General features: G+C 37.2%; 44 protein-coding genes (1 of these 44 cut by a window edge). 40 read left to right on the forward strand and 4 right to left on the reverse strand.

Features of this window, described 5'->3' with window-relative positions:
• Nucleotides 1-494: 494 nt before the first annotated feature.
• The 3 genes from psrA to AC27G3_RS10835 all read left to right on the forward strand — a co-directional run bounded on the left by psrA (nt 495) and on the right by AC27G3_RS10835 (nt 3638).
• On the forward strand, nt 495-1124 hold the full coding sequence (gene psrA, locus AC27G3_RS10825) for a TetR family transcriptional repressor PsrA (RefSeq protein ID WP_487121450.1): 630 nt from the start codon (nt 495-497) through the stop codon (nt 1122-1124).
• Nucleotides 1125-1215: 91 nt separating this feature from the next.
• Complete coding sequence (nagZ, locus tag AC27G3_RS10830; protein ID WP_487121452.1) at nt 1216-2241, forward strand: beta-N-acetylhexosaminidase; 1026 nt, start codon at nt 1216-1218, stop codon at nt 2239-2241.
• A gap of 20 nt (nt 2242-2261) precedes the next feature.
• Nucleotides 2262-3638: an SLC13 family permease gene (locus AC27G3_RS10835; RefSeq protein ID WP_487121454.1), complete on the forward strand. Its 1377-nt coding sequence runs from the start codon at nt 2262-2264 to the stop codon at nt 3636-3638.
• 292 nt (nt 3639-3930) lie between these two features.
• Here AC27G3_RS10835 and rne read toward each other — a convergent pair whose 3' ends face one another.
• Nucleotides 3931-7041: a ribonuclease E gene (gene rne / locus AC27G3_RS10840; protein WP_487121456.1), complete on the reverse strand. Its 3111-nt coding sequence runs from the start codon at nt 7039-7041 to the stop codon at nt 3931-3933.
• A 925-nt stretch (nt 7042-7966) separates the two neighbouring features.
• Here rne and rluC point away from each other — a divergent pair.
• Entirely contained in the window at nt 7967-8968 is a 1002-nt protein-coding gene (gene rluC / locus AC27G3_RS10845) for a 23S rRNA pseudouridine(955/2504/2580) synthase RluC (protein WP_487121546.1), read from the forward strand.
• Nucleotides 8961-9611 carry an HAD family hydrolase gene (locus tag AC27G3_RS10850; RefSeq protein WP_487121458.1) on the forward strand — a complete coding sequence of 217 codons (651 nt, stop codon included), beginning with the start codon at nt 8961-8963 and terminating at the stop codon, nt 9609-9611. Before rluC ends, AC27G3_RS10850 begins: the two co-directional genes overlap by 8 nt.
• A 75-nt stretch (nt 9612-9686) precedes the next feature.
• Here the strand turns inward: AC27G3_RS10850 and AC27G3_RS10855 are convergent, their stop codons facing one another.
• A complete protein-coding gene (locus AC27G3_RS10855; protein ID WP_487121460.1) occupies nt 9687-10283 on the reverse strand; it encodes a Maf family protein in 597 nt (198 codons plus the stop codon).
• Nucleotides 10284-10432: 149 nt separating this feature from the next.
• On the opposite strand from AC27G3_RS10855, the gene yceD reads away from it, so the two are divergent.
• The 32 genes from yceD to pyrD all read left to right on the forward strand — a co-directional run bounded on the left by yceD (nt 10433) and on the right by pyrD (nt 51873).
• Nucleotides 10433-10945: a 23S rRNA accumulation protein YceD gene (yceD, locus tag AC27G3_RS10860; RefSeq protein WP_487121462.1), complete on the forward strand. Its 513-nt coding sequence runs from the start codon at nt 10433-10435 to the stop codon at nt 10943-10945.
• A 47-nt stretch (nt 10946-10992) separates the two neighbouring features.
• The gene (gene rpmF, locus AC27G3_RS10865) at nt 10993-11163 is read left to right on the forward strand and encodes a 50S ribosomal protein L32 (protein ID WP_487121464.1); all 171 of its coding nucleotides are present in this window, start codon (nt 10993-10995) and stop codon (nt 11161-11163) included.
• Between the two features lie 24 nt (nt 11164-11187).
• Complete coding sequence (plsX, locus tag AC27G3_RS10870) at nt 11188-12207, forward strand: phosphate acyltransferase PlsX (protein ID WP_487121466.1); 1020 nt, start codon at nt 11188-11190, stop codon at nt 12205-12207.
• 106 nt (nt 12208-12313) lie between these two features.
• Nucleotides 12314-13249 carry an ACP S-malonyltransferase gene (fabD, locus tag AC27G3_RS10875; RefSeq protein WP_487121468.1) on the forward strand — a complete coding sequence of 312 codons (936 nt, stop codon included), beginning with the start codon at nt 12314-12316 and terminating at the stop codon, nt 13247-13249.
• 8 nt (nt 13250-13257) lie between these two features.
• Nucleotides 13258-13992, forward strand: coding sequence for a 3-oxoacyl-ACP reductase FabG (gene fabG, locus AC27G3_RS10880; RefSeq protein WP_487121470.1), 735 nt, complete (start codon nt 13258-13260; stop codon nt 13990-13992).
• Nucleotides 13993-14153: 161 nt separating this feature from the next.
• Nucleotides 14154-14387, forward strand: coding sequence for an acyl carrier protein (gene acpP, locus AC27G3_RS10885; RefSeq protein ID WP_487121472.1), 234 nt, complete (start codon nt 14154-14156; stop codon nt 14385-14387).
• A 127-nt stretch (nt 14388-14514) separates the two neighbouring features.
• Complete coding sequence (fabF, locus tag AC27G3_RS10890; protein WP_487121474.1) at nt 14515-15747, forward strand: beta-ketoacyl-ACP synthase II; 1233 nt, start codon at nt 14515-14517, stop codon at nt 15745-15747.
• A 386-nt stretch (nt 15748-16133) separates the two neighbouring features.
• A complete protein-coding gene (gene pabC, locus AC27G3_RS10895) occupies nt 16134-16937 on the forward strand; it encodes an aminodeoxychorismate lyase (protein ID WP_487121476.1) in 804 nt (267 codons plus the stop codon).
• A 27-nt stretch (nt 16938-16964) separates the two neighbouring features.
• On the forward strand, nt 16965-17960 hold the full coding sequence (gene mltG, locus AC27G3_RS10900; RefSeq protein WP_487121478.1) for an endolytic transglycosylase MltG: 996 nt from the start codon (nt 16965-16967) through the stop codon (nt 17958-17960).
• 30 nt (nt 17961-17990) lie between these two features.
• Complete coding sequence (gene tmk / locus AC27G3_RS10905; RefSeq protein WP_487121480.1) at nt 17991-18626, forward strand: dTMP kinase; 636 nt, start codon at nt 17991-17993, stop codon at nt 18624-18626.
• Between the two features lie 53 nt (nt 18627-18679).
• Nucleotides 18680-19666: a DNA polymerase III subunit delta' gene (locus AC27G3_RS10910; RefSeq protein ID WP_487121482.1), complete on the forward strand. Its 987-nt coding sequence runs from the start codon at nt 18680-18682 to the stop codon at nt 19664-19666.
• Between the two features lie 34 nt (nt 19667-19700).
• Nucleotides 19701-20027 carry a PilZ domain-containing protein gene (locus tag AC27G3_RS10915; protein WP_487121484.1) on the forward strand — a complete coding sequence of 109 codons (327 nt, stop codon included), beginning with the start codon at nt 19701-19703 and terminating at the stop codon, nt 20025-20027.
• A gap of 45 nt (nt 20028-20072) precedes the next feature.
• Nucleotides 20073-20840: a TatD family hydrolase gene (locus AC27G3_RS10920; protein ID WP_487121486.1), complete on the forward strand. Its 768-nt coding sequence runs from the start codon at nt 20073-20075 to the stop codon at nt 20838-20840.
• A gap of 390 nt (nt 20841-21230) precedes the next feature.
• A complete protein-coding gene (locus AC27G3_RS10925) occupies nt 21231-22460 on the forward strand; it encodes a nucleoside recognition domain-containing protein (protein ID WP_487121487.1) in 1230 nt (409 codons plus the stop codon).
• Nucleotides 22461-22664: 204 nt separating this feature from the next.
• Complete coding sequence (locus AC27G3_RS10930) at nt 22665-23357, forward strand: GntR family transcriptional regulator (RefSeq protein WP_487121489.1); 693 nt, start codon at nt 22665-22667, stop codon at nt 23355-23357.
• Between the two features lie 63 nt (nt 23358-23420).
• Nucleotides 23421-24311 (forward strand): methylisocitrate lyase, encoded by an 891-nt coding sequence (gene prpB, locus AC27G3_RS10935; protein ID WP_487121491.1) that lies wholly within the window; start codon nt 23421-23423, stop codon nt 24309-24311.
• Between the two features lie 96 nt (nt 24312-24407).
• Nucleotides 24408-25532, forward strand: a complete 1125-nt coding sequence (gene prpC / locus AC27G3_RS10940) for a bifunctional 2-methylcitrate synthase/citrate synthase (RefSeq protein WP_487121493.1) — start codon at nt 24408-24410, stop codon at nt 25530-25532.
• An 89-nt stretch (nt 25533-25621) separates the two neighbouring features.
• The gene (acnD, locus tag AC27G3_RS10945) at nt 25622-28219 is read left to right on the forward strand and encodes a Fe/S-dependent 2-methylisocitrate dehydratase AcnD (RefSeq protein ID WP_487121495.1); all 2598 of its coding nucleotides are present in this window, start codon (nt 25622-25624) and stop codon (nt 28217-28219) included.
• 73 nt (nt 28220-28292) lie between these two features.
• On the forward strand, nt 28293-29495 hold the full coding sequence (gene prpF / locus AC27G3_RS10950) for a 2-methylaconitate cis-trans isomerase PrpF (protein WP_487121497.1): 1203 nt from the start codon (nt 28293-28295) through the stop codon (nt 29493-29495).
• A gap of 166 nt (nt 29496-29661) precedes the next feature.
• On the forward strand, nt 29662-30120 hold the full coding sequence (locus tag AC27G3_RS10955) for a GAF domain-containing protein (protein WP_487121499.1): 459 nt from the start codon (nt 29662-29664) through the stop codon (nt 30118-30120).
• On the forward strand, nt 30120-30407 hold the full coding sequence (locus AC27G3_RS10960; RefSeq protein WP_487121501.1) for a hypothetical protein: 288 nt from the start codon (nt 30120-30122) through the stop codon (nt 30405-30407). Before AC27G3_RS10955 ends, AC27G3_RS10960 begins: the two co-directional genes overlap by 1 nt.
• Before the next feature lie 23 nt (nt 30408-30430).
• Nucleotides 30431-31093 (forward strand): RNA chaperone ProQ, encoded by a 663-nt coding sequence (gene proQ / locus AC27G3_RS10965; RefSeq protein ID WP_487121503.1) that lies wholly within the window; start codon nt 30431-30433, stop codon nt 31091-31093.
• A 14-nt stretch (nt 31094-31107) separates the two neighbouring features.
• A complete protein-coding gene (gene prc / locus AC27G3_RS10970) occupies nt 31108-33186 on the forward strand; it encodes a carboxy terminal-processing peptidase (protein WP_487121505.1) in 2079 nt (692 codons plus the stop codon).
• 240 nt (nt 33187-33426) lie between these two features.
• Nucleotides 33427-34971: a Na+/H+ antiporter NhaC family protein gene (locus AC27G3_RS10975; protein ID WP_487121507.1), complete on the forward strand. Its 1545-nt coding sequence runs from the start codon at nt 33427-33429 to the stop codon at nt 34969-34971.
• Nucleotides 34972-35099: 128 nt separating this feature from the next.
• On the forward strand, nt 35100-37688 hold the full coding sequence (gene pepN / locus AC27G3_RS10980; protein ID WP_487121509.1) for an aminopeptidase N: 2589 nt from the start codon (nt 35100-35102) through the stop codon (nt 37686-37688).
• 71 nt (nt 37689-37759) lie between these two features.
• Entirely contained in the window at nt 37760-37978 is a 219-nt protein-coding gene (locus AC27G3_RS10985) for a DUF2835 family protein (RefSeq protein WP_487121511.1), read from the forward strand.
• A gap of 309 nt (nt 37979-38287) precedes the next feature.
• Complete coding sequence (locus tag AC27G3_RS10990) at nt 38288-40348, forward strand: DUF1302 domain-containing protein (protein ID WP_487121513.1); 2061 nt, start codon at nt 38288-38290, stop codon at nt 40346-40348.
• A gap of 10 nt (nt 40349-40358) precedes the next feature.
• The gene (locus AC27G3_RS10995; RefSeq protein ID WP_487121515.1) at nt 40359-41726 is read left to right on the forward strand and encodes a DUF1329 domain-containing protein; all 1368 of its coding nucleotides are present in this window, start codon (nt 40359-40361) and stop codon (nt 41724-41726) included.
• Between the two features lie 151 nt (nt 41727-41877).
• Nucleotides 41878-42915 carry a WD40/YVTN/BNR-like repeat-containing protein gene (locus AC27G3_RS11000; protein WP_487121517.1) on the forward strand — a complete coding sequence of 346 codons (1038 nt, stop codon included), beginning with the start codon at nt 41878-41880 and terminating at the stop codon, nt 42913-42915.
• A 1-nt stretch (nt 42916) separates the two neighbouring features.
• The gene (locus AC27G3_RS11005; RefSeq protein ID WP_487121519.1) at nt 42917-45250 is read left to right on the forward strand and encodes an efflux RND transporter permease subunit; all 2334 of its coding nucleotides are present in this window, start codon (nt 42917-42919) and stop codon (nt 45248-45250) included.
• 608 nt (nt 45251-45858) lie between these two features.
• The gene (locus tag AC27G3_RS11010) at nt 45859-50718 is read left to right on the forward strand and encodes an NAD-glutamate dehydrogenase (RefSeq protein ID WP_487121521.1); all 4860 of its coding nucleotides are present in this window, start codon (nt 45859-45861) and stop codon (nt 50716-50718) included.
• A 144-nt stretch (nt 50719-50862) separates the two neighbouring features.
• Nucleotides 50863-51873: a quinone-dependent dihydroorotate dehydrogenase gene (pyrD, locus tag AC27G3_RS11015; RefSeq protein ID WP_487121522.1), complete on the forward strand. Its 1011-nt coding sequence runs from the start codon at nt 50863-50865 to the stop codon at nt 51871-51873.
• 71 nt (nt 51874-51944) lie between these two features.
• Here pyrD and asnB read toward each other — a convergent pair whose 3' ends face one another.
• The gene (gene asnB / locus AC27G3_RS11020) at nt 51945-53618 is read right to left on the reverse strand and encodes an asparagine synthase B (protein ID WP_487121524.1); all 1674 of its coding nucleotides are present in this window, start codon (nt 53616-53618) and stop codon (nt 51945-51947) included.
• A gap of 307 nt (nt 53619-53925) precedes the next feature.
• Here asnB and AC27G3_RS11025 point away from each other — a divergent pair, with 307 nt between their 5' ends.
• Nucleotides 53926-54405 carry a TlpA disulfide reductase family protein gene (locus tag AC27G3_RS11025; RefSeq protein WP_487121526.1) on the forward strand — a complete coding sequence of 160 codons (480 nt, stop codon included), beginning with the start codon at nt 53926-53928 and terminating at the stop codon, nt 54403-54405.
• A 61-nt stretch (nt 54406-54466) separates the two neighbouring features.
• Entirely contained in the window at nt 54467-54718 is a 252-nt protein-coding gene (locus AC27G3_RS11030; RefSeq protein WP_487121528.1) for a hypothetical protein, read from the forward strand.
• Nucleotides 54719-54940: 222 nt separating this feature from the next.
• Here AC27G3_RS11030 and AC27G3_RS11035 read toward each other — a convergent pair whose 3' ends face one another.
• On the reverse strand, nt 54941-56056 hold the full coding sequence (locus AC27G3_RS11035) for a DUF3083 family protein (protein ID WP_487121529.1): 1116 nt from the start codon (nt 56054-56056) through the stop codon (nt 54941-54943).
• A gap of 308 nt (nt 56057-56364) precedes the next feature.
• Here AC27G3_RS11035 and AC27G3_RS11040 point away from each other — a divergent pair, with 308 nt between their 5' ends.
• Nucleotides 56365-57671, forward strand: partial view of a protein adenylyltransferase SelO gene (locus tag AC27G3_RS11040; protein WP_487121531.1) — the 5' portion only. Its footprint extends 310 nt past the window's final position; only the first 1307 of its 1617 coding nucleotides appear in the window; the start codon lies at nt 56365-56367; its stop codon lies off the right edge, out of view.

The following is a 57671-nucleotide window of genomic DNA, read 5'->3' on the forward strand; positions in this document are numbered from 1 at the left end:
AAAAAAAGCTCAACCAAAAGGAGTTGAGCTAAAACATGAAGGGAAAAATGAATATTACTAACAAATAATCGCTTTGAAAGTGATATTATCGTATCGAATAAAACAATAATTTACTGTAGTTAATTAGTTGTTAAATAGTAATTATTTGTAATTAATGTGACTGTATTTAATAAATTTCTTCCAAAAAAAAACTCTGGATTGATTGACAGATCAGATCTCAGAGCAGGGAGCATAAAAGCTTCATAATACTAATAAGACGTAATCGCTTAAAAAAAGTTCAAATTAATTTAATTTTTTTACCACCTTTACTGATTTTTAATTTTTCAAAATAAATTTTCGAATTTTAAATTACTATTTATTACTAATTACTCTACCTACACGCCTTTTATTTGTTGACCTTGTTCGATAAAATGCGCTATTTTAAAACGCACGTTTAAACTGTGTGTTCGTTTATCCATTAAATTAAGTATTTTAGTGAAGGCAGTCTGGCAATTATGAGTACAAAAGATAAAATTTTAGATGCGGCAGAGTTGTTCTTTGCTGATAAAGGCTTTAATGGTACATCTTTAAGAGAAATAACCAGCCAAGCTGAAGTTAACTTAGCTGCTGTTAATTATCATTTTGGCTCAAAAAAAGAACTGATAAAAGCGGTAATGTCACGTTATATGAATGAGTTATCGCCAAAGCTAGAATTGTCGCTTATCAATTTGTGCTCACAAGATTCTGATATTAGTCTTGAAGACGTGTTTTTTGCTTTTGTAGATCCTTTACTTTCGTTAAATGAATTTAAAGAAAATGGCACTAGCACATTTTTGCAGTTATTAGGTCGTGGTTATACTGATAGTCAAGGGTTTTTACGTTGGTTTTTAACAACACAATACCCAAATGTTTTTGATAATTTTACTAATGCGGTAAAGAAAGCTTATCCCGAGTTGAGTGCTGAAGAAATGTTTTGGCGTTTGCACTTTACCATGGGAACCATCGTTTTTACCATGTCTTCAAGCGATGCGTTAATTGATATTGCAGCGAGTGATTTTAACCGAGATATTGATATTTCAGGCGTTATTAAACAAGTTATCCCATATGTTGCTGCTGGTGTTGGTGCTCCAATTATTAAAAGTTAGTTACCTGCCACACATAAAGCCATAAATACTCCTTTGTAAATAAGGGGGAATTGGTTACAGTAGCAGCCTTGTTTTCTAAATTTGTGTTGCTATGGGTCCTATAATGCTTGATGTGCAAGGCACATCACTTACTGAAGAAGATAAAGATCTTCTTGAACATCCTCTTGTTGGCGGGTTAATTTTATTTACCCGCAATTATGAATCTCCTGATCAAATCTCCTCGTTAACTCAGTCAATTAAAAAATGCGCTGGCAATGATATTTTAATTGCTGTTGATCACGAAGGTGGTCGTGTACAACGTTTTAGAGAAGGTTTTAGTAAAATCCCTGCAATGGGAAGCCTTCTCGATTTAACTCATCAAAATATTGAAAAGGCTAAAGTTTTATCATATCACTGTGGTGCGTTAATGGCGCTTGAAGTTCAAGCCGTTGGTATTGATATAAGTTTTGCACCTGTGCTTGATATTAATGGTATTAGTGATGTTATCGGTGATCGCGCGTTTCATGCAGAGCCAGAACAAGTCGCACTACTGGCCGCTGCTTTTATCCAAGGAATGAACGCTGCAGGTATGCTAGCAACAGGTAAACATTTTCCAGGTCATGGCAGCGTAAAAGAAGATTCTCATCTTGCTTTACCTTTTGATGGGCGTAGTCAGTCAACCATTTTTGATCATGATTTAGTTCCCTTTAAAAAGTTGATTACTCAGAACGCGTTAGCCGCATTAATGCCTGCTCATGTGATTTTTACTGAAGTGGACGAGCAAGCCGTTGGTTTTTCTTCTTTGTGGTTACAACAAATTCTAAGAAAGGATTTAGGTTTTGAAGGTGTGATTTTCAGCGATGATCTGTCAATGGAAGGAGCAGCTTGTGTTGGCGGTTATATTGAGCGAGCAGAAGCGGCTTTTCAAGCAGGTTGTGACATGTTACTTACTTGTAATAATCGTGCTGGTGCAATCGATGTTATTGATAATGCTAATATTAAAGTAGTACAACAAAGCAGTGAACGTTTGAAGAGGTTATTAAAAACCTCGGATCTAACGTTGAAAAATTTATCTGAACATTCGTTATGGAACACCTCGCGAGATTATATTGAACAAGTTACGAGAGCAAAAGAATAAAAAAATAAAAGGTCTTACTTATGTCACTCACTAGACAACATTTTATTGGCATTGGGCCTTTAATCGCGATGTTGTGTTATTTTTTGCTTACTTATTTGGGCTTAGATATCAAAGCTGCAATTGCTGCAAGTATTACAATATTAACGGTTATTTGGTGGGTCACTGAAGCTATTCCTATCCCTGCTACCTCATTAGTTCCATTCGCTTTATTGCCTTTATTTGGCATTGTTGATCATAAAACTGTCGCTTCTTCTTTAGGTAGTCATGTTATTTTACTATTGATGGGGGCTTTTATGTTGTCAAAAGCATTGGAAAAAAGTGGTGCACACGAACGACTTGCCGTTTATATGGTAAGGATGGTTGGCGTCTCTAGTGGTAGCCGGTTAGTGTTTGGCTTTATGTTAGCAGCTGGGTTTTTAAGTATGTGGATCTCCAACACAGCGACCACCTTAATTATGCTACCTATGGCTTTGGCTATTTTAAGCCATGTTGATAACCCTAAATTAAAAGTTGCTCTTATATTAGGTATTGCTTATGCCTCGAGTGTTGGCGGTATAGGTACACTAATAGGTACGCCACCGAATGTTATTTTTATGGCTATTTATGAAGAACAAACAGGGCGAGAGTTTGGCTTTTTAGCTTGGATGAAAATTGGTGTACCAGCTGTCTTAATTTCGTTGCCTATCATGGCATTATGGTTAACAAGACACGTAAAACTTGAACATGATATTGAAATACCTAAGTTAGGTAACTGGCGAATTGAAGAAAAACGAACATTAATTGTGTTTGGTTTAACGGCACTTGCTTGGATTTTTCGTAACGAACCCTTTGGTGGATGGAGTGGTTTTTTTGATGTATCTATTGCTGGCGACAGTACGGTCGCTTTGTTTGCTGTCGTGGTTATGTTTATTGTTTCAAATGGTAAAGGAGGTAGATTACTTGATTGGTCAACAGCAAAATCAATCCCGTGGGATATGCTACTGTTGTTTGCTGGAGGGATTGCTATCGCCAAAGGGTTTGTTGCTTCAGGTTTAAGTGTTTTATTAGGTGACTGGTTAACTTCTTTAGCTAATTTACCTGTTATTTTAATGATTCTAACTATTTGTTTAGTTGTTACTTATTTAACAGAAATAACCAGTAATACGGCGACAGCGACTCTGCTGATGCCTATTCTAGCCGTTGCCGCAACAGCATCTGGTTACGATCCTATGATATTTATGATTCCTGCTGCTATGTGCGCTAGTTGTGCATTTATGCTACCAGTTGCTACTGCGCCTAATGCAATTGCTTATGGTACAGGTGAAGTAGAAATACAGGAAATGGTAAAAGAGGGGGCTGTATTAAGTTTTCTTATCTCGTGTGTGGTTGGTGTCGTTTGTTTTGCGTTACTCATATAAGATCAGGAAAAAATAAAGTTAACTTGCTAAAGAACCTGAGCTCGGCTTAACAAATATTTCTCTAGCAGTTATTGTTCCTTACTTCTTCGTTAAATTTCTTGCAATAGGCCAGCTATTGACGCGAAATTTGCCTTGAATTAAGAAAAACTATCAAGCTAGAGTGGAGTAAAATAATTATTTACCTATTTTTCAAACTGTTAACTATCTATTAAACCGAGTTCAGGTTAAATAGTAAACAAAAAAAAACCTGCAATTGCAGGTTTTTTGTTTTGTATAACGAGTTTAAAACAATTTACAGCGTCGGCTTAGTAGGACCTGCTGAGCTTCTACTGACTGCATCTGCAGTGATTGCAGCTTTACCCGATACTGCATGTGCTGGTCTGTTTTCAGTCGCGATAAAAGCCGTTGGAATATCATTAATTGTTGATATCGTTTCCGGTTTAGTCATTGCTGCTGAAGCTCTACCCATTTGGCTTGCTTGAGTTGATTTCTTAACTTTTACTTTGCCATTAACTACTTTAGGTTTTGCAACTCTTTTTGCCTTTTTAGGAGCTTCTTCTGTTTTAGTTTCAGCTTCAGTTTCAGCTGGTACTTCTGCTTCAACAGGAGCAGTAGGCGCTTGCTCTACTTTTGTTTCAGCTTTAGGCTCAGCGTTCACTTCTGCATTATTTTCAACAGGAGCGATAGTCGCTTCTTCAGCAGGAACAGCAGGTATTTCTTCTGTGTTAATTTCTGCTTTAGGCTTAACTTCTGCTTTCGCTTGAGTTTCAAGTTCAACAGGAGCTACTGGTGCTTCTTTACCTTCTGTTTTAACTTCAGCTTTAACAGGAGCAGCAGGAACTTCTTCTGCTTTTACTTCAACTTCAACAGGCGCAGTAGGCACTTCTTCTGATTTTGTTTCAGTTTTAGGTTCAGATTTAATTTCAGCAGGCACTTCTGCTTTAGTTTCAACTTCTACTTCAGGCTTAACTGGAGCAGCAGGTGTTTCAGCCACTTCATCAAAAGGTAAGTCTTGCTGAATTTCTTGTTTGGCCGTTTCTTTTACTTGCGCAACTTTTTGTGTATTTTCTTGCTGTACATTCTCTTGTTCTGGGTAACGAGACTCTATAGGATCACTCGTTATCTCAGAAGAAACATTCGCTGAATTATTTTTATCTCCATCGTTGTTGTTGCGACGACGAGATCTTAAATGACGAGGAGAACGGCGATTTCTCGGACGCTCTTCACGTTTCTCTTGCTCAGGTTTATGTGTATTAGCTTCAACCGTATTGCTTGTCTCAGTTACCTTCACTTCTTTGTTTACAGCTTGTTCAGTAACAGGTGCTTGAGTTGAAGACTTAACTGTTTCAACTTTTGCAGCAGGCTTATTGTCATCGTTTAAGCGAACATTTTTTCTGTTATTTCGACGTTGTCGACGAACCGCCACTTTTTCTTCTTTAGGCTGTTGCGCTTTGTTTTCATTCTTATGAACAGGCTTTTTAGGCTTATCGTTACGGTTATTATTCCGGTTATTATTACGAGAATCGTTTTTTGAGTTTGTCTGTGCGTTATTATCTTCTGATTTTTGGCCTTGACCTTGACCAGAACGATTATTACGCTGTGATTGACGTGGTTTACGGTTACGATTACGGTTATCTTGTTGACGTCTTGGGCGTGGTTTATGCTCTTTCTTAACCTCTTCCTTAACTTCTTCTGTTATAAATAATCCTTTCAACCATTGACCAATTGAAGCAATTAACCCTTTTGATTCTGCTTTTTTGGTGACAGGTGCTGCTTTGTCATTTGTGGCTGCTGGTGCTTGTTTGGGCGCACTCATTCCTTGAATGATAGGTTCAACACGTTTAGCTGCTTGAGGGTCAAACTTCGGCATTACCGCTTCTTCAAGCTGTGCTTCTTTAATTGGTACGCTATAACTAGCTTCTACCATAGATTCATCAGCTCTCATACGTACTACTTCATATTGTGGAGTAGACATATGCGGATTAGGTATAATCAATACTTTAACGCTGTGATGTTTTTCTATATGAAATACTGAGCGACGTTTTTCATTTAATAAATAAGTGGCAACAGGTACTGGAACTTGTGCTTGTACTTGTTGAGTATTTTCTTTTATTGCTTCTTCTTCCATTAAACGAAGAATAGATAACGCTAAAGATTCAACACCACGCACTTGGCCTGTACCACTACATCGAGGACAAACACCTTGACTAGTTTCGCCAATAGAAGGGCGAAGACGTTGACGAGACATTTCAAGTAAACCAAAGCGAGAAATACGCCCTAATTGAATACGAGCTCTATCTTGATGTACAGAGTCGCGCATACGGTTTTCAACTTCACGTTGATGGCGCACAGGTGTCATATCGATAAAATCGATCACCACCAAACCACCTAAATCTCGTAAACGTAATTGGCGAGCAATTTCTTCAGCTGCTTCTAGGTTAGTGTTGAAGGCCGTTTCTTCGATATCACTGCCTTTAGTTGCACGAGCAGAGTTAATATCGATTGATGTCATTGCCTCTGTTGGGTCAATAACGATTGAACCACCAGAAGGAAGACGAACTTCACGTTGAAAAGCTGACTCTATTTGGCTTTCAATTTGATAATGGGTAAACATAGGTACGTCATTATCATACAGCTTAATTTTGCTGATAAAGTCGGGGCGTACAATTTCAATATGTTTTTTAACGCTTTCAAATGTTTTAGGGCGATCAATTAGTACTTCACCGATATCGCGACGTAAGTAATCTCGAATGGCACGTAAAATTAAATTGGTTTCTTGGTGAATTAATACAGGAGCATCAGTACTTGCAGCAGCATCAGAAATAGCTTGCCAGTGATGAAGTAAAACACTTAAATCCCACTCTAATTCTTCATAATCTTTACCAACACCAGCAGTTCGAACAATTAACCCCATGCCTTTTGGTAGTGCTAGTTTGCTTAGTGAGGCTTTAAGATCTGAACGCTCATCGCCTTCGATGCGGCGTGAGATACCACCTGCGCGAGGGTTATTTGGCATTAATACTAAATAACTACCGGCTAAACTGATAAAAGTTGTTAAAGCAGCGCCTTTTTGGCCACGTTCTTCTTTATCAATTTGTACAATAACTTCTTGGCCTTCCTTTAACACTTCTTTAATGTTTGGACGACCTTGGAATGTATAACCTTTAGGAAAGTATTCGCGAGCGATTTCTTTCATTGGTAAGAAACCGTGACGCTCAGCACCGTAATCAACAAAAGCGGCTTCTAAAGACGGCTCTATACGGGTGATTTTAGCTTTATAGATATTCGATTTTTTTTGTTCGTGACCTGGACTTTCGATATCTAAATCATAAAGTTTTTGACCATCAACAAGTGCTACACGCAATTCTTCTGATTGGGTAGCGTTTATTAACATACGTTTCATAGTTTGTGCGACTCATATTTTAGTCACAACACACTTTGCTTAGTACACAAAGCAATCTCTAGCTATGGTAACAGCAATTTGTCAGCCTCACGGATGTCAATCTTAACGTACCAGTAATGCACGATAAGCTGTTATAAATTTTGATTGTTTTTCTTAACTATAATGCGTTTTATTAGTGCGTTATAGTGAATTTGTTTCTTTATGTGCTCAGCTGTTGTGCTGTGCAATACTTATTAAATAAACACATGAATTGAAAATAGGTGACACGTTTTTATGTCTACTTTTTACTAAATTCAACAGTTATTTGTTAGTTAATATTTATTTAATAAGTGTAATTACAAAATTGCTTTATGGTGCTGGGCAAACTGTTTATGCGTTATTATTGACAAGTTACATACATCAATTATTGCAATAGGCCGTACCAAAAATATGTCACGAAGGTTTTAACTAGCTATTTTGTATAGCGTAAAACTAGATTTGTGCATATTAAGTGGCCGCAGTTCGTCTCTTACGTCTCTCTTTAAAGCTTCCTCTTTTTTCTTTTACTATTGCAAATGCATAAAGCAATAGCCGCAACATTATCCCACTAAATCAGGAGATAAGCTAATGAAAATATAGTTTTCTTTACTTAAAAAGGTAAATAAAAGGTAATTAAAGTCAAATTAAAGTGTGGTAAACTGTTTTATCGATAAAAAAGTCATAAAAAGCCCCAACTAGGCCCAATATAATGTCGCAAAACAAGCCTCAAAAAAAATCCCATGCTAAATCTACTGTTAAGTTTAAAAAAAATAAAACAGGAAATACTAGCAGTAGCGTTAAATCTAATGCGCAAGGTCGTTCGAATTCAAAACCAAGAACGGGAATTCAAGATAAGCGCAGTCAGTTTAAAAACGCTAAGGCAGATGACGTTGCAAGTAATGCTAAAGTGAACAAATCAAAGGAGAAACAAGCTCCCGAAGACAAGTCCACAGGTAAGGTTGAAGAGAAGCCTCAAGTAAAATATTTCACTATTGATAGTGAAGATGCAGGCCAGAGAATTGATAATTTTTTATTGAGAACATTAAAAGGTGTACCTAAAAGTCATTTATATCGTTTAATGAGAAAAGGTGAAATTCGCGTTAATAAAAAAAGAATAAAACCTATTTATAAGCTACTTAATGAAGATGTTGTTCGTGTAGCACCCATTCGTATTTCTGAAAAAACTGATGAAGTTTCAACAGGGTTAAATATAGTCGCTAATTTAGAAAAACAAATTTTGTTTGAAGATGAGCGTTTAATTGTCATTAGTAAACCTTCAGGTATGGCTGTTCATGGTGGCAGTGGTTTGAGCTTTGGTTTAATTGAAGCATTAAGAGCCTTAAGGCCTGATGCACGAATGTTAGAGTTAGTTCACCGGTTAGACAGGGATACTTCGGGCTGTTTAGTGGTCGCTAAAAAGCGCTCAGCATTGCGTCACCTTCACGAGCAGTTACGTAGTAAAAACGTACAAAAATATTACCATGCTCTTGTCAAAGGTCGTTGGCCGGCAAAGTTAACGAAAGTGACGGAAGGGTTAAGGAAGAATGATTTAAAATCAGGTGAGCGTGTTGTTGTCGCAGATAATATAAACGGTAAAGAGTCTGAGACTCGCTTTAAAATTATTCAAAACTATGAGAATGCAACGTTAGTCAGAGCATTTCCTGTAACCGGACGTACACATCAAATTAGGGTTCACTGCCAAGTCAAGGGGCATGCCATTGCTTGCGATCCTAAGTATGGCTTTGAAGAATTTGATAGCGAAATGAAAGAAAAAGGCTTAAAGCGTTTGTTTTTACATGCTGCGAGTATTGAATTTACTCATCCGTTATCTGAAGAGCGAATAAAAATTGAAGCTCCACTAGAGCCATCGTTAGAGAAACTATTAAAAAGGTTAACCAAAAGTGCATAATTATAAGCTCGTGATTTTTGATTGGGACGGTACTTTAATGGACTCTGTCGCTTGTATTGTCTCATCAATGCAAGCCACTGCTAAGTTGATGAATATAGAACCACCTACTTTTGAACAAGCGAAACAAATTATTGGGTTAAGCTTGCCTAAGGCAATGCGGGTTTTATTTCCTCAATGTGATAGCGAGCAAGAAGCACTATTAGTAAAGCACTATAAGCATCATTTTTTGACAGTGAATACTACCGCTACACCAATGTTTGACAATGCTGTTAACTTATTGTCTGACTTAAAAAGTAATAATAAGTTATTAGCAGTTGCTACAGGTAAGGCTAGGGAAGGTTTGCAACGCGTGTGGCAGCTAAGTGATACCGCTCATTTTTTTCATGCCTCTCGGTGTGCAGATGAAAGTATCTCTAAACCAGATCCTGACATGATTAATAGTTTACTTGCGCAGCTTAATATTCAAACCCATGAAGCTGTTATGATTGGCGACACCTGTTTTGATATGGAAATGGCTCAACGTGCTGGGGTTGATCGCATAGGCGTAACTTTTGGTGTTCACGATCATAGTATATTGTCGCAGTACCAACCTCGCGCTATTGTCGACTCGTTAGCTGAATTACACCAGTTACTTATAAAATAACGAGCCGTTAAAAAAGTGGTTAAAATAGTTACCCTTATTTATTTAACTACTCGTTGTTATATAGGAAGTGATTAGTTAGTGATCAGGTTGTTCATTAAGTACATCTAACCCTTGTTGCTTTAATAGGCTAACTAATTTAATTAATGGTAAACCTATTAAAGTGTTAGGATCATCACCTTCAAGCTTTTTAAACAAACAAATGCCCAAACCTTCACTTTTAAAACTACCTGCACAATTATAAGGCTGTTCAGCTTGTAGGTAATTTTCAATTTCACTAAGCGTTAAAGGATTAAAATGAACTATAAATGGTTCTACTAATGAGTAACTTTGTTTAGTTGCGCTGTTATAAACACAAAGTCCAGTGTAAAATGTGACAGACTTATTACTGAATTTGGTCAGTTGTTTAACGCCGTTTTCAAAATTATGAGGCTTACCTAATATTTCATCTTCACAGACCGCTACTTGATCTGATCCTATAATCAGTGCGTTGGGAAATTCTGGAGCAACAGCCTGTGCTTTTTCAATAGCTAATCGCTCAACTAATGCTTGAGGTGTTTCATCGGGTAGGGCTGTTTCATCAATATTGGGTTTAGCACAATCAAAAGGTAGATTGAGTTTATCTAGTATCATTTTTCTGAAAATAGATGTAGAGCCTAAAACTAAAGTTTGCATAGATGTAGATCCAAGGTGAGACAAAAATAATCAATAAAAGCTATTATTGGGTCAATCTTTCGCTTTTAAATGCATTATACTTAGTTTTTTAAACAAAAGAGGCAATTTCTTTTGACACTTGCGAGCAGGCACATTATTATGCGCGCCTTATGAAAAATCTTAAGCTTCCGATAACTATTAATCCATTTCGTAGTGCACAGCGCAGACTTGTGTGCGAAGGTGTATTTAAATTATCGGAAATGACTAGATTGCTTGCTGCTTGTGAAGCACGTAGCGAGCAAGTACAAGTAAAAGTTAAGTTTGATGTGGATGAACGTGGTCTGACAGTAATGACAGGTACGGGCTCGGCATTAGTAGCATTTACTTGTCAGCGGTGCACAGAAGATTTTGAGCAATTACTTGAAGTAGATTTTACTTTTAGTCCTGCAAAAAATGCTGAAGCTGCTGAAGAAATTCCGTCATATTATGACGTAATAGAATTAGATGAAAATGGTGAAGTGAACTTGCGTGAGTTAGTGGAAGAAGAGTTAATCCTCATGATCCCATTAATTCCTAGGCATGAACTAGAAGACTGTAAAGCACCTGCTGACAGTGTTTGGGGTGAATTGCCTGAAGAGCTTGAAAAGCCAAACCCATTTGATGTTTTAAAACAACTCAAGTAGTTTATCTACTTAGGGTTTTAGATAATAACCGATTTTAGGAGTAACTCATGGCAGTTCAAAAAAGCAAAAAGTCTCGCTCAAGACGTGGCATGCGCCGTTCACATGATGCAGTAACAGCAGAGCATTTATCAACTGATCCAGTATCAGGTGAATCACACCGTCGTCATCACATTACAGCTGATGGCTACTATAAAGGTGTTAAAGTAATCAATAAGTAATATTTTTAATATTACTTAAAGGTTATGACTAGTTTAACTATATCGTTAGACATTATGGGGGGCGACCAAGGCCCCCATATTACGATCCCTTCTGCTGTTATGGCAGTAAAGCACTCCCCTGATTTACACCTTATTCTTTGTGGTGATGAAGCAATCATTGTTAAAGAATTAACTCGGCTTAATTTTTTCCCACATCCTCAAATTTCTATACATCCAACGACAGAAATTGTTGAAATGGATGAAAAACCTTCTATTGCTATGCGCAGTAAAAAAGACTCGTCTATGCGAAAAGCACTTGATCTTGTTAAAGAAGGTAAAGCACAAGCTTGTGTAAGCGCAGGTAATACTGGCGCGCTATTTTCAATCGCCCATTATGTTCTTAAGACAATCCCTGGTGTTGAACGACCAGCACTAATTTCATCATTACCAACACATGACAGCGATAAACATGTATTTATGCTAGATTTAGGTGCGAATGTATTTTGCGATTCTAGTGTTTTGTATCAATTCGCGATAATGGGCTCGGTAATGGCTGAGTATGTTGATGAAGTATCTAAGCCTCGAGTTGCGTTATTAAATATGGGAGTGGAAGATATTAAAGGGAGCGATCATATTAAACAAACAGCAACACAACTCGCAGAAAATGAAGATATCAATTATGTCGGTTTTATTGAAGGCAGCGATATTTTTTCGAATAAGGCTGATGTTATTGTTTGTGACGGTTTTGTTGGCAATGTTGCACTAAAAACGTGTGAAGGAGTCGCTCGGTTAGTGTATGAAAAATCGAAAGCTTTTTTCCAACAAAATGGTCAATATAACGTTTTAGCCAAAATATTAGGTGTTTTGTTAAAACCCACACTAAAAAAACTCTTCAAATCACTGAACCCCGACCAGTATAACGGTGCAAGTTTGATAGGATTGCGCGGTATTGTGGTAAAAAGCCATGGTAATGCAAGTTCTAAGGCTTTTTTTGCCGCTATAATTGAAGCTGCAAAAGAGGTTGAGCGGCAAATTCCAGAAAGAATCAAAACAAAACTGGAATAATTTTAGCGCAATCTATTGAATTAACTTGCAGACGCAACAATATTTTTTTAATTGCTATTGTTAGCAATTAAATATACAAATCAAGCAAATAAATTAGGTATTAAAAATGCAAAATAAATTAGCTTTTGTATTCCCTGGACAGGGATCACAAACGGTTGGCATGTTAAGCGATTTTTCAGAAAACGATATTGTTCAAGATACATTTGCTCAAGCATCAAAAGTACTCGGTTATGATCTTTGGCAGTTAGTTTCTCAAGGCCCTAGCGAAAAACTTAATCAAACACATCACACGCAACCTGCATTGTTAACGGCAAGTGTTGCAATGTGGCGCTTATGGCAGTCTGATGCGAGCACTTTGCCAAGTGTGATCGCTGGACATAGTTTAGGTGAATATTCCGCTTTGGTTTGTGCTGATGTACTTAGCTTAGAAGAGGCCGTCGTTTTAGTAGAAAAGCGTGGGCAGTATATGCAGGCATCTGTTCCTGAAGGCGTAGGAGCTATGGCTGCTGTTATAGGATTAGATGATCAAAGTATTATTGATGCATGCGAAAATGCACAAGATGATGACGTTGTAGCTGCGGTTAATTTTAATTCTCCTGGGCAAGTTGTTATTGCAGGTCATAAAGCAGCAGTAGAGCGCGCTGGCGTATTATGTAAAGAAGCGGGTGCTAAACGTGTTTTACCTTTACCTGTGAGTGTTCCTTCTCATTGCGCACTAATGAAGGATGCAGCAGATAAATTAGCAAAAGATCTCGAGCAAATAACATTTCACTCACCGAAAATATCGGTGGTAAATAATGTTGATGTTGCCATTGAAACATCAGCTGAGGCAATAAAGTCTGCGCTCATTAAGCAACTATACAGTCCCGTTCGTTGGAGTGAAACTATCACTAAACTTTCAAATGATGGCGTTAATCAAGTTGTTGAAGCAGGCCCTGGTAAAGTATTACAAGGTTTAATTAAACGTATTGATAAATCGATGACTTGTATTGCTGTTAATAATTCAGATTCGTTGGCCCAAGCCGTCGAAGTATTTAAATAGGAAAAATTATGTTTTCATTAGATGGAAAAGTTGTTTTAGTTACCGGTGCTAGTCGTGGTATTGGTAAAGCGATTGCTAGCCAACTTAAATCACTTGGTGCTACGGTAATCGGTACTGCTACTTCTGAACATGGCGCTGAGAAAATTAGTGAATATTTGGGGCAGGGCAATGGTTTAGTACTTAATGTAACAAGCGATGAGTCAATTGAGCAAATGTTTGCTAACATTAAAGACAATCATGGCTCAGTTGATGTTTTAGTTAATAATGCGGGAATTACACGCGATAACCTATTTATGCGTATGAAAACCGAAGAGTGGGACGATATTGTTGATACCAATTTAACTTCAGTCTTTAAAGTGAGTAAAGCGGCTATCCGTCCTATGATGAAAAAGCGTACTGGCCGCATCATTAATATTGGCTCAGTGGTTGGCACTATGGGTAATGCTGGACAGGTTAATTACGCGACAGCTAAAGCAGGTTTATTAGGCTTTACAAAGTCATTAGCACGTGAAGTTGCTTCTAGAGGCATAACCGTCAATACTGTTGCTCCAGGTTTTATTGATACTGATATGACTCAAACGTTAACAGATGAGCAAAAAGAGGGCATCTTTTCACAAGTTCCTGCCAATCGTCTTGGAAAACCAGATGAAATTGCCAGTGCAGTTGCCTTTTTAGCATCCGATTCGGCCGCTTATATTACTGGTGAAACATTACATGTTAATGGTGGTATGTATATGGTCTAAGCCTTTGTTTTTAAGGTTTTGACAGTTTTGAAATTATTAAATTAACGATGTCAACAGGTTAGACCAGACAAAAAAGTAAAATTAGTTACTTGCAAGGTGAGCTGTTGACGAATACACTACACGCAATTTGAAAAAATGCACTTTCTAGTAAAGGAAATAAAATGAGTACAATTGAAGAACGCGTAAAAAAAATCACTATTGAACAACTAGGTGTAAGCGAAGCAGAAGTTAAAACTAGCTCTTCTTTCGTAGATGACCTTGGTGCTGACTCTTTAGATACAGTAGAATTAGTTATGGCGTTAGAAGAAGAATTTGATACTGAAATTCCTGATGAAGATGCTGAAAAAATCACTACAGTTCAAGCAGCAATCGATTACGTTACTGCTAACCAGTAAGTAATTAATTTTAAGCGCGTGTAACAACGTACTGCTTAAATAGTGTAAATAGGGCGGTATTACTTATATTTTTAATATAATGTAACCGCCTTTTTTATTATTCAACTTATCACAGGCAAACCTTCTTATGAGACGTGTTGTAGTTACCGGTCTAGGTATGTTAAGCCCCTTGGGTAATGATCCTCAAACCACTTGGCAAAATTTGCTACTTGGTAAGAGCGGTATCAGTACTATTGATTATTTTGATACTTCAGAATACCCAACAACTTTTGCAGGGTTAATTAAAAATTTTGATTCACAAGATTATATGGAACGAAAAGAAGCCAAAAAAATGGATCTTTTTATTCAGTATGGTGTTGCCGCAGGCGTACAAGCTATTAAAGATTCTGGTTTAGAGATTAACGAAGAAAATGCACATCGCATTGGTGTAGCTGTTGGCGCAGGTATTGGTGGTTTAGGTTTAATTGAAGCCGGCTACGATAAAATGATTAAAACTAGCCCTCGTAAATTATCCCCATTTTTTGTACCTTCAACCATTATCAATATGATTGCTGGTCATTTATCGATTATGTTTGGTTTAAAAGGTCCCAATATATCAATTGTTACCGCTTGTACCAGTGGTGTACATAACATTGGTCATGCAGCACGTATGATTGCTTATGGCGATGCTGATGCAATTGTTGCCGGTGGCGCAGAAAAAGCGTCAACACAGTTAGGGATGGGGGGCTTTGGTGCTGCTCGTGCACTATCAACACGTAATGACGCTCCAGAGCAAGCATCACGTCCTTGGGATAAAGACCGAGATGGTTTTGTTTTAGGTGATGGTGCTGGCGTTATGGTTGTTGAAGAGTATGAACATGCTAAAGCACGAGGCGCAACAATATACGCTGAACTGGTTGGTTTTGGTATGAGTGGTGATGCTTATCATATGACTTCACCTCCAGCAGATGGTGCTGGTGCTGCATTAGCGATGAAAAATGCGATTAATGATGCCAAAGTTGATATCAATAAAATTGGATATATTAACGCTCACGGTACTTCAACACCAGCGGGTGATATTGCTGAGACAAATGCTGTTAAGTCGGTATTTGGTGAGCAAGCCTATAACTTAATGATGGGCTCAACTAAATCTATGACTGGGCATTTACTAGGTGCAGCAGGCGCTGTAGAAGCCATATTTAGTGTACAAGCGCTTAAAAACAAAGCGGTACCTCCTACGATAAATCTAGATAACCCTGACGAAGGTTGTGATTTAGATTATATTGCAGGCAGCGCTCGTGATGTTAATTTAGAATACACCTTGTGTAATTCATTTGGTTTTGGCGGAACAAACGGCTCGTTAGTTTTTAAACGCATATAAGCTGTTTGATTCTTTTAGTTATAATTGCTTAAAATCAAAACGTAAGCCTGAATACTAGCCTTAGTATTCAGGCTTTATTGTATTCAGGTATCATTCCATTTAGAACACACTTTATAGCTAGCCCATTAAGTTTGTTCTCACTCAGATTTTGCCAGAGATTTGAGAATAAATAGAACTTTTTGTGTATAGTCTTTCTATATGAAAGAAATTCAGTGCCGTTATCGAATATCTGACTAGCTCCCGAAAGGCAAATTATACAGTCTTATAGGCTAAGTTATGGAACTTGGTAATGTAATAAACATTATCTTTAATCCATGCTGCCTCTAAGTCTTTAAATTTTGTTAAAGGGGAGAATTATTGGAATTGGCATTATTTGAGGGAAACTTGTGCTTTATTGTGCTGTTAATGATCAACCTATTGATGTGTTATCGGTGAAAAACCGTGGATTTGCCTATGGAGATGGACTTTTTACCACTGCAACCATTGTTGAAGGTAAAGTGGCTATGTTATCGCTCCACCTTGAAAGACTTATTAATGGTTGTCAACAGCTTAGTCTCGAGCAACCTGATGTTAGTAAGCTCAAAGATTCAATTGAGAAAATCGCAATCAACTACAATAAAGCCGTGCTTAAAGTGGTTATTACCGCAGGAGATGGCGGTAGAGGCTATTCTCGCCTTGGCTCAGATAAACCTACGGTAGTGATTAGCGTTTCTGCCTTTCCACAACATTACCCTTTGTGGCAAGAAACAGGTATTAATTTAGGAATAAGTAAGCTTCAGTTAGGTATTAACCCTATGCTATCGGGCTTAAAGCATTTAAATCGCTTAGAGCAAGTGCTTATACGACAAGAATTAGATCGCCGTGAAGAAGATGATTTATTAGTGACAGATATCAATGGGCACATTATTGAAAGTAGCTGTGCCAATGTTTTTTGGTTGAAAGAGGGGCGCTGGCACACACCTAAGATTAGTAATGCTGGTGTTGCAGGATTAATGAGGCGTTCTATTTTAAAGTCGTTAGAAATGGTTGATATTGATGATTATATGTTATCTGAACTCGACGGCCTTGAAGCGATGTTTATTTGTAATTGTGTTATGGGAGTAGTGCCGATAAAAACTTTTAATGGTAAGCTGCTTTCTTTAAGTAAAGTTGATGCGATTAATAAGTTAATTGGTGAGATATCCATTTAAAGAAGTACAAGTTAGGGAAGTACGCCGTTGTTAAAAAAAATAATTTTTATTGTATGCTTTTGTCTTGTGGTTTTTGTGACTGGCTTTCTATTTTTACTTAATAAAAATATGAATCAGCCAATTAATTTAGATACTGCAACTTTAGTTACTGTTGAAGGCGGTACTTCTTTATCTTCATTTTCACAAGAATTAGTAGATAAACAATGGATAAAAAACCGCTTTTGGCTTCGAAGCTACGCACGCCTATACCCTGATAAATCACAGATAAAATCAGGTACCTTTAATATACCTGCACATATTTCCCTTAAAGGATTAATCGAGCAATTAGCTAAAGGTAAAGAACATCAATTTAGTATTACTTTTGTTGAAGGCTCTACCTTTAAACAATGGATAGCACTGTTAGAACAACAGTCGAACTTAACAGATCATAACCTTTCAGTTGAAAAAATTAGCGCGTTTTTAGATATTAAGCCACTAAATAATCCTGAAGGATGGTTTTTTCCTGAAACCTATGCGTACACCAAGGGCACTTCTTCGTTAACTATTTTACAGCGTGCTCACAATGAAATGAAAAGCACTCTTGATTCTTTATGGGAATCGCGCGCTCAAAATTTACCATACAAGAATGCTTATCAAGCTCTGATTATGGCGTCGATCATAGAAAAAGAAACCAGTGTGGTTGATGAAATGCCACTTATCTCTTCGGTATTTGTTAATCGGTTGAGAAAAAAAATGCGCTTACAAACAGATCCTACTGTTATTTATGGTTTAGGAGATCGTTATCAAGGGGATATTAAAAAAATCCATTTACGTGAAAAAACATCTTATAATACCTATCGCATAAATGGCTTACCGCCAACTCCTATTGCAATGCCTGGTAAATTGGCACTAAAAGCGGCGTTAAATCCAGATACGACCGATTATTTATATTTTGTGAGTATGGGTAATGGTGCACATGTGTTTTCAACCAACTTGGTTGATCACAATAAAGCTGTAGTTAAGTATCAGTTAAAAAAGCAGTAGTAAACTGTAACGATAAAATTAGGTAAATAAATGAGTGTAGGAAAATTTATTGTTGTTGAAGGTATGGAAGGTGCAGGTAAATCTTCGGCAATTAAGGTGATTGAGCAAGTATTAGCAGAACATGATATTAACTTTATAAACACTAGAGAGCCAGGCGGCACGCCGCTAGCAGAATCTCTAAGAGAGATCGTTAAATCAGTCGCTCATCAAGAAAAGTTGACTAACGAAACTGAACTCTTGCTGATGTATGCCAGTAGAAGCCAATTACTTGAAAATCGAATATTTCCTGCATTGAAATCAGGTAAGTGGGTGATCGGTGACCGCCATGATTTAAGCTCTCGTGCTTATCAAGGAGGGGGCAGAGGTGTTGATGAGGAATTGATTAATATTATTGCTCAAGTGACATTAAAAGGTTTTAAGCCCGATTTAACTCTTTATTTAGATATCCTTCCTGAAATTGGTTTATCTCGAGCGAATGCCAGAGGAGCCCTTGATAGAATAGAGTTAGAACAGTTTGAGTTTTTTCAACGGGTACACCAAAAGTATTGTCAGCTTGCTAGTGCTGATAAAAGTATTGTTACCGTTGACGCTTCACAAACAATGGAAGAAGTGCATACGGATATTCGAGAAAAATTAGAAACTTTTTTAGCTAAAAGTAATGGTTAATCCCCAATAACTAATCAGGTAATAATGTCAATTATGACGTTAGGCGAAAATTAATGAAACCATGGTTAATTGATCAGCAAGAGCTGTTGTCAAAACAAATATTAACTAACCGTTTGCCGCATGCAATATTATTTAGTGGGGTAACTGGAGCAGGAAAATTAGAACTTGCCCAGTGGTTAGTGCAAGTATTGTTGTGTCAAGACCTTGTTCACCAGCAATCCCAAGGTAGAGATTCAGCCATAGTTTTACCTTGTCAAAAATGTAAGAATTGTCAGTTATATAGTAGTCAAACTTACCCTGATCACATGGTAGTTAATAGTGATTCAAAATCTATTGGTGTTGATGAAATACGTCTAGTGAGCCGAGCTCTCGAAAAAACCTCCCAATTAGGCCGTTATAAAACAGTGTTAATTCCCATGGCCGAAAAAATGACCATAGCCGCTGCTAATGCACTATTGAAAACACTGGAAGAGCCCACTGAAAAAAGTGTTATTGTCTTATTAAGCGATGATGCAGATAATTTGCTACCAACGATTATTAGTAGAAGTCGTTTGTTTGACATAAGGCCACCGGTTGGTGATACCTTATTAAACGGTTTAAGTAATCAAAGTGATCCGTCATTATCGTTAAGTTTTGATAAAAAGTTTATTAATTTAACTCATTTACCAGAATTAACGGATGAACAAGTGATGCAGAGTTTTATTGACTTCCAAGCAAAGTTACTCCGTTATTTGATCGATCAACAAGGATTAAGTTACTTAATAAAAACATTGGTTGATGAGCCTCATGCGTTAAGGTGGCTTGAAAAGATTATCGTTAATATGATGAGGACAAAACAGTCATGGTTGGCAGTAAAAGAAATAGATCAAGAAACTTTACAAAAACTTGAGCATAGTTTAAACCCTGATAAACTTTGGACAATTCATCAAATGGTGATAAAAAGCCGACAACAAATGAAAATATATAGCCAAATTAACTTTCGCTTCTTAGTAGAAAAGTTACTAGTCGATATTGGCGAGCTAATAACCAATCAACATTAAGTCATAATATTTATATTGTACAAAAAGGATCATCATGAAAAAGCTATACATCGAATTTTCAACAGATAGAGATTTATATTTATCTTATATGCCATTTTTACAAGAAGGTGGCTTGTTTATTCGTTCGTCACAAAATATTCCGTTGGAGACGGAGGTAGAGCTTGAAGTTTTACTACCAGACTCATTGGAGCAGTCATTAGTTAAAGGTGTTGTTTGTTGGTTAACGCCTGTTGGTGCTCAAAATGGTACTCCACCAGGCGTAGGAGTGAGCTTTACTGACGATCCTGATAAAATTCGCTTTCAAATTGAAAAGGCAATAGCACGCCATTTAAATTCTTCTGATCCGACACTGACAATGTAGTTTGTGTATTTTTAATCATTATTTAATTTTAGTGGAGAACATTCGTTGTTTATAGACTCTCATTGTCATTTAGATCGTTTAGATTTAGCCGATTTCGATCAAAACTTAGATAAGGTTATACAAGCTGCAGAAAGTGCTCAGGTGACTGAACTTTTATGTGTAAGCGTAACCTTAGAAGACTTTCCATCGATGGTTGAGCAAACTAAAGGCTATAAAAATGTTTACCTTTCTTGTGGAACTCATCCGCTTAATCAAGAAAATAAAGTAGATGAAGATAAGCTGCATTCGCTAGCACAACATAAAAATGTAATTGCAATTGGCGAAACGGGATTAGATTATTTTTATGCCCCTGAAACGAAAGAGTTACAATTAGATTCATTTGTTAAGCATGTACGTGTGGCGAAACAATTAAAAAAACCATTAATCATTCATACTCGAGATGCACAAGAAGATACCCTGACTATTTTACGTGATGAAGACGCAGATGAAGTTGGTGGTATCTTACATTGCTTTACAGAAAGTTGGGAGATGGCAGAACAAGCCATTGAACTCGGTTTTTATATTTCATTCTCAGGTATCGTAACTTTTAAAAATGCTAGCGCGCTAAGAGAAGTCGCTAAAAAGGTACCAGACGATAAGTTTTTAATTGAAACTGACTCACCATACCTTGCGCCAGTGCCACATCGCGGTAAGCAAAACCAACCAGCATATGTAGTTGAAGTAGCTAAACACCTTGCTAGTATACGAGGCCAATCTGTTGAAACTATTGCAAAGCTTTCAACAGATAATTTTAACCGCCTGTTTGCTAAATAAACGGCACTAAAATATTAGACCTAGATGATATAACTAAAAAAAGGCCCAACACTGTTACCAATGTCGGGCTCAAAGGAGGTTCAAGGGGTGAACCGTGCGCTAATTACAAAAAATGTGCGAGCATTATAAATTGCGTAACTAACTTTGTATTAATAAGTGTAGTGCAAAGCTTTCTTATTGCGAATTTATTTGGTTATATTTTTTATCTCATTGAAAAATAATAAGATAAAATGTAATTCAATGGTTGAGTATATAGTTTTAAATACAGTTTCTTCACTGATTGTGCACTTGATGTGCACAAGTTATCAACAGTTATATATTACTTTTACAATGCTTTAATACTTGTTATCGTCAACTATAAATTAATCATACACAAGACTGTCAATATCTGTGCTTAATCTTCTCTGGATCAGCTTTTTCTTTATCGCTTTTATATCTTCACTGTATCAATGGTTGTTTTTGGGGAACGTGCAAATTTTTGAGCAATTGATTGCATCAATTTTTTCCATGTCAAAAGTGACTGTCGAAATTTCTATCGGTTTAATTGGTATTTTAAGCTTTTGGCTTGGCATGATGAAAATTGCAGATCAAGCTGGCATTATTAATAAACTTGCTCAGTGGCTATCACCACTCTTTACTCAATTAATGCCAGAAGTTCCTAAAAGCCACCCCGCAATCGGCTCAATGACCATGAACTTATCAGCCAACTTTTTAGGGTTAGATAATGCGGCGACTCCTTTAGGCCTTAAAGCCATGCAAGATTTGCAGTCTATTAACCCTAAAAAAGATACGGCAAGTAACGCGCAAATTTTATTTTTGGTGTTAAACACTTCGTCGGTAACCTTGATTCCTATAGCTGTTTTTGTTTATCGAGCACAACAAGGCGCAGTTAACCCTACGGACGTATTTGTCCCTATATTATTAGCAACATTCGCTTCAACACTCGTTGGCTTAATAAGTGTTGCATTTGTTCAAAAGATTAATCTTTTTCATAAAACTGTATTGCTTTATTTAATAAGCGCAATGGCAATTGTTTGTGCCTTAGTGGTTTATTTTGCCCAATTATCAGCACAACTTTTAGCAGAGCAGTCATCATTAATGGGGAATTTATTGATATTTGCTGTATTGATTTTATTCATTCTTGTTGCCATGCGAAGAAAAGTGATTGTTTATGATGCTTTTATTGAAGGTGCTAAAGAAGGTTTTGAAGTTAGTATTAAATTAATTCCTTATTTACTTGCTATGCTGTGTGCAATTGGGGTCTTTAGAGCAAGCGGTGCGTTAGATTTTATTGTCGACAATATAAGGTTTGTTGTCGCATGGTTGTCGTTAGATACACGCTTTGTTGATGCGCTTCCTACTGCTTTTATGAACCCACTAAGTGGCTCAGGTGCTAGAGCGATGATGATTGAAACAATGAATACCCACGGTGCTGACTCTTTTGCGGGACGTTTAGCCTCAACTATTCAAGGTTCTACGGAAACTACCTTTTATGTTTTAGCTGTGTATTTTGGCTCGGTTGGTATTAAACATAGTCGTCATGCTATTACTTGTGGATTGCTCGCTGATGTTGGTGGTATTTGTGCTGCAATCGGTGTTTGTTATTGGTTCTTTGGATAAATACCTTTAAATACGCAAGGTTTAATTTTGTACCGCTATTAGTCATATTTTTTTCACATTATGACTATTCTTTCAACCCTTAATAGATTGTCGACAATAATACTTTTGTCTACTTGACTCTCAGTTTATATTCGCTATTATTCCATTTATATTTTAAAAGTGTCGACAATCGATGCTTTTTAAACGTTTAATTTTTGGACTTATATGGCGTTAAATAACCCCACACTTGAAACACCTGTAACCACCGCAGACAAAGTATTTGACTCAATGTTGCATGCCATTGTTGATGGAAAAATTCCTTCAGGTAGTAAAATTAGTGAACCTGAGCTAGCCAAACAATATGAGATTAGCCGCTCAACGCTTCGTGAGGCTTTAAATCGTCTTGAAAAATGTCATTTAATCGAGCGCAAAGCTAATGTTGGCTCCCGCGTTGTTGAATGCACTATTGAAAGCTTATTAGAAATATATGTGGTTCGTGAATCACTAGAAGGTATGGCTTGTCGTCAAGCAGCTATACATATGAGCGATGATGAAATTACTGAAATGCAAAATATGCTTAAACATCATGCAACATCGCAAGCGCTTAAAGATGGTGTTGCCTATTATCAAGAAGAGGGTGATTTAGATTTTCATTATAAAGTTATTTTAGGCAGTCACAATAAACAGTTGATCAACATTTTATGTGGTCAATTGTATCACCTTGTTCGAATGTACCGAATTCAATTTGGTATGAACAGCCCTAGAGCAACACGCGCTTTTGATGAACATTCACGAATTATTGACGCTATTGCTGATCGCGATGGTGAGTTAGCTGAAATGCTAATGCGTAGGCACATTGCTGCTTCACGAAAAAATATAGAGAATAAAATTGCTCAACTCAATAATGATAATCAATAAACATTATGAGAAAAAACATCGTATTTAAATTCATTTAAACTTCTTTAAACAAAGGAAAGGTCTATGTCTGTTTCATTATCTGCCGGTGCTAAGTTTCGCTTGGCATTGCAAAACAATAAACCATTACAAGTCGTCGGTACTATTAACGCTTACTGCGCAATGATGGCAGAGCAACTTGGTCATCAAGCCATTTATTTATCAGGGGGCGGGGTAGCTAATGCATCTTACGGGTTACCTGATTTAGGTATGACTTCATTGAACGATGTTATTGCTGACGTTCAACGTATTACTTCTGCTTCAAGCCTGCCGTTATTGGTTGATATTGACACAGGTTGGGGCGGCGCTTTTAATATCGCTAAAACAGTTAGAGATATGGAGAAAGCTGGTGCTGCTGCAGTACATATTGAAGATCAGGTAGCACAAAAGCGTTGTGGTCATCGCCCGAATAAAGAAATTGTTTCAACTAATGAGATGGTTGATCGGATACGCGCAGCAGTTGATGCTAGAACGGATGACGATTTTTTTATTATGGCCCGTACTGATGCTTTTGCTCAAGAAGGGCTTGAAGCTGCACTTGAGCGTGCTAAAGCTTATGTTGCTGCTGGAGCGGACGGGATTTTTGCAGAAGCAGTGAAAACTGAAGAACATTACCGTGCATTTACTGAAGCGCTAGATGTGCCTGTTTTGGCTAATATTACCGAGTTTGGACAAACTGAGCTATGGAACAAAGAGCAGCTAGGAGAGTGGGGCTGTGCCATGGTGCTTTACCCATTATCAGCATTTAGAGCAATGAATAAAGCTGCAGAGTCTGTATATAAAACATTATTAGCCGATGGCGATCAAAAAGCCGAAATTGAAAATATGCAAACGCGAATGGATTTATACGATTACCTTGGCTATCACGATTATGAACAAAAACTAGATAATCTTTTTGCTGAAGGAAAAAATAAATAATCGACACCTTACGCTGTGTTAACCACAGCTTCGTCTAACATTAATAATAACGTGTCGCACAAAGAACAAATTACATAGAATTATGAGGAAAGAATTATGTCGGATAAAAAATTAACGGGCGCAGGGCTACGAGGCCAAAGCGCTGGACAAACAGCATTATGTACAGTTGGAAAGTCAGGAAGTGGTTTAACATACTGTGGCTATGATGTAGCTGACTTGGCAGATAACGCAACCTTTGAAGAAGTCGCGTATTTACTTTTTAATGGCGAATTACCTAATGAAAAAGAGCTCGCTACTTACAAAGCTGAATTAGCCAGCATGCGAGATTTACCTCAGGCGTTAAAAGAAGTATTAAAACTTATTCCAAAAAATGCTCATCCAATGGATGTAATGCGTACTGGTTGTTCATTTCTAGGTAATATTGAACCTGAAAATGATTTCTCTGAGCAAAACAAAGCAGCCAATCGTTTATTGTCAGCATTTCCTGCCATTATGTGCTACTGGTATAAGTTCTCACATGATGGTGTAGAAATAGATTGTATGACTGATGAAGCTTCACTTGGCGGTCATTTCCTACGTTTATTAAATGGTGAGAGTCCTTCTAAGCAACACGAGCGTGTGATGGATGTCTCTTTAATTCTTTACGCGGAGCACGAGTTTAATGCCTCAACGTTTACCGCTCGCGTGTGTGCTTCAACGTTATCAGACATGTTTTCTTGTGTTACTGGTGCCATAGGTACTTTAAGAGGTCCCTTACATGGCGGCGCCAATGAAGCAGCTATGGATATGATCGAAAAATTTCAATCACCTAGCGATGCAAAAATCCAAATGGCAGGTATGCTTGAGCGTAAAGAAAAAATAATGGGCTTTGGTCATGCCATATATCGTACTTCTGATCCTCGTAATGTCATTATTAAAGCATGGTCTGAAAAGTTAGCTGCTGAAAATGGTGATACTTCACTTTACGATATTTCTGTTGCCTGTGAAGAGTATATGTGGGAAACCAAAAAGTTATTTTGTAATGCTGACTTTTTTCATGCATCAACGTACAACTACATGGGCATACCTACTAAATTATTCACGCCTATCTTTGTTTGCTCACGATTAACTGGTTGGGCTGCTCATGTTATGGAGCAACGTGCTAATAACCGAATTATACGCCCAAGTGCCGATTACACTGGCAGTGAACCTCGTAAAGTGACGCCAATTAGCCAGCGATAACCCATCTTTACTAAGCCTAATTTTTTTTGAGAATTAGGCTTAGTCAATACGCCAATACTTTGAATAACCATTAATCAATGGACAATATGATGAATTATAAACACCGTAAACCCTTGCCAGGTACTTCGCTAGATTATTTTGATACCCGTGAAGCTATCGACGCAATTCAACCAGGTGCTTACGCTAAGCTTCCCTATACCTCTAGAGTGTTAGCAGAGAATCTTGTTCGACGTTGTGATCAGGAAATGCTGACCGACTCACTTAAACAATTAATTGAACGTAAACAAGACCTTGATTTTCCATGGTATCCGGCCCGGGTTGTTTGTCATGACATTCTTGGTCAAACGGCTTTAGTAGATTTAGCCGGACTTCGTGATGCAATTGCTGATGCAGGTGGAGACCCATCTAAAGTTAACCCTGTTGTCCCTACTCAGTTAATTGTTGATCACTCTCTCGCTGTTGAGCATGCTGGTTTTGATGAAGATGCTTTCGAGAAAAACCGTGCAATTGAAGACAGACGAAATGAAGACAGATTCCATTTTATCAATTGGACGAAAGACGCCTTTGAAAATATTGATGTTATTCAACCTGGTAATGGCATTATGCATCAAATTAATTTAGAGAAAATGTCACCTGTTGTTCATGCACGTGATGGCGTTGCATTTCCCGATACCTTAGTCGGTACAGACAGTCATACACCCCATGTTGATGCTTTAGGTGTTATTGCCCTAGGTGTGGGGGGCTTAGAGGCTGAAAGTGTTATGCTAGGCCGTGCTTCATATATGCGTCTACCCGACATTGTCGGTGTTGAACTTAAGGGACAGCGACAAGCGGGGATCACCGCAACAGATATTGTTTTAGCATTAACTGAGTTTTTGCGTAACGAGAAAGTGGTTTCCACTTATCTTGAGTTTTACGGAGAAGGCGCTGAAAATTTAACCTTAGGCGATCGTGCAACAATTTCTAATATGACACCTGAATTTGGTGCATCCGCAGGCATGTTTTATATTGATGATAAAACCATAGATTATCTTCGTCTTACGGGTCGTGAAGAAAGCCAAGTTAAATTAGTCGAAACATATGCTAAACAAACGGGATTATGGGCTGATACCTTAAAAGATGTTGAGTATGAACGGGTGCTTACTTTTGATTTGTCAGCCGTTGGTCGAAATATTGCGGGTCCATCAAATCCACACAGCCGAGTAGCGACTACCGACCTTGCGAAAAAAGGGATTTCAGGTGTTGTCGACAATGAAGAGGGCTTAATGCCTGATGGCGCATGTATTATTGCTGCTATTACTAGTTGTACTAATACATCAAACCCTCGTAATGTTATTGCCGCAGGATTAATTGCTCGTAACGCCAATGCCAAAGGGTTAACACGTAAACCTTGGGTGAAAACCTCGTTAGCACCTGGGTCAAAAGCGGTTCAGTTATACCTTGAAGAAGCTAAACTGTTAACCGAACTTGAACAGCTTGGTTTTGGTATTGTTGGATTTGCTTGTACTACTTGCAACGGCATGAGTGGTGCTTTAGATCCGGTAATTCAACAAGAAGTTATAGACAGAGATCTTTATGCAACCGCAGTATTGTCAGGTAACCGTAATTTTGATGGCCGTATTCACCCTTATGCAAAACAAGCGTTTATTGCTTCACCTCCTTTAGTTGTTGCTTATGCTATTGCGGGTACGATTCGTTTTGATATTGAAAAAGATAGTTTGGGTAATGACAACGATGGTAAGCCTGTTACCTTAAAAGACATATGGCCATCAGATGAAGAAATTGATGCAGTGATTGCACAAAGTGTTAAACCTGAACAATTTCGTAAAGTGTATGATCCCATGTTTGATGTGAAGGTTGATTACGGCGATGCTGAAATTAAAACTGAGCCCTTGTATAACTGGCGAGAGAAGAGTACTTACATCCGTCGCCCTCCTTATTGGGAAGGTGCGTTAGCGGGTGAACGCACGATGACAGCAATGCGTCCATTAGCAGTACTGGGTGACAATATCACTACAGATCATTTATCACCATCAAATGCAATTATGCTCGATAGTGCCGCCGGCTCTTACCTTGATAAAATGGGTTTGCCTGAAGCTGATTTTAACTCATATGCGACTCACCGTGGGGATCATTTAACTGCCCAGCGGGCTACATTTGCCAACCCTAAGTTATTTAATGAAATGGTGCAAGACAACGGTCAGGTTGTTCAAGGCTCTCTTACACGTGTTGAGCCTGAAGGTAAAGTAATGCGGATGTGGGAAGCCATTGAAACTTACATGAACCGTAAACAACCATTAATTATTATCGCAGGGGCTGATTACGGACAAGGTTCATCAAGAGACTGGGCAGCTAAGGGCGTAAGATTAGCTGGAGTTGAAGTTATCGTGGCTGAAGGTTTTGAACGCATACATCGCACTAACTTAGTTGGAATGGGCGTATTACCGCTTGAGTTTATGAAAGGAGAAACACGAAAAACATATCATATTGATGGAAGTGAGTGTTTTGATGTGATTGGATCAAGAACCCCTGGCGCTAACTTAACGGTTGTTATGACCCGAGCAAATGGTGAAGCGATTGAGATCCCCGTAAAATGCCGACTAGATACAGCTGAGGAAGTGTCTATTTATGAAGCTGGTGGTGTGTTACAGCGATTTGCCCAAGACTTTTTAGAGTCACAATCATAGGTATTAATCGTTAATACAACCTAATAAAACTAGTGCGGTTGTGTACTAGTTTTATACTTTTTAGGAGCAAAATATGAGTGAAACTCAAAATCCCAAAGCGAAAGTATTTGCACCCCAAATTAAAATACCTGCTACTTATATGCGCGGGGGAACATCAAAAGGCGTGTTTTTTAATTTATTGGACTTACCTGAACCTTGCCAAGTAGCGGGCAAGGCAAGAGATAACATGTTACTTCGTGTAATTGGTAGTCCAGATCCCTATGGTAAACAAACCGATGGGATGGGCGGCGCAACGTCCAGCACAAGTAAAACAGTTATTCTATCTAGCAGTAATCAACCTGAGCACGATGTTGATTACTTGTTTGGTCAAGTAGCGATAGACAAAGCGTTTGTCGACTGGAGTGGGAATTGTGGTAATTTAACCGCCGCTGTTGGCTCTTTTGCAATATCTTCAGGTTTAGTTGACGCTGAAAGAGTTCCTTACAATGGCATTGCCATTGTAAGGATTTGGCAAGCTAATATTAAAAAAACGATTATTGCACATGTACCAATAACGAATGGAGAAGTACAAGAAACTGGGGATTTTGAATTAGACGGTGTCACGTTTCCTGCTGCAGAGGTGGAAGTAGAATTTATAGCACCTGGAGCTGGTGGAGCTATGTTTCCAACAGGGCAGCTTGTTGATGAGTTATTAGTGCCTGATGTAGGAACATTTAACGCAACAATGATAAATGCTGGTATCCCAACCATTTTTTTAAACGCAGCAGATCTTGGTTACAATGGTACTGAATTACAAGAAGCAATAAATAATGATGACGTTGCCCTAGCAATGTTTGAAAGTATTCGTGCTTACGGCGCAGTTAAAATGGGGTTAATTGAACATGTTGATGAAGCTAAAGATCGACAACATACCCCTAAAATTGCTTTTGTTTCTGGTGCGATAGATTATAAAACCTCTAGTAATAAGCATATAAGCGCAAAAGAAATTGATTTACAAGTTAGAGCTTTATCTATGGGGAAATTACACCATGCCATGATGGGCACTGCTGCAGTTGCTATTGGTGCGGCTGCCGCGGTTCCTAATACTTTGGTGAATCTTGCCGCAGGAGGAGGAGAGAAAAAATCAGTTACTTTTGGCCACCCATCAGGTACCTTAAAAGTTAGCGCTCAAGCTAGTGAAATTGAAAAACAGTGGACAGTATTAAAAGCAGGAATGAGCCGAAGTGCTCGAGTGTTAATGGAAGGATGGGTGAGAATTCCTCAAGACGCTTTTTAGGCTGTATTTTTATTATTCTAACTTGCTATAATAAGCCTGAGCTTCACAACTCAGGCTTTTTTTATTTTCATTGCTATTAATTGGCTAATAATGCTTTAACTTGTGAGGTTAACAGGGTATGTTATGCGTTTTTGACTATGGTCATACTGTAAAACGAGCTCATTAGATGAACAAAGCTGATTTTTATCAAGAACTACAAACACAAATATCTGCCTTAATTGCAGATGAAACAGACACAATTGCTAATATGGCGAACATTAGTGCACTGTTATTTGATGCACTCACTTTAGTTAATTGGGTGGGTTTTTACCGTGTAATAGATGAGCAATTAGTTTTAGGACCGTTTCAAGGTAAGGTCGCCTGTATTCGAATCCCATTAGGGAAAGGAGTATGCGGTACAGCAGCACAAAGTGGTGAAACACAACGTATTGCTGACGTTCATCAATTTTCAGGGCATATTGCCTGTGATGCTACAAGTAATGCTGAACTTGTTGTGCCTGTAAGGGTTGCTGATAAAGTTGTTGCAGTACTCGATATTGACAGTACCAGTTTCGATCGTTTTGATGAACAAGATCAACAAGGTATTGAAGCGATTGTTAAGCACCTAGAGGCTAACATGGTATAATGAAAGAATTTGTTGTAATACATGACTTCCTTGTTTCAGAAGCCGTTGTTGGTGACTGGGATGAGCGAGAAGAAGAAGTCGCAGAAAAAGTAAACGAAATTTATCATACTTTGTATGATTTAGCAGAAGAAGACATCTCTGTTGAGGTGTTAACTCAGCTGTTAGACTTAGTATGGGAAACATGGATTGGGCAAGATGTTCTACCTGATTTAGAGTCTGATGATATTTATGATTGGTGCCGGCATGTGCTGGAAAATCGTGAACAACATCTTCAAAACGAAAATTAATTAAATAGTGTAAAGTTGTATTTATGGAAACTAAACGTATCAATAGTAAAGAAATTATCGCTTATTTGGCTGAAAAATTTCCCGCATGTTTTTCAATAGAAGGTGCGGCTAAGCCTTTAAAAATAGGTATTTTTCAAGAGTTAGCAACGGAGCTTGCTGAAGATGAAAATGTGAGTAAAACACGTTTGCGTCAAGCACTTAGACATTACACTAGTAGTTGGCGTTACTTAAAGTCTATTAAATCTGGTAGCTTTAGAGTGGATTTAGCCGGTGAAAACGCTGAGGCAATAGATGATGCACAAGCTGAATATGCACTTAAAACGCTAAAAGAGAGCCAAGAAAAATTTGGTAACAAAAAGCCAGCTGACAAAAACACTAAAAAGCCGTATAAAGGTACTAACAAGGTTACTGAGAAAGCCAATAGTACAAGCGCTGCTGATAATGAAAAGCGTAAAGCTAAGTTTAAGGCTGTTAAGTCAACAAAAAATGCAACGCCTAAAAAAGACATTAAGCCACTTAAAGCAGTTGAATCTTCTGCCATTGCCATTAGCCAGAAAGTAAGAGTTAAGCTAGGTAATTCACCTATGAACGCAACAATTACCGAAATATCAGGTAAAGATATTAGCGTACAGCTTGATTCTGGTATGGTTATCAAAACTCAGATCCAAAATATATATTCTGAATAACATGGAGTAAATGCATGCATCAATTTTGTCGTATCGCGCTAGCCGTTTCTTTATCAGTAACAAGTATTTCATTATTTGCTTTTAATGAGCCTTCTAAAGAAGAATCTCTTCCTGTTCTTGCACCAGAAAGTCAACATACAGTCGCTAGCAAACGAATAACGGCAAGGTTTACCCGCGATCATTATAAAGTTGTTAAAGTTGATGATGCTTTGTCCGAACAAATATTTGATCGTTTTATTCAGCAACTTGATTACTCAAGAAATGTTTTTTTAGCATCAGACATCAATGAGTTGGAAAAGTACCGTGATGAATTCGATACGGTAATAGCAAGAGGGAAGTTAACCGCCGCTTACGATATTTATAATTTGAACCTTACACGTAGATTACAGCGCTATGAGTATGCTTTAAGTTTATTAGAAGGTGCGGGACCTGTTGCTGAACAGTCGGATAGTGAAACAGAAAAAAGCCCATTCGACTTTACTAAAGACGAAATGTATAACTACGATCGAGAAGACGCTAATTGGCCTGAAAGTGAAGCCGAGTTAGATGAACTTTGGCGATTAAAAGTAAAATCTGATGCGTTAAATTTAACTCTAGCAGGCAAAGAATGGCCAAAAGTTAAAGAAATTTTAGGTAAACGATATAAATATGCGATTAAACGTTTAAAGCAAAGTGAAAGCGAAGACGTTTTTCAAACGCTAATGAACAGCTTTGCAAGAGTTGTTGAACCACATACCTCTTATTTATCACCTCGAAATGCTGAACGTTTCCAAATGGAAATGAATCTTTCACTTGAAGGTATTGGCGCTGTGCTTAGGGCTGAAGAAGATTACACCGTTATTCAAAGCGTAGTTGCAGGTGGGCCTGCAGATAAGTCTAAAGCGTTAAAACCGAAAGACAGAATTGTTGGTGTTTCTCAAGCAGAAAAAGACTTCGTTGATGTGATCGGTTGGCGTTTAGATGACGTAGTTGAACTGATTAAAGGACCAAAAGGTACTCAAGTTAGATTGCAAGTGTTATCGGGTGAGTCTGAAGATGCTTCAAGCATAAAAGTTGTGTCAATTGTCCGAGATACCATCATTTTAGAGGACAGGGCTGCAAAGTCTGAAGTCTATTATGAAACACCTGGTGATGAAAATAGTAAAAAACTAGGTGTTATCAATATTCCAAGTTTTTACAATAATTTATCTCGAGATGTAAAAAAAGAAATAGAAAAACTTAAAGCAGAAGACGTAGAAGGCATTATTGTTGATTTACGTGGAAATGGTGGCGGCTCTTTACCTGAAGCCACAGCATTAACTGGTTTATTTATTGATAAAGGTCCTGTTGTTCAAATTAGAGATGGCGCTAATCGTGTGCAAGTTAATAGCGATAAAGATGGCTATAGTTATTATGCGGGTCCTTTAACTGTGATGGTTGACCGTTATAGTGCGTCGGCATCTGAAATCTTCGCTGCTGCTATCCAAGATTATGGGCGCGGTGTTATTGTTGGTGAGCATACTTTTGGTAAAGGTACTGTTCAACAGCATCGTGGGTTGGGGCGAGTTTATGACTTGTATGAAAACCCGTTAGGCAGCATTCAATTTACTATTGCGAAATTCTACCGAATTAATGGTGGTAGCACTCAACATCGTGGCGTATTGCCTGATATTTCCTATCCTACAGCGATTAATCCTGAGGATTGGGGAGAAAGTAAAGAAGAGAACGCGTTGCCGTGGGATCAAATTGCGAAAGCTAAATACAATAAGTTAGGCGATTTAAGTACAGATCTTTCTTATCTAAATTCTTTACATCAAGAGCGTATTAAAACAAATAAAGAGTTTAATTATTTACTAGAAGATATTAGTGTTTATAAAGCTGAGAAAGATGACAAGTCAATCTCATTAAATATTGATATTCGAAAAGCTAAACGCGAAGAACGTAAAGTTAAACGATTAGCAAGAGCGAATGAACGCTTAGTAAGAATGGGTAAAGAAAAAATCACCTCTATTGATGATTTACCGGAAGATTTAGAAGAGTTAGATCCTTTCTTAGATGAAACTGCAAAAATCACCTTTGATTTAGTATCATTAGGTAAGGTAGCTAAAAAGTAGAGAGTTACTTTACTCTGATTAAGCCGCGATTGTTTGCGGCTTTTTTATATCTAAACTTTGATTCTATTCACTATCTGTGAATAGATATTTAATTATCTGTGACAAAATAAATGGTTAATGGATCGACCGAAAAATAAATAACTTGCACTCTGCTGAAAGTCTGGGCATTTTATTACGAGAAATAGTGTAGGAGTGATCCTCGCTAAATAATAATTAAAACTATAAAGGTTAAACTAAATAATGACAGATCAAAGTGGTGTGAGAGCACCGAGTTTAAGCGATGCATTTATTCCGCTTATCGCGTTAATTGTAATGTTAGCTACAGCTGTAACTTATTTCGGCGATAATTCCTCCTTTGGTCCTAATCAAATAGCGTTGTTATTAGCTATGGGAATAGCCATAGTCATTGGTTTAAAAAACGGTCACCAATGGGCTGATATTGAAAAAGCCATTATTAATGGTATTTCAATTTCGTTAGGGGCAATTTTAATCCTTTTAACGGTTGGTGCATTAATAGGTACATGGTTGTTGTCAGGTACCGTGCCAACAATGGTTTATTATGGTTTGCAAATAATAGATCCAAGTTGGTTTTATGCAGCTACTTGTTTAGTTTGTGGTGTGGTTGCTATGAGTATTGGTAGCTCTTGGACAACAGCAGCAACTGTCGGTGTTGCTTTTATCGGTATAGGTAATGGTTTTGATATGTCGACATCGGTAACAGCTGGGGCTGTTATTTCAGGTGCTTACTTTGGTGATAAACTTTCTCCTTTATCTGAAACTACCAATCTTGCACCAGCTGTGGCAGGAAGTGAGTTATTCGCACATATTCGTTACATGCTTTGGACGACTATTCCATCAATTTCAATAGCTCTGGTATTATTTTTAATTATTGGTATTAATCACTCATCTAGTAATACTGGAAATACTGATTCCATTGAAACTTTAACGCAAACGTTAGAGTCGACATACAATATAACTGTGTTTAACTTAATCCCTCTATTTGTTTTGTTGGCGTTAGCCTTTAAAAAAATGCCAGCATTTCCTGCTGTTGCAATAGGCGCTATGGTTGGTGCAATTTGGGCTGGAATTTTTCAACAAAATCTCATTTTAACTATGGCAGCAGAAGTTGCTCAAAGCGCTTCTTATGATAATGCACTTGCGCAAGGACTAGAAGTTCAAGCGGCTGTGGCGGCTGGAGTAACAGCTTCCGCTTTAGCGATAGAGAATGTCTTTGCTTCAAATTTAACCATTATTTGGACAGCATTTTTTAATGGTGTTGTTGTTAATACTGGTAATAGCGAAATAGATGAACTGTTAAGCCGTGGCGGTATGTCTGGAATGTTAAATACTATTTGGTTGGTAATGTGCGCATTAAGCTTTGGCGCTGTTTTAGAGCATTTAGGTATGTTGAGAAAATTTGTTGATTCTATTTTAAAAGCGGCTAAATCAACAGGGAGTCTTATTGCAAGTACAGTGGCAACTTGTATTGGTACTAACTTGATTACCGCAGATCAATATATGGCTATCGTTATGCCAGGTCGTATGTATAAAGAAGAGTATGCACGTAGGGGCTTAGATCCTGTTGTACTTAGTCGTACCTTAGAGGATTCTGGCACAATTACTTCTCCATTAATCCCTTGGAATACCTGTGGTGCATTTATGTTTGGTGCCTTGGCGCTAACGTCATACGATTATATTTTTTATTGTTTCTTTAATTTAATTAATCCTGTGTTAGCGATTATTTATGGCTTTATAGGATTTAAAATAAAAAAACTCATTCAATAGTATGAACTACCCAAATAGATAACTATTCAAAACTAGCCTGTTCAGATACATTATCTACAGGCTTTTTAAATTTTATAGCAATGACTTTTTAAAAAATACATTCTAATTAACTTTTCTTGGATTTTTCAATGACAGATTTCAAAGCACTTTACCTTGCCGATTACCTACCTCCAGATTTTACTATAGAAACCGTCGATCTTACTTTTGAGCTATCTGATGATAAAACTCTGGTAACAAGTTATTTATCAATTAAGCGTACAGGAAATGCCCAAGCAAATTTATTACTTAATGGCCAAGAATTAACACTTGTTGAATTGGCATTAAATAATAGCCCCCTAAGCACAGACAGTTACCGTGTTGATGAAAATCATTTAGAAGTTTTTACTACACAGAAGTCTTTTACCTTGACGGTTGTTACTGAAATTAATCCCATCGCTAATACTTCACTTGAAGGATTATACAAATCAGGTGATGCATTTTGTACTCAGTGTGAAGCTGAGGGTTTTAGGAATATTACCTACTACCTTGACCGTCCAGATGTGATGGCAATTTTCACATGTAAAGTAATTGCAGATAAAACCCAGTTCCCTTCATTGTTATCAAATGGCAATAAAGTTGATTCAGGTGATATGCCTAATGGGCAACACTTTGTCACTTGGCATGACCCTTTCCCAAAACCATGTTATTTATTTGCTTTAGTGGCAGGCAGTTTTGATTTACTTAGTGATAGTTATATTACTCAGTCTGGTAAAGAGGTTTCGTTAGAAATTTATGTTGATAAAGGTAACTTAGCAAAAGCAACACATGCTATGGCCTCACTCAAGCGCGCTATGCGTTGGGATGAAGAAACCTTTAATCTCGAATATGATCTTGATATTTATATGATTGTAGCCGTTGATTTTTTCAATATGGGGGCAATGGAAAACAAAGGACTTAATGTATTTAATAGTAAATTTGTATTAGCGGATGAACAAAGTGCGACTGACACCGACTATTTTAATATTGAAGCGGTCATTGGCCACGAATATTTTCATAACTGGACAGGTAACCGAGTGACTTGCAGAGATTGGTTTCAGCTGAGCTTAAAAGAAGGACTTACTGTTTTTCGTGATCAACAATTCAGTGCCGATATGCATAGTAAAACCGTGACTAGAATAAAAAATGTTCGTCATTTAAGAGCATTACAATTTGCTGAAGATGCTGGTCCTATGTCGCATCCAATTCGACCTGAAAAAGTGATAGAAATGAATAATTTTTATACTTTAACTGTGTACGAAAAGGGGGCTGAAGTCATTCGCATGCTACATACTTTATTAGGCCAAAAAGGGTTTAATAATGGTATGGCTTTATACTTTGAACGCTTTGATGGCCAAGCCGTTACTTGTGATGATTTTATCGATGCTATGGCCGATGCAAGCCATGTTGATCTAACACAATTTAAACAATGGTATAGCCAATCGGGCACACCTTTGCTAACTGTATCTCAATCGTACAACATTGAGAGTAAAGAGTTTTCCCTAACTGTTAAACAAAATAATGAAGGAGAGAATAGTGACTCGATAAAGCCGCCACTTCACCTCCCGATTAATATTGAATTGATTAAATGTGAACAAAATACGAATGAAAGTTTATTATTAGAGCTGTGTGAACACGAAAAAACATGGTATTTTCAAGAGCTTGAACAAGCGCCTGTGGTTGCTTTTTTAGCTAATTTTTCTGCACCGGTTAACGTTGAGTATACTCAGTCTGATGATGAGTTAATGATTGTTATGGAAAAAGCGCATGATGGCTTTAGTCGTTGGGAAGCAGGGCAAAAACTCATACTCAATTACCTTAAAAAGCTCACGCTCGATATTAACACTCAATTACCTCAATCACTTATTGATATCTTTAAAAAGCTTTTATTGACTGCTAGTAATCAAAATGAAGTGATTGATAGTGCTTTTTTAGCCGAGCAGTTAGTACTTCCTTCTTTTGATGAAGTCGCTACTAATATTAATGAAGTAGATCCCGATGTGTTATTGGCTGCTATTGCTAAATTTAAATTATTTTTAGCTCAAAGCTTAGAAGACGAATTTGCCGAATGTTATCACTACTGTTTAGCTCAACAAGTTGTTCAGCAAGATAGCCAAGTTGCTTTAAGAGCTTTACAAAATATTTGCTTATCTTATTTGTCACTGCTGCCTAAATATACCGCTTTAGTTGAGCAGCAATATAAACAAGCTACTAATATGACCGATAGTTTAGCCGCTTTACAATGTTCAGCGACAAATAATTTAAGTTGCTTTGAAGTTCAGATGAAGTCGTTTGAAGAAAAGTGGCGTGATACAACACTTGTTATGGATAAATGGTTCTCGCTTAATGCCAGTTTTGTAAGTGACGATATTTTTGAGCGACTAACTTCTTTATTACAACATTCTTTATTTAGTTTACATAACCCTAATAGAGCGCGTTCACTTATTGGGGCCTTTGCTGCTTTTAATCCGAAGTATTTTCATTGTATTTCCGGAAAAGGGTATAAATTTCTTGCTGAGCAAATAACCTTGTTAAATACGATTAACCCGCAAGTCGCTTCTCGTTTAATTACGCCGCTTATTCAGTTTAAAGAGTTTGACAAAAAGCGTCAAAAAATGATGAGGGCAGAGCTTATCTCATTGCAAAGCATTGATAATTTATCAAAAGACTTACGCGAAAAAATTGAAGCAGCATTAGCTTAATGATGATGTTATTTTTTTACTTTATTTTGTTAATTCGAACACAACGATGTTTATAATTGGTCAAATTGATTGTGAAATATTATTTTTTTATAAAGATGTCTACTGCTGAATATTTGCCTTATTACCAAGGGCAGTTACATTCGATTGTGGCCACTTCTACTACGGGGTTAAAAGTTCAATTTCCTGCAATGCATTTAAGAAAATACCTAACATCAAGCGGTATAGATGGCTTTTTTTGTATGGAAACTGAAAATAATAAATTTTTATCTTTAACACAATTGTCATCTTAGAGTAATTGCTTTAAACAGTGGTCAGACCAATGGTTTTGGTTTGTGGTCTGTCCACATCCCTGATTAGGGCGAAGTAATGTGATATTTCGTCTTTGGTTTAAAACGCTTGTTTTAAACGGGGATTTGGTAAAGCATATTTGTTGTTTTCTAGTCATCAAAATACCTTGTCTTAACAATTGGTATTTAGTCTTGCTACCTAGTTAAAATGATGCAATTATTGTTTTATCCACTTAGTGGGAATAAAAAAAATAAATTAAAATATGCTCATAAAAAATACAATATTTTGTTTGAATCTGGGGAGAGAAAGAAATGAAACGTAGCCCTCGCGATAAGTTTTATAAAAAGCCATTAGCGGTCAGTATTACTGCTGCAATTATGGCGTTAACGTCGAGTAATGTACTAGCAAAGAATTTTGATGTTGGTAATTTTGAAATTAGTTTTGATTCCACATTTTCTGTGGGATCAAGTTGGCGAGTAGAAAATCGCGATTGGGATATGGTTGGTAAGTCAAATAATCTTAATAATGGTTTTGACTTTAGCCAATATAATGCGGCATTAAATCCAAATCCAATTAACACCACTATATGGCAGGGTGCTGGCGTATATTCAAACAATGGTGATAATGGTAATTTAAATTTTGATGCTGGGGAGAGCTTTTCACAAATCTTCAAAGGTACTCATGAATTAGATATTCACTATGATGGTGTCGGTATTTTCTTACGTGGTATGTACTATTACGATTACGCAATGATGAATGGTGATAGAGATTGGACAAATCCTGTTTCTGGCCAAATTAATGATCCGTGTGATAACAAAGACGCCAAAGAGCAAGTTTGTCAAGATATTAGACTACTTGATGCTTTTGTGTATGGCGATTTCGACTTAGGAGATATGCCACTTTCCGTTCGTGTTGGTAACCAGATTATCAGTTGGGGTGAAAGTACATTAATTTCTCACGGTATTAGTGAACTCAATCCTGTTGATGTTGCTCGATTGAAAGCCCCTGGTTCTGAATTAAAAGAAGCCTTTATTCCATTTGGCGCTGTTTGGGCATCATTAGGTGTTTCTGATAACTTTAACGTCGAAGCCTTTTATCAATACAGTTGGGAAAAAACGTTATTACCACCACCGGGTAGTTACTATTCAACTAACGACTTTGCTGGCGACGGCGGTTCTAATAACTTAGTGCAATTAGGTTTTGCAGGTAACCCTGATTTAGATATTACCACTGTACTTGCTGGATTAAATCAGATTGGAGATTTAGCAAGAGCAGGTAGTCCTCTTGCAGCTCAAGCGTATTTAGCTTACCCAACAAAAGTAACTTTACGTGCACCGGGTTCACAGGCGGCTATTGAACCTGAAGATGGCGGTCAATATGGTTTACGTCTTTCATGGTATATGCCAGAGCTTAATGATACCGAGTTAAGCCTTTACTACATGAATTATCATAGTCGTCGTCCAATTTTTGCCGGGCAAACAGCAAACTTCACCCCTGAAAGTTTAGGTAGTGATATTGCTTATCTTGCGTCTAACTCTAATGTTACAGAACAAGATATTTATGATAATTTAAGCTCTTTTTCACAAGTTAAATTGCAATACCCTGAAGATATAAAATTATATGGTTTAAGTTTTAACACAACAGTAGGCACAACCGCTGTTGCTGGTGAAATTAGTTACCGTCAAGACGAACCATTCCAAATTGATGATGTTGAGTTATTGTTCGCAGCAATGCCGCAACAATTAGCTAATAGTGTACCGGGTTATGAATTTTTTGAAGGTATTTCTCAGGTAAATGATGAAAATGGTATGCCATTTGGTCCAGCCTCAACCGCAGATGGTTTTGTCTTATCAGATTCAATTCAAGCTCAAATGACATTAACACATTTATGGGGACCTAGTTTTGGTGCCGCTCAATTTGTAACCGTTCTAGAAGTAGGCGGGATTGATATTAGTGATATGCCTGATCAAGACGAATTACGTTTAAACGGTCCTGGTACAGATAGAAGTGGCGGTATCGCTTCAGCCCCTGGGTTGAACGCGATTGTTCAAGACGGTGTTGAAACTAACCCATTCCCAACAGACTTTGCTTGGGGCTATCGCCTTGTTGGTAAGTTAGAATATGCTAACGTATTTTCAGGGATAAATATTAACCCCAAAGTTGTGTTTTCTCATGATGTTAAGGGTATAACGCCTGATCCACTATTTTTATTTGTTGAAGATCGTAAATCGGTTGCTTTAGGAGTAAATTTCGATTATCAAAGCCGCTGGACTGCTGACTTCACTTATAACGCTTTCTTTGATGGTGTAGGCACAACAAATCGCATTTCTGACCGTGATTTTGTTTCTTTTAGTATTTCATATTCTATCTAGGGCATAAACTATGAAAAATATTACATTATTATCGCTGGCGGTTACGCTAGCACTATCGGCAAGTGGCAGTGCCTTTGCTAAAATTACTTCAGCTGAAGCCGCAAAATTAGATACTGAGCTTACGCCTATGGGCGGAGAGCGAGCAGGTAATGCTGATGGCTCAATTCCTAAATGGACGGGGGGGATTACTAAAGCACCAGCAGGTTATACTGTTGGCGATCATCATCCTGATCCTTATTCTGCGGATAAAGTAAAATATAAAATTACTTCGAAAAATGTTGCAGACTATAGAAGTGTTTTAACACCTGGACAAATTAAACTGTTTGAAACATACCCTGATACTTACAGTATGAATGTTTATCAATCACGTCGTTCTGCTTCATACCCTGATTACGTTTATGAATCGGTTAAAACTAATGCTACTCGTTCAGAGTTAGTGGAAGGTGGTAATGGTATTAAACAAGCGGCAATTGGTATTCCATTCCCTGTACCTCAAACTGGTTTAGAAGCTATTTGGAACCATATTTTACGTTTTCGTGGTGAAGCTGTTGTTCGTCAAGGCGGACAAGCAGCACCAACGTCAGGTGGTGATTATACTTTTATCGGTTTTGATGACCAACTTATGTTGCCATATAGCGTCAAGGGTACAGCAGCAGAAACGCTAGAAGAATCAAACATTTTGTTTAAATTTAAACAAAAAGTTACTGAGCCTGCTCGTTTATCTGGAACGGCTTTATTAGTTCATGAAACAATGGATCAAATTAAAACACCTCGTCAAGCTTGGACGTACAATACAGGTCAACGTCGTGTTCGTCGTGCTCCAAATGTTGCATATGATGCACCAGGTACTGGTTCAGATGGGTTAAGGTTAACTGACGATTTCGATATGTATAATGGCGCGCCAGATCGTTATACGTGGACGTTAAAAGGCAAAAAAGAGCTATTAATTCCTTATAACGATTATAAGTTACACAGTGATAAAGTAAAATATAGTGATATCTTACACGAAGGCCATATAAATCCTGAGTTAGTCCGTTATGAAAAGCACCGTGTTTGGGTAGTTGAAGCCAACTTAAAAGAAGGCACTCGACATACATATAAAAAGCGTGTGTTTTATATAGATGAAGATAGTTGGCAAGTTGCTGTTACTGATATCTATGATAATCGTGATGAACTGTATCGTGTTGGTGTAGCTCATGGTATTAATTACTATGAAGTTCCTACACAATGGTCTACGCTTGAAGTATTCCATGATTTACAATCACGTCGCTATATTGCTATGGGTCTAGATAACGAAGCGAAAATGTATGATTTTTCAGTTGAGTTAGATGACAAAGACTTTACTCCTTCAGCGTTAAGACGTGAAGGACGTAGATAATCTTAAGTGAATAGACCAACGGCTGGCTTATGTCAGCCGTTTTTGTGTAGGCGTATTTATTTCTATATCATGAATGGGTTATTTTTAACTTTGTTCGCTAACGTATTATTTGTATTATATTTAAATTATCAATAAAAGAGTGTGCTCATCTATGCAGCCAATAATATCCATCTTTCTCTTGCTGTTTGTCAGTTTTACAATATCTGCCAATACCGAACCTTCTCCTGCGCTAAAAGCGCCTTTGGCTTCTAAATCCTTACTGTTAGACATCACTCTTGTTAATAATAAAACATTAGTTGCTGTGGGTGAGCGTGGCCATATTTTAACGTCTAACGATGCAATTAACTGGCAACAAGCAAACGTACCCGTTCAATCTACTTTGACGGGTGTTTATTTTTACAATGAATTGTTAGGTTGGGCTGTAGGCCATGATGCTAGCATTTTGCATACGAAAGATGGCGGTAAAAATTGGCTTGTTCAGCAATACCTTCCTTCTTTACAAAAACCTTTATTCGATATTTTATTTAAAGATGAAAAAAATGGTATAGCTATTGGTGCATACGGACAGTTTTTTAGAACTACAGACGGTGGTGAAAATTGGGTATTTGAGTTTAATGAAGATTTTTTATTGCCCGAAGATGCTGAATATTTAAATGAATTAAAGTTAGAGGATGAAGAGGCTTATTTAGACGAACAAGCCAGTATATTACCGCACTTTAACCGTCTTTTTCGTGATGGTCGCACTTTGTATTTAGTGGGCGAAATCGGCTTAATTGCTAAAAGTAATGATTTTGGCAAAAGCTGGGAAAAATTTGATGAGATTTACCATGGCTCTTTCTTTGATGTAACTCGAACCCAACATGGTAACTTGTTGGTTTCTGGCTTACGTGGAAATGTTTTTAGAAGTTTAAAAAATGGTATCTCATGGCAACATATTGAAACAGGAACAACCAGTTCAATTAATAGCATTGTATTAGGTGATAATGGTTACATTTATTTACTTGGGAATAATGGAACATTTTTGATCAGTAAGGATGATGGTAATACGTTTATTTCTCGTACTCAAGACGATGGTAAACCACTAATTAATGGTGTTTGGTTTAATGGTAAGATTATTGCTGTCTCGGATGTCGGTATTAAAACTGTAACCACCTTAGTATCCACTATAACTTCGGGATTGAATAAATAAAATGAGTATTGATTCTTTGATAAACCGTTTAGAAGTTGGCATTTTCCGCCATCGTTTTTTAGTGCTTGCATTTTTTGTTATTGTTAGTGGCTTTCTACTTTTTCAAGCAACCCAAATTAAACTCGATGCTTCTTTCACTAAAAATATACCTTTAAACCACAGCTATATGAAAACCTATTTAAAACATCAAAAAAACTTTGGTGGAGCAAATAGTATCCTCATTTCTGTATGTTATGACGAAGGCGATATTTTTAATGAAACATTTTTTAATGCACTTAAAGGTGTGCATGATAAATTGTTTTTTATTCCAGGCGTAGATCGGATACAAGTAAAGTCATTATTTTCACCTAGTACGCGTTTTGTAGAAGTTGTGGAAGATGGTTTTGCTGGTGGGCCTGTAATTCCTGCTAATTTCAAGCCCGATGCCAGAGGCTTAGCTATTGTAAAAGGGAATATTGAAAAAGCAGGAATCGTTGGCAGCATTGTCGCTGATGATTATAGTTGTGCGATGGTAAAAGCTTCATTAATGGAAATCGATCCTCAAACAGGAGAAAAGCTTAATACAATAGAATTTGCACAAAAATTAGAGAATCAAATTCGTCAAGAGTTTGAAAAAGACAACATCAGTATTCACATCATTGGTTTTGCAAAAATGGTGGGAGACGTTGCACAAGGTGCAAAAGGTGTTATTGCTTTCTTTGGTATCGCCATCGCGATCACTGCCATTATGGTTTACTTCTTTTGTAAGTCGATTAGTTTAACTTTATTACCAATAATGTGTTCTCTTGTTGCGGTTATTTGGCAAATGGGAATGTTGTCAACATTAGGCTTTGGGTTAGATCCAATGTCGATTCTTATCCCGTTTTTGGTCTTTGCTATTGGTGTTAGCCATGGCGTGCAAATGATTAACTCTGTAGTTAAACAAGTAGCAACAGGGCAAAGCAGTATAAAGGCAGCACAGCATAGCTTTAGAGTTTTATTAATTCCTGGCGGTATTGCTTTGTTGTCAGATACGGTAGGCTTTTTAACCTTGCTTTCTATTGATATTGGTATTATTCGAGAGTTAGCTATTACGGCTTCATTAGGCGTAGCCATGATTATTTTAACTAATTTAATCTTGCTTCCTTTATTAGTGTCTTATTTACGTATTTCGGATAGTCAGACTAACAAACAGGTTAATCATCATTCAGATAATAACTCTCCCGCTATTTGGTCATTTATGGCGAAATTTGCTACCAAAGGGCCTGCATCTTTTGTTTTAATAGTAACGGTAGTGCTATATGTTTTAAGCTTTATGCATGCTCAAAATATGAAAATTGGTGAGTTACATGCTGGTGCTCCTGCACTTCATGAGACGTCCCGCTATAACCAAGATACTTTCTTAATTACCGATAAATACGCTATTAGCGTTGATTACATGTCTGTTATTGTTGAGACAGAAGCTGACGCCTGTACTTATCACGAAAACCTAGCTGTTATTGATCAATTTCAATGGCAAATGGAAAACGTTAAAGGTGTGCAGTCTGCTGTGAGTTTGGCATCAATATCTAAAATTGTTAATGCAGGTTATAACGAAGGAAACCCTAAATGGCGTGTTCTTTCTCGTAATCAACAAACTTTGGTGCAATCGATAGCTCGTGTACCTACATCAAGTGGCTTACTTAATAGAGACTGTAGTGTAATGCCTGTGATTCTTTTCCTTGAAGATCATAAAGCAGAAACTATTAATCGAGTGATTGATAATGTTAAGAAGGTGTCAAATGAACTAGGTAGCGATAAAGTTCAATTTAAATTAGCTTCTGGTCCTGTTGGTGTTATGGCTGCAACCAATGAAGCCGTTGAAGCTGCGCAATTACCTATGATGCTATATGTTTATGGCGCGGTCATCTTGTTATGTTTAATCAGCTTTAAAAGCGTTAGAGCGACCATTGTCGTTGTTTTACCACTCTATGTTGTTTCTACGTTGGCACAATCATTAATGACAGCTTTAGATATTGGTTTAACCGTTTCTACTTTACCTGTAATAGCGTTAGGGGTAGGTATTGGTGTTGATTACGGTATCTATATTCTTTCAACGATGAGCCTACAACTTCGAAATGGTGTGGGTGTTGAAAAAGCTTATTTAGCAGCATTAAAAGAGCGGGGTAGTGCAGTACTTATTACAGGTATAACACTAGCAATTGGAGTGTCTACTTGGTTCTTATCAGCGCTTAAATTTCAAGTAGATATGGGCGTATTACTTACCTTTATGTTTTTAGTTAACATGTTAGCTGCGGTCATTGTTTTACCAGCTTTGGCTGCCTTCTTATGGCCAGAGAAAAAACAGAAACAGTAAAAAACTAGCCTGCTTTAGATAATAGAATTTAATACAAACTGGTATGACCGCCAGTTTGTATTAAAATTTCATTATGACTTTTCCCGTGAGTAATTTGTTCTCATATACTCAGACTCTAGCTAATTGCTTATCATGTCTATTAAAAATCAATAAATTACTGCTCAACAAATTCTTCTTTTCTTAGTTTATTAAAGCCTATGAGGGCTAGTTTTTGTAATAAAAGCAGACTTTTAGTTGATAATCATTGGTTTTGTTTCTTGATATGTAATTTTTTTATCAAATTTAAGAAAATAAAAAAAATTACGCTATGCTTTTTACTGCATAAATAACCAATAATTTGCATTAAAGAGCACGTTATATTTAGTTACGATGAATAACTAATTACCCATTGTCTGCTTTAGCTTTTTTCTCTACGTTTTACTTCGTATTTGTAATAAAATAACACTCGCAATCCCTTAGATTTATTAATAAAATCCCTTTAAATTCTATTTTGGTCTATCTTAAATAGAAGACAATAAAAATAAAGTAGCGAATACGAGAAAAGTCTCACAAACATAAACAAATTATTACAAGCTTACTCTTAACATTAAGAGAAAAGGAAAAACAGCATGGCGTTAGTTGAAGGTTCACCCTCGGTTATACTTAAAAGTGTTGCAAAATTAATACAACAAAAAGTTCCCACAGAAACGGCTCCTTTGCTTGAGCAGTTCTCTAGCTTACTCTACGGTAATATTTCTAGTCAGGATTTAGCGCACCGAAACGAAAGTGATATGTACGGTGCTACATTAAGCTTATGGAATGAACTTAACGGTCATCAAGATGATAGTCCTGTTATTAAAGTATTTAATCCTCAAGTGTCTAAGCATGGCTGGAAATCTAGTCACAGCATTATCGAAATTATCATTAAAGATATGCCATTTTTGGTGGATTCAGTTCGTATTGCGTTAAATCGCTTAGGACTATCACCACATTTATTGCTAAATGCGCCTATTAATGTTGTTCGAGACAAAGATAACGTGATTACGCATTTGTCAGCCTCTTCAGCCAAATTAATTAAAACGACCTCTGTCGAAACGGTATTTTTTATTGAAATTGACAGACAAACTGAACAATCAGCTTTAGATTCTGTTGCCAAAGAATTACGATCTGTTATGAGTGATATTTCATTAACTGTTGGTGATTGGCAACCTATGCTTACGCGTTTAAAGTCTGTCATCAGTGAAGTTAAAAAAGCTAAATTACCTTGCCCTAAAAAAGAGCAAAAAAATGCCTTAGCATTTTTAGAATGGGTTGCTGAAAACAACTTTACTATTATGGGGTATCGTTCGTATAACGTTAAAGACGTTAAAGGTGATGTTGCCCTTGAAGCAGACGTTAAAACTAGTCTTGGTTTGATGAGCAGTACAACAGGCACAAAACAACGATTAATTTCGTCTTTTGGTGAGTCTGCGAGAGAGCTTGCATTAGGTGATAATTTACTTATTTTAACTAAAACAAATTCTAGATCGAGAGTACACCGTCCAGCACACTTAGATTACATTGGAATTAAGCGTTTTGATGAGAATGGTAAAGTAACTGGCGAAGATCGTTTTATTGGTTTATTCGGCTCAGCCTATTACACAAATAGCGCATTAGATTTACCGCTTATTGGCGCAAAAGTTAACGACGTTTGCGACTCTTCTGGTTTTGCAAGTGGCTCGCACGCCTATAAGTCTTTAGTGAATATTTTAGAGACTTACCCAAGAGACGAAATACTCCAGTCAAGCACCGACGAGTTATTAACTAATGTTTTAGGTATCTTGCGTATGCAAGAAAGAGATTACACTGGTTTATTTATTCGCCGAGATGCCTTTGATCGTTTTTATTCTTGTATGGTTTACGTACCTCGAGAGCGTTACAACACTCAGCTACGTATCGAAACACAGCAACTATTAAAAGAAGCACTTGGTAGCTTTGAAGATGTTGAGTTTACAACCTATTTCTCTGAGTCAGTGCAAGCACGTACTCATTACATTGTTCGAGTTAACAACACAAAAGCAGATATTAATGTGAAAGAAATTGAAAAGAATTTAAATGAAGCCGCTCGTAGTTGGGACGATAAATTGTCTTCAACATTAAAATCACACAAAGGTGAAGCAGCTGGCAAAATGCTAAGTCGTAAATATTCTCATTTTCCACAGTCGTATAAAGATGAAGTGCTGCCAGGCACTGCGATAGTTGATATTGAAAAGCTTGAAGCACTTAGCAGTGATAATCCGCTCGAAATGTTGTTCTACCAGCCACAAGAAGAAAAGTCGGGGAGTCGTTTGGTTAAACTGAAGCTCTTTCATGTTGGCGAGCCATTACATCTGAGTGATGTTTTACCTATTTTAGAAAACTTCGGTTTACGTGTTATTGGTGAAAGCCCTTATGCGGTTAAAACGGCGATAGGTGAAACATACTGGATCTTAGATTTCTCAATGTTGCTAACGGGTGATGGTGCGTTTAACTTAGCCGTAGTACAAAGTTTATTCCAAGATGCTTTTGCTAAAGTATGGTCAGGGGAACTAGAAGATGATGGCTTTAACCGCTTAATTTTAGGTGCAGAGTTAGATGGCCGTGAAGTTTCTATTTTAAGAGCCTTCTCTAAATATGAACGCCAAATAGGTGGTACTTTTAGTCAAAGTTATATCGAGGACACTTTTGCGCGTTATCCGAGTTTAGCTGAGCTACTAATTAAATTATTTACTTTGCGCTTTGATCCGAAAACTCATGGTAAAGCCAAAGCATCAGAAAAAGTTATTGGTAAATTAAAAGATGAAATAGAGTCATCTTTAGATAAAGTCGCTAACCTTGATGATGACAGAATCATTAGACGTTTTGTTGAAATGATTAATGCGACAATAAGAACTAACTACTTTCAAGCCGATCCTGAAACTGGACTAAAACCTTATATTTCATTTAAAATTTTACCAGAGCAAATTACTGACGTACCGCTTCCTTTGCCTAAGTTTGAAATATTTGTCTACTCACCTCAAATTGAAGGGGTACATTTACGCGGTGGTAAAGTCGCTCGAGGCGGTCTACGTTGGTCAGACCGACGTGAAGACTTTAGAACTGAGGTATTAGGCTTAGTTAAGGCACAACAAGTTAAAAACACCGTTATTGTACCTGTAGGGGCAAAAGGTGGTTTTGTTTGTAAGCAGTTACCACAAGGTAGTCGTCAAGAAGTGTTTGAAGCAGGTAGAGAGTGCTATAAAACCTTTATTCGCGCATTATTAGATATTACCGATAATATTGTTGCAGGTGAAATTATTCCTCCTGTCGATGTTGTTCGTTATGATGAAGACGACGCTTATTTAGTTGTAGCAGCCGATAAGGGGACAGCTACCTTCTCAGATACCGCTAATGCAATCTCAGATGAATATAATTTTTGGTTAGGTGACGCTTTCGCTTCAGGTGGTAGTGTTGGTTATGATCATAAAGCAATGGGCATTACAGCTAAAGGTGCGTGGGAGTCAGTAAAACGTCATTTCCGCGAAATGGATATTGATTGTCAATCAACCGACTTCACTGTTGTAGGTATAGGGGATATGGCAGGAGATGTGTTTGGTAATGGCATGTTGTTGTCTAAACATATTTGCTTGCAAGCAGCATTTAACCATATGCATATTTTTGTAGATCCGACGCCAGACTCTGCTTCTTCATATAAAGAACGTGAACGCTTATTTAATACACCAGGGTGTACGTGGGAAGATTATAATCAAAAGCTACTTTCTGAAGGGGGGATGATCTATAACCGCTCTGCTAAATCTTTGAAATTGACACCACAAATTAAAAAGATGATTGGCACTCAAAAGCTAACCATGTCTCCGTTAGAATTAATGCAGTCGTTGCTTAAAATGAAAGTGGATTTGCTATGGAATGGTGGCATTGGTACTTACGTTAAAGCAACATCTGAAACCCATTTAGAAGTAGGTGATAGAGCTAACGATGCGATTCGCATTAATGGTAGCGAGCTAAGAGCTAAAGTAGTTGGCGAGGGGGGGAACCTTGGTTTTACACAATTAGGTCGTATTGAGGCAGCTAAACGTCGTGTACGTTTAAACGCTGATTCAGTAGATAACGTGGCTGGTGTAGACTGTTCAGATAATGAAGTTAATATCAAAATAATGCTCAATGGTTTAGTGCAAAATGGCGATTTAACGGTAAAACAACGTAATCAATTACTTTACGATATGACCGATGAAGTCTCTAAAATTGTCTTAGAAGATTGTTACCGTCAAACACATTCATTGTCTATTACTGCAATGCGTGGTGCGAGCCAATTAAAAGAGCAAACGCGCTTTATTCATGAGTTAGAACGTGCAGGTAAGCTAGATCGAGCTTTAGAATTTATTCCTAGCGATGATGAAATTGCAGAGCGCTTATCTAAAGGTAAAGGGCTTACTCGACCAGAATTGTCAGTATTACTTGCTTACAGCAAAATGGTGCTTAAAGAAGATCTGGTGTGCCCTGAAATTACAGATAACCCATTTCATGATCGGTTACTGATCAATGCATTTCCAAAGCAGTTGCGTGAAAACTATCGCACTCAAATGCAAGATCACCCGCTAAGAGCTGAAATTATCGCCACTAAACTTGCCAACGTAATTGGTAACGACATGGGCTTTAATTTTGTTAATCGCATGTATGAAGAAACAGGTGCAACAGTTGCTGAAATTGCTAACTGTTATGTAATGGCAAGTGAAGTGTTTGAGTTAAGTGATATGTGGCAACAAATCACGCTGTTAGATAATAAGATTTCAACGGCAATACAAACTGAAATGCTATTCCAAATGCGTAGAACTGTTCGACGTGCTACTCGTTGGTTCTTACGTCATCGCGATAAGTCGTTAACTATTGCTGAAGTGATTAACTTCTACCAACCGACCTTTACTGATTTGTCTAAAAATTTAGATAAATATTTAGTTGAAGAAGAAGTTCAAGAGTTAGAGCGCATTAAAAGTGACTTAGTTAAAGAAGGGGTGCCTAAAAACATTGCGGTTAGAATTTCTCAATTAAGTTCACTGTTCCCAGTAATGGATATTGCCGACATGACTGCAACTTCTGAGCAAGACGTTGCGCTTGTTTCAGGCTTGTACTTTAATCTTGGTGTTCGTTTAGACTTACATTGGTTCTTAGATCAAATTACCGGTCAATCAGTCACTAATCACTGGCAAGCTCTTGCAAGAGCATCGTTTAGAGAAGAGTTAGACTGGCAACAACGAGCATTAGCTTTAGTTGTTCTGCGCTGTAATTGCACTAAGTCTGAAATTGGTATCGATGAAATGCTCGACAACTGGATTAAAGCAAACGAACAACCGCTTAACCGTTGGTCACAAATTTTGAGTGACTTTAGAATTGGTCAAACACATGAGTTTGCCAAATTCTCAGTCGCACTAAGAGAGTTAATGCTACTTAGTCTAAATTGTGACCCTGCTAATTAGTTAGCAAGGCTATTTTACAGTAACACTTAGCTGGTATACCTGATAAAATCCCCGCATTAGCGGGGATTTTTTTATATCAATGTTTTACTGCAGCGTATATAAAATGGTTAAAATGCCGCCCAACATTTCTATTATAGAGGTATTATGTTTTATTCTGCACTTCGAAAGGTGTTTTTTCAGTTTGACGCTGAAACAATTCACGAATTAACCATTAAAAGTTTAAAAGGTACAGGGTCAACTCCTCTTAACTTTTTATATAAACAGAGCGTTGTTGACAAACCCGTTGAGGTTATGGGAATTAAGTTTCCTAACTCTGTTGGTCTAGCAGCAGGTTTAGATAAAAATGGTGAGTGTATTAATGCTTTTGCGGCCATGGGATTTGGCTTTATTGAAGTTGGCACAGTTACCCCTAAACCCCAACCGGGTAATGAAAAACCTCGAATTTTTCGTATTGAACAAGCCAATGCCATTATTAATCGTATGGGCTTTAATAATAAAGGCGTTGATTACTTAGTTAATCAAGTTCGCCAAGCAAATTTTAAAGGGGTTTTAGGAATAAACATTGGTAAAAATAAAAACACCCCAGATGAAAACGCCAAAGATGATTATATTCACTGTATGCGTAAAGTGTACAACTACGCAAGTTACATCACCGTTAATATTTCTTCACCTAACACACCCGGTTTACGTTCATTACAATATGGAGCAGCATTAAATGAGCTATTATCAGCCTTAAAAGACGAGCAAAAAAGTCTTTCTAAGCAGTTTGATAAATATGTACCCATTGCTGTGAAAATTGCACCAGATTTAAACGAAGAAGAAGTTACTTCTATTGCTCAGTCGCTAATCGATAATAATATCGATGGCGTTATCGCTACTAATACCACTTTATCACGAGAAGGGGTTGAAGGATTAACACATGGTGAAGAAATGGGCGGATTAAGCGGTGTACCTGTTAAAGAAAAAAGTACAAAAGTAATATCTCTGCTTGCAAAAGCTTTAGATAATAAACTGCCAATTATTGGCGTTGGCGGGATTTCAACCGGTGAAGACGCTAAAGAAAAAATTACTGCTGGAGCAAAACTTGTTCAAGTTTATACTGGCTTTATCTATCAAGGACCTGCTTTAATTAAAGATATAGCTAAAGCGCTTTAATAAAAAAGCCATCACTTTTATTAAAGTGATGGCTTTTTTGTAAGCTACCAACTAGTTGTTAACAGCCTTAGTTATTGCTCATCATAACCATCGTTATGAACACTCATAACAGCTCGTCCTGAAGGATCTGCGTTGTTTTTAAAGCTTTCATCCCAAGCAAGTGCTTCAGGAGTTGAACAAGCAACAGATTTACCACCAGGAACACACTCGGCAGCTGAAGCAAGAGGGAATTTTTCTTCAAAAATACAACGATAGAAGTAGGCTTCTTTAGTATCAGGTGTATTGATTGGAAATTTAAACTCAGCACTTGCCAATTGTTGATCGGTGACTTGCTCTTCAATATAAACTTTTAAACTATCAATCCAAGAGTAGCCAACGCCATCTGAAAACTGCTCTTTTTGACGCCATAAAATCTCTTTTGGTAAATAACCCTCAAATGAAGAACGTAAAATCGCTTTTTCCATTTTTCCGTTACCACACATTTTATCTTCAGGATTAATACGCATGGCAACATCCATAAAGTGCTTATCTAAAAATGGTACACGGGCTTCAATTCCCCACGCTGACATTGACTTGTTCGCACGAAGACAATCAAACATATGGAGTTTATCAAGTTTACGGTTAAGCTCTTCATGAAACTCTTGAGCATTAGGCGCTTTGTGGAAATATAAGTAACCACCAAAAATTTCATCGGCACCTTCACCAGAAAGTACCATTTTAATCCCCATGGCTTTAATCTTACGCGCCATTAAATACATAGGAGTGGAAGCGCGAATGGTAGTTACATCATAAGTTTCTAAATGATAAATAACCTCTCTAAGCGCATCTATACCTTCTTGTTCTGTAAATACTACGCTGTGATGTATTGTGCCAATACTGTCAGCAACTGTTTGTGCAGCTTCTAAATCAGGAGAGCCAGCTAAACCACAGGCAAATGAATGTACTTTAGGCCACCAAGCTTCACTTAAATCGTTTTCTTCAATTCGTCGTGAGGCAAATTTTTGGGTAATAGCAGAAATTAAAGATGAATCTAATCCGCCCGATAATAAAACGCCATAAGGAACATCAGTCATTAAATGACTTTTCACTGACTCTTCCAACGCTTCACGAATTTTTGTTGTGCTGGTCGTGTTATCTTTAATGGCAGCATATTGTTGCCAATTGCGTTTGTAGTATTTTTGAAGCTCGCCAACACGGCTATCGTATATGTGTCCTGGAGGAAATTCGCTTACAGTTTTACAAATTGGCATTAGTGCTTTCATTTCAGAGGCAACATAAAAGTTACCTTCTTCGTCACGGCCAGTATAAAGAGGGATAATGCCAATATGATCACGGGCAATTAGGTATGAATTGTCGGCTTCATTGTAAATTATAAAAGCAAACATACCTTGAAGTTTATCAACAAAGTCAACACCAAACTCTTCATAAAGTGGTAAAATCACTTCACAATCTGATTTTGTTTGAAATTGATAATCGACAGTTAATTCTTTTGCTAAGGTTTTATGGTTATAAATTTCACCATTAACCGCTAATACATGCTTTTTATCGGCACTGTAAAGTGGTTGAGCGCCATGCTCTGTATCAACAATAGATAATCTTTCATGCACTAATATAGCATGTTCGCTGCTGTAAATGCCTGACCAGTCAGGACCACGGTGACGTAATAATCGAGAATATTCTAAAGCTTGAGGACGAAGTGCATCAGCACCTGTTTTTATATCTAATATACCAAAGATCGAACACATTGAAGCGCTACTCCTTTAAGTTATAAGTGAAAGTCAAATTGTAGTCAGCTAATAAATTGCTGAGACGCTACTTTGACAGCTTTTACAGAAAAATCAATAACTAAATTTCCCATTTAAAATGAATTACATTTTACAAAAGTTTTAAGTGCTAATGTGATAGATATGCGTTTTTTTTGTTATTATTTTATTGATTGATTTTCAATGGCTTAGTGTTTTATTTTTGATTGGTAAATAAAAGTTGTTTTATTTTTTATACGATTATTTTAAGCTGAAGATATTGTTTTAGCTCAAATATAAGTAGCTTATTTTGAACAGAATTATCGGATTTTTATCGGCAAGCCTCATTATTATAAGTGTGGTTTCTTCACAAGCAAGCGCAACCACTACTCGGTTACCGCCAGAGCAACTTTTAAAGTCGTTACTTGAAAAACACAAAGGTGACGTTATTTATTTAGATTTTTGGGCTTCTTGGTGTAGCCCTTGTAGACAATCATTTCCATGGTTGAATGCCATGCAGGAAACTTATCAAGATCAAGGTTTTAATGTCATTAGTGTGAATTTAGATGCAAATTATAGTTTAGCGACGGATTTCTTAAAAGAAACCCCCGTATTATTTAGTGTTGTATATGATCCTAAAGGGAAAACGGCTAAACAATATAAAGTAAAAGGAATGCCGACAAGTTACCTTATTAATCGGAAAGGGGTTATTGTTAAAGGCCATACCGGTTTTTTTCCTGATAAAATTCCGACATACGAAAATGAAATTAAACAGTTATTGCAACAGTAATCTTGTTGCTTTTAATTTAGTTACTTGATCAGAATTCGACAGCTACAAGAGGGGATTCCCTGTGGGGGATAAAACTAAAAACAGACAACAGTTTACTTTCAATTTACCCATATTTTTATGCGACAGCCATCAAGGTATATTTTGGAGTGAGCTTAAAAGCATATCTGGAATAACTGATTTATGTAGTGATAAATTAAGTTTTACCTTAACAATTAATACGCCTATAGAAAAAGAGACTTACAACAAGCTCCAATATTTATTAAGTTATTGGCATATTGAGCAATCATCATTAACTTGTTATCAAGATATTTAAACAATCAATGGCATATTTAGATTTTTATATAAAAGTAGGAACATCAATAAGCAATGAAGGTGGTAAGGTGATAAATCATTGTTTTAAAATGAATTTTTTATGTTGACTGTAAATATTGGCGCGTTAACAAGCGTAATAATAGCTTTTATAATAAAACAGCGAGCTAAAAGGCTCGCTGTTTTGGTTCGGTAACCATCAAAATTTTTATTCAGTATAGATATTTTACTCTGAATAAAAACCGATGTGTTGATGAAATCTAACAATCATCTCTTCTTTGTCATGAATAAACTCAAGCTTATCTGCTAATGTGTGTAGGGTTTGCTCTATTTGGTTAAGGAACTTACCAAAGCCATGGCTTGTTTTGTGTTGCTCGCTTGCAACAAATACTAATTGAACTTTATCTACAAGCTTGTCAGCAGACCACTTACAAGTATAACCACTGCTGGTATCTTTAGGGTTGTAACCGAGCATTTGTAATTCACCATTGGCAACAACGACCTCATCAACACTTCGTCTAACAATTGGAATTAAACCATTGGCGATAACTGCACCATTATTTAAGTGATGATTTTTTGCTGCATTAATTAATGCGTCAGCTATATAGTTATAAAGAGGATTATAAAGCTCAGATTCGTTTCCATCCATTTCCACTAACTGTTGAATGCGACGGTTAATTGGCATGTCAACAACCGCATAGGTCAGTGCATCAGTGTTGTCAGGTATAGTAATGTTGTCAGCTAAATAGCGATTACTAATGGAACGAAATTTATGTGGCTGAGTACCTTCTAAACCTTTGTTTTTAGCAAAAAGATCGTAAGTGATATGTTGGTGATCACAAATTCTTACCTCTTCTTTACTTAAACCAACTTCTTGAGAGAATGCACTAATTGCTTGTGTAACTTTTTGATGAAATTTTGCAGTGTTGAGACGTATTTCATCGCCATTAGCTAAAAATACCAAGGTAATTTTATTGGCACGTTTACTACCATCAAAATAACTATTTTGACTAAAGTGATATTTAGGGTTGTAGAGGAATAAGATTTGCTGATCTGTTTCAGGTTCCATCTTCTCTGGGCTGTATCGAATTCTTGGGAATTTATCATTAGCAACAAATTGACAATTTTCTATGCCAAAATCATCACTAGTTTTAAAGAAGATAGACGAGATCTTTTGATAAAATTTTGCATAAGGTGTTGCTGAAGTTTCATCAATAATAGAAGAAAATTTAGCTAACAACTCATCTGTGACTTTAATTTTTGCGAGTAAATATTGATTCTCCCTTGCTGAAGAGGGAATGTATACTTTATGTTGAACGTTTCTTGTACGCGATAATGCCATAACAACTTCCTATTGAATAAACACCTAATTTGTCTTTTTAGTATAACAAAAAGTGTTAGTAAAATAATGATTTAAATAAAGTAATTGTACTGGTTAACTTTCACTAAGACTTTTATAGTCACTAAAGTAATCATATCAGTGGGTAGGAATATTACTCGTTTATTGATTGAAAAAAGTACGGGTAATTTAACTTCTCGTTAATGAGCTGATTATTTTATAGATTATTAGTAAAGATCATCAGTGTTTTAAAGATTACTTACCGACAATAGCATACAATAATGAAATAATACTTTAGCTGAAGACTCTTTGTGACCCTAAGTAATTTAACTTTTGATAATCGATTTATTAACAAACTACCAAGTGACGAACAGGTAGATAATTACCCTCGTCAGGTACATCATGCCGCCTATTCTTTTGTTAAACCTAGTCAAGTAAGCAACCCACAATTAGTTGCTGTTTCGGAAGATTTAGCTGTCTCTTTGGGGTTTGCAAAAGAAGATATTGAATCTACTGACTTTTCTCATGTTTTCAGTGGTAATGCATTAATGGCAGGTATGCAGAGCTACGCGATGTGTTATGGCGGTCATCAATTTGGTCACTGGGCAGGGCAGTTAGGTGATGGCAGAGCAATAAATTTAGGTGAAGTGGTCACTAAAGATCATGGTCATCAATCTATACAGCTAAAAGGTGCAGGGCCGACGCCTTATTCAAGAACTGCAGATGGTTTAGCTGTATTAAGATCGTCTATTCGTGAATTTTTATGCTCAGAAGCAATGTTCCACTTAGGCATACCAACCACACGTGCATTAAGCTTATGCTTAACAGGTGAGCAAGTAATGCGTGATATGTTTTATGATGGTCATGCTCAATACGAGCAAGGCGCTGTGGTTTGTCGCGTGTCAAACAGTTTTATGCGCTTTGGCAGTTTCCAACTCCCCGCAACTCGTGGCGATAAAGAATTACTAACAAAATTAGTAGAGCACAGCATTTTAAGTGATTTTTCTTATTTGATTGAAGATGAAGAAGCAATAAACAAAGAAACGTATTTACAATGGTTTAGTGTTATTTGTAAAAGTACGTGTGAAATGATTGTTCATTGGCAGCGAGTAGGTTTTGTTCATGGTGTGATGAACACTGATAATATGTCAATACTCGGTGAAACAATTGATTACGGACCTTATGGTTGGATTGATAACTTTGATTTAAATTGGACACCTAATACAACTGATGCCAATGGCAAACGATATCGTTTTGGTGCTCAGGCAGAAATCGGGCAATGGAATTTATTTCAACTGGCTAATGCTATTTATCCGCTAATAGAAGAGGCTAAACCTTTAGAAGATTTACTTAATGGTTATGCTATTCAATATCAAGATAATTGGCATAAAATGATGTTAAAAAAGCTAGGTTTAAGCTCAGATTCAAGTAATGATATTAACAAAGAAGAAGACGAGCATTTATTTTCAGAGTTAGAAAATATTCTTTCAACTATTGAAACCGACATGACCTTGTTTTATCGCCAATTGGCCAAGTTACCCATGAACTCAAGTGCTGCAACTAAAGCACAATGGTTGCCTATTTTCACTCCTTGTTTTTATCAATTAAGCCAAGTTGA

The organism is Colwellia sp. SU-HH01217 (genome assembly GCF_057543495.1).

What these genes read in the sequence shown, in the direction of transcription:
- psrA (WP_487121450.1), top strand. Translation starts at nt 495, where the DNA reads ATGAGTACAAAAGATAAAATTTTAGATGCGGCAGAGTTGTTCTTTGCT.
- nagZ (WP_487121452.1), top strand. Translation starts at nt 1,216, where the DNA reads ATGGGTCCTATAATGCTTGATGTGCAAGGCACATCACTTACTGAAGAA.
- AC27G3_RS10835 (WP_487121454.1), top strand. Translation starts at nt 2,262, where the DNA reads ATGTCACTCACTAGACAACATTTTATTGGCATTGGGCCTTTAATCGCG.
- rne (WP_487121456.1), bottom strand. Translation starts at nt 7,041, where the DNA reads ATGAAACGTATGTTAATAAACGCTACCCAATCAGAAGAATTGCGTGTA.
- AC27G3_RS10855 (WP_487121460.1), bottom strand. Translation starts at nt 10,283, where the DNA reads ATGCAAACTTTAGTTTTAGGCTCTACATCTATTTTCAGAAAAATGATA.
- yceD (WP_487121462.1), top strand. Translation starts at nt 10,433, where the DNA reads ATGAAAAATCTTAAGCTTCCGATAACTATTAATCCATTTCGTAGTGCA.
- rpmF (WP_487121464.1), top strand. Translation starts at nt 10,993, where the DNA reads ATGGCAGTTCAAAAAAGCAAAAAGTCTCGCTCAAGACGTGGCATGCGC.
- plsX (WP_487121466.1), top strand. Translation starts at nt 11,188, where the DNA reads ATGACTAGTTTAACTATATCGTTAGACATTATGGGGGGCGACCAAGGC.
- fabD (WP_487121468.1), top strand. Translation starts at nt 12,314, where the DNA reads ATGCAAAATAAATTAGCTTTTGTATTCCCTGGACAGGGATCACAAACG.
- fabG (WP_487121470.1), top strand. Translation starts at nt 13,258, where the DNA reads ATGTTTTCATTAGATGGAAAAGTTGTTTTAGTTACCGGTGCTAGTCGT.
- acpP (WP_487121472.1), top strand. Translation starts at nt 14,154, where the DNA reads ATGAGTACAATTGAAGAACGCGTAAAAAAAATCACTATTGAACAACTA.
- fabF (WP_487121474.1), top strand. Translation starts at nt 14,515, where the DNA reads ATGAGACGTGTTGTAGTTACCGGTCTAGGTATGTTAAGCCCCTTGGGT.
- tmk (WP_487121480.1), top strand. Translation starts at nt 17,991, where the DNA reads ATGAGTGTAGGAAAATTTATTGTTGTTGAAGGTATGGAAGGTGCAGGT.
- AC27G3_RS10910 (WP_487121482.1), top strand. Translation starts at nt 18,680, where the DNA reads ATGAAACCATGGTTAATTGATCAGCAAGAGCTGTTGTCAAAACAAATA.
- AC27G3_RS10915 (WP_487121484.1), top strand. Translation starts at nt 19,701, where the DNA reads ATGAAAAAGCTATACATCGAATTTTCAACAGATAGAGATTTATATTTA.
- AC27G3_RS10930 (WP_487121489.1), top strand. Translation starts at nt 22,665, where the DNA reads ATGGCGTTAAATAACCCCACACTTGAAACACCTGTAACCACCGCAGAC.
- prpB (WP_487121491.1), top strand. Translation starts at nt 23,421, where the DNA reads ATGTCTGTTTCATTATCTGCCGGTGCTAAGTTTCGCTTGGCATTGCAA.
- prpC (WP_487121493.1), top strand. Translation starts at nt 24,408, where the DNA reads ATGTCGGATAAAAAATTAACGGGCGCAGGGCTACGAGGCCAAAGCGCT.
- acnD (WP_487121495.1), top strand. Translation starts at nt 25,622, where the DNA reads ATGAATTATAAACACCGTAAACCCTTGCCAGGTACTTCGCTAGATTAT.
- prpF (WP_487121497.1), top strand. Translation starts at nt 28,293, where the DNA reads ATGAGTGAAACTCAAAATCCCAAAGCGAAAGTATTTGCACCCCAAATT.
- AC27G3_RS10955 (WP_487121499.1), top strand. Translation starts at nt 29,662, where the DNA reads ATGAACAAAGCTGATTTTTATCAAGAACTACAAACACAAATATCTGCC.
- AC27G3_RS10960 (WP_487121501.1), top strand. Translation starts at nt 30,120, where the DNA reads ATGAAAGAATTTGTTGTAATACATGACTTCCTTGTTTCAGAAGCCGTT.
- proQ (WP_487121503.1), top strand. Translation starts at nt 30,431, where the DNA reads ATGGAAACTAAACGTATCAATAGTAAAGAAATTATCGCTTATTTGGCT.
- prc (WP_487121505.1), top strand. Translation starts at nt 31,108, where the DNA reads ATGCATCAATTTTGTCGTATCGCGCTAGCCGTTTCTTTATCAGTAACA.
- AC27G3_RS10975 (WP_487121507.1), top strand. Translation starts at nt 33,427, where the DNA reads ATGACAGATCAAAGTGGTGTGAGAGCACCGAGTTTAAGCGATGCATTT.
- pepN (WP_487121509.1), top strand. Translation starts at nt 35,100, where the DNA reads ATGACAGATTTCAAAGCACTTTACCTTGCCGATTACCTACCTCCAGAT.
- AC27G3_RS10990 (WP_487121513.1), top strand. Translation starts at nt 38,288, where the DNA reads ATGAAACGTAGCCCTCGCGATAAGTTTTATAAAAAGCCATTAGCGGTC.
- AC27G3_RS10995 (WP_487121515.1), top strand. Translation starts at nt 40,359, where the DNA reads ATGAAAAATATTACATTATTATCGCTGGCGGTTACGCTAGCACTATCG.
- AC27G3_RS11000 (WP_487121517.1), top strand. Translation starts at nt 41,878, where the DNA reads ATGCAGCCAATAATATCCATCTTTCTCTTGCTGTTTGTCAGTTTTACA.
- AC27G3_RS11005 (WP_487121519.1), top strand. Translation starts at nt 42,917, where the DNA reads ATGAGTATTGATTCTTTGATAAACCGTTTAGAAGTTGGCATTTTCCGC.
- AC27G3_RS11010 (WP_487121521.1), top strand. Translation starts at nt 45,859, where the DNA reads ATGGCGTTAGTTGAAGGTTCACCCTCGGTTATACTTAAAAGTGTTGCA.
- pyrD (WP_487121522.1), top strand. Translation starts at nt 50,863, where the DNA reads ATGTTTTATTCTGCACTTCGAAAGGTGTTTTTTCAGTTTGACGCTGAA.
- asnB (WP_487121524.1), bottom strand. Translation starts at nt 53,618, where the DNA reads ATGTGTTCGATCTTTGGTATATTAGATATAAAAACAGGTGCTGATGCA.
- AC27G3_RS11035 (WP_487121529.1), bottom strand. Translation starts at nt 56,056, where the DNA reads ATGGCATTATCGCGTACAAGAAACGTTCAACATAAAGTATACATTCCC.